The sequence below is a fragment of the Pseudarthrobacter sp. NCCP-2145 genome (genome assembly GCF_023708005.1).
Classification (GTDB): domain Bacteria; phylum Actinomycetota; class Actinomycetes; order Actinomycetales; family Micrococcaceae; genus Arthrobacter; species Arthrobacter oxydans.
The window spans coordinates 1-56118 of sequence record NZ_BRCG01000027.1 but is presented as its reverse complement, the minus strand read 5'-3'; the positions used below and the strand labels follow the sequence as shown (position 1 = coordinate 56118).

Sequence of the window (56118 nt, the reverse complement as noted above, 5' to 3'; positions counted from 1 at the left end):
ACGCGGACACTTTCGCCCCGGACAGCTTCGCCCGGTACACAGCCTGGCCGGCCATCCGCGGTGCCGCTGAATTCGCCCTGGACCTGCTGGTTAATTTCCCGGACGGCTCGCTGGGAACCAGCCCGTCCACGTCCCCGGAGAACACGTTTGCGGCGGCAGACCCGTCCACCGGCACCCGGGTGCAGGGATCCGCCGCCCAATCCGCCACCATGGACCTGACCCTCATCGGCGATGTTTTCCGGATGCTGGACACCCTGGCCCGCCGCCTTGGCCTGGAAGATGACCCCGTGGCCTCCGCCGCACGCAGTGCCCTGCCCCGGCTTCCCGCACCGGCACCGGGACGCGGCGGAAAGCTCCGGGAGTGGCTTGACGATCCGGAGGAATGGGAACCCGGGCACCGGCACGTCAGCCACCTCTACCTCGCCTATCCCGGGGACACGCCGCTCACCCCCGGGCTCGAAGCGGCGGTTCGGGCCAGCCTGGACGGCCGGGGCGACGAAGCCACCGGCTGGTCGCTGGCTTGGAAGATCCTGCTGCGCGCACGGCTCCGCCAGGCCGGAAAAGTCAGCGACCTCCTGCGGCTCTACTTCCGGGACATGCAGACGCCCCGCGGAGGCCAAAGCGGAGGCCTGTATCCCAACCTTTTCGGCGCCCACCCGCCGTTCCAGATCGACGGCAACCTCGGGTACGTGGCCGCCCTGGCCGAGTGCCTGGTCCAGAGCCACCGGACCGTGGGCGGGCTCCACGAAATAGAGCTGCTCCCCGCCCTCCCCTCCGAGCTGCCCGCCGGCCGCGCCCGGCGGCTCCGTGCCCGGCCCGGGGTGGACGTGGACCTGGACTGGCAGGACGGGCGGCTGGTGCAGGCAACCCTGGCCGCGCAGAAGCCGGTCAAGGTGCTGGTCCGGTATGGACCGGGCACCAGGGAAGCGCACCTTGAGCCAGGAATACCCGCAGTTCTCACCTACAGCGCCCCTCGCAGCGCCCCTACCGACAGGATTGGATGACCCATGCCGCTCTTCGACCTTCCCCTTGCGCAGCTCCGCGCCTACTCCTCGGACGTGACGCCCCCGGAGGACCTGGGCCACTTCTGGGACGCCACCATCAGGGAAGCCCGGGCCTTCCCGCTGGACGCCAGTTTTGAGCCGGTGGAAAACTACCTTTCCGTCATCGACACCTTCGACGTCACCTTCGCGGGCTACGGCGGCGCTCCGGTCCGGGGCTGGCTCCACCTCCCGGCGCACAGGGAACCCGGGGCGTCACTGCCGGTGGTGGTCCAGTACGTTGGCTACTCCGGCGGCCGCGGCCTGGTCAACCAGGACACCCGCTGGGCCCAGGCCGGCTACGCGCACTTCATCATGGACACCCGCGGCCAGGGCTACGGCGGCACGCTGGGCGACACGCCGGACCCGCACCCCTCCGCCGGGGACGTCGCCCACGCCGGACTCATGACCCGGGGCATCGGAAACCGCGAGGACTACTACTACCGCCGTGTGTACGTGGACGCCTTCCGGGCCGTGGAAGCCGCCCAGTCCCAGCCCGCCGTCGACCCCTCCAGGGTGGTGCTGGCCGGCGTCAGCCAGGGCGGCGGCATTGTGGTGGCCACCGCGGGCCTGGCCGCCGGAAGGCTCGACGGCGTCATCGCCGCGCTGCCCGATGTCCCGTTCCTGCAGGACTTCCCCCGGGCCATCGACATCACACCCCGCGGCCCGTACCCCGAGATCGCCCAGTTCCTGGCCCGGCACCGGGACCGGTACGACTCCGCGCTCGCCGTCCTGCGCTATTTCGACGGCGTCAACCTGGCCCGGTGGGCAACAGCCCCTGCGCTGTATTCAGCCGCCCAGATGGACGACATCTGCCCGCCGTCCACGGTCTTCGCAAGTTTCAACGCCTATGGCTCCGGAACGGCAGGCTCCTCCGGAACCGGCGCCGGGAAGGAGATTGAGGTGTACCGGTTCAACAACCACGAGGGCGGCCAGGAACACCACTGGATCCGCCAGCTGCTGTTTCTGCGCAAGATTTTGGGGTAAGTTCCATTTGCGGATGTGAGAAAACGGTTTCTCAGTCCCTTGGAACAGGAAGCAATGAAGAAACTCAGCAGGCTCAGCGTCTTTGCCTACGGCGCCGGTGACGCCGCCAACAGCATGATCATCAGCACCGGGAACATGTTCCTGCTCGTCTACTACACGGATGTTGCCGGGATCGGGGCGGCCGCCGCGGGAACCCTGCTGCTTCTCCTGCGGGTCTTCAACGCCTTCACGGACATCGCCGCGGGGCGCATCGTGGACCGCGTCCACAGCAGGCGCTGGGGGAAGTTCCGGCCCTTCCTGATGTTCGGTTTCATCCCGCTCCTGCTGAGCGTGGCGGTGTTCCATGTTCCGGACGTCGAACCGTCCCTGAAGCTGCTCTACGCCTACTGCACGTACGGCCTGGTGTGTGTCGCCTACAGCATGGTCAATGTTCCCTACGGCTGCCTGGTGGGGGCCATGACGCAGGACGCCCGGCAGCGCGCCCGGCTGGGCGGCGCCCGGACCCTCGGCGGGCTGTCCGTTGGCGCCACGCTCGGCTTCTTCATTGCCCCGCTCCTGGGGGCCGGGCAGGACATGCAGCAGGTCTTCACCTGGCTGACCATCACCTTCGCGGTTGTGGGCTCGGCCCTGTACGCCTTCACCGGTGCCGCCTGCGCCGAGCAGGTTCCCGGCAGCGTCCCCAGGATCACCCTCAGCCAGAGCATGGCGGCCCTTAAGGCAAATTCGCCGCTGGTGGTCCTCTGCGTCAGCTCGGTGCTTTTTGTCACCGGAACATCCGCCACGGGAGCATCCCAGTTCTACTACCTCCGCGATGTCCTGTCCCGGGTGGACCTGTTTCCCCTCATGGCCGCCGCGCAGGTGGCCATTACGCTCACGTTGGCGGTCCTCATTCCGCGTCCGGTGGCACGCTGGGGCAAACGTGCCGTCTACAGCGCCGGCGCCGGCCTCGGTGCCGTTGGGGGCCTGCTGGTTTTCCTGGCACCCGTGGAGGCGCCCCTGCTGGGCGTGGCTGGCCTGGTGCTGGGGCTGCTTGCCTCCGCGTCTGTCAGCATTGTCACGTGGGCGCTGATCGCGGACACCGTGGAATACGGCGAGTGGAAGACCGGAGTCCGGGTGCAGGGCATCAACTACGCGCTCCTGGCCGCCACCAGGAAGCTGGGCATGGGCTTTGGTGCCGGCGTTGTGGCCTTTTCCCTGGCCTGGGGCGGCTACGCCTCGGGCGTGGCAGAACAGCCGCAATCCGCAACACTGGCCATCCGGGCCGCGGCGGGACTGCTGCCCGGAGTCCTGGTCCTGGCGGCCGTGGGCATCATGTACTGGTACCGCCTCACGGACCGGAAGCACGCCGAGCTGGTGGCAAGCCTGTCGCGTGATGCAACGTAACCGTTTTGCCATCCGCGGAACCCGCGGTTATGGTTCATGGCATGACTAACCGTTGGTATGCGTATTTTTCGTTGGCTCTGGAGGGGCCCGCGTCTAACTGACACGCAACCAACTTTCCTTCAGAGCCAACAGGGCAGAGATGATTCTCTGCCCTTCGCCGTTTCTCCGGCGGGTTCTGATCCGGGCCCGCTTCCCATCTGGAACAGGACCCGAACATGAGCACCGCAACAGCCCCCGCAACCACAACCGCCGGCATTTCCGCAACGGAATCCGCGGCCAGGTCCACGTCGAACCTGCGCGTCAGCGAATTCACGGCGCTGCCCACCCCGCAGGAACTCATCGCGGAACTGCCGCTGGACGCCCGGGTGGCGGACGTCGTCGAACGCGGCCGCGATGAAGTCCGGGCCATCATGGACGGCGTGGACGACCGCCTGCTGGTGATCGTTGGGCCCTGCTCCATCCACGACCCCAAGGCGGGCCTTGAGTACGCACGCCGGCTGGTGAGCCAGGCCGAGAAGCACAGGGAAGACCTGCTGATCGTGATGCGCACCTACTTCGAAAAGCCCCGCACCACCGTGGGCTGGAAGGGCCTCATCAACGATCCCCGCCTGGACGGCAGCCACGACATGGTGACCGGCCTCCGCACCGCCCGGCACTTCCTGCAGCAGGTCACCGCCCTGGGCCTCCCCACGGCAACGGAGTTCCTCGAACCCATCAGCCCGCAGTACATGGCGGACCTGATCTCCTGGGGCGCCATCGGGGCGCGCACCACCGAAAGCCAGATCCACCGGCAGCTCGCGTCCGGGCTGTCCATGCCCATCGGCTTCAAGAACGGGACCGACGGCGACCTCCAGGTGGCCATCGACGCCTGCGGTGCGGCGGCCGCGGCCCAGGCGTTCCTGGGCATTGACGGTGACGGCCGGGCGGCGCTGGTGTCCACTGCCGGGAACCCGGACACCCATGTCATCCTCCGCGGCGGACGCAAGGGACCCAACTACTCCGCCGCCGACGTCGGGGCGGCGTCAGCCAAGCTGGCAGGCAAGCAGCTGAACCCGCGGCTCATTGTGGATGCCAGCCATGCCAACAGCGGCAAGAGCCACCACCGGCAGGCCGAGGTGGCGCTGGAGATCGGCGCGCAGCTCGAGGACGGCGGCACGTCGGCCCAGGCGATTGCCGGCGTCATGCTGGAAAGCTTCCTGGTGGGCGGTGCGCAGAACCTGGATGTTGCCGAGCACGCGGCCGGACGCGCTGAGCTCGTGTACGGGCAGAGCGTCACCGATGCCTGCATGGAATGGGACGTTTCGGTCTCCGTCCTGGACCAACTGGCGGCATCCGCGCGCAAGCGCCGGGAGGCGAAATAGGGGGATTTACTACTTTCACTTCTGCCACACGAACATCTAGAGTATCTAGATAGGTGGTTGGTGGATGGCTCAGCATCGGAACACCGCATTGGCACGTACCTGGGGTCACTGTTGTCCATCCGTCAGCAAAGGAAAATAGGGAAATGTCGGCAGAACAGAACTTCTCCAACGCGAAGTTCCTGACCGTGGCTGAAGTAGCCCAGGTCATGCGCGTCTCCAAAATGACCGTGTACAGGCTGGTGCACTCCGGCGAAATGCCGGCAGTGCGCTTCGGCCGCTCCTACCGGGTTCCGGAACAGGCCGTTGAGCAGTACCTCAAAGGTGCTGTGGTGGACGGCCACTCCGAGACAGCCTGAGCAGCTGTCCGTAGCCGCCTTCCGGAAGCGGTACCCTGTTAAGGAACGTTTTACGTCATTGTAAGAATCTGTCAGTTGTTCAGTTCGTAGCTCTGTCCACGAACAATTTCCATCAGACAGGTACTGCATCTAGTTTGTAAGGAACTTACGTGGGTTCAGTTATTAAGAAGCGTCGCAAGCGTATGGCCAAGAAGAAGCACCGCAAGCTGCTTCGCAAGACCCGTCACCAGCGCCGCAACAAGAAGTAGAGATACTTCGAACAGCGCAGGAAATGCCCGTCGCCTTCCGAGGCGGCGGGCATTTTCTTGTGCTGTCCCCAACCAGGTAGCAGCACATGTCGTTAACAAGGCTCATAAGGACATCTGCTGCGACCTAGATGCGCGGGCCCCGGATGCGGGCAAATCCCTTCCAGAGCCCGTAGACGGCGCCGCCGGCCGTCGCGGCTTTGAGGCCGAACGTGGCCGCGCGCCGGCCTGACCGGAAATCGTAGACCGGCCAGTTGTTGTCGCGGGCGTGCCGGCGCAGGCGGGCATCCGGGTTGATGGCCACCGGATGGCCCACAAGGGTCAGCAGCGGAATGTCGTTATAGGAGTCGCTGTACGCCCAGCAGCGCTTGAGGTCCAGCTCCTCGGCGTCCGCAATGGCCTGGACGGCCACAGCCTTGGCCGAGCCGTGCAGGATGTCACCCACCAGGCGGCCGGTGTACATGCCCTCGGAAATTTCCCCCACCGTCCCCAGCGCCCCGGTCAGTCCCAGCCGGGTAGAGATCACCGTGGCCACTTCGATGGGGGTGGCGGTCACCAGCCACACCCGGCGGCCCACGCGCAGGTGCTGCTCCGCCAGCGCTTTGGCGCCCGGCCAGATGCGGGAGGCGATCATCTCGTCGTAGACCTCTTCGCCGAGCGCCTTGATGTCATCAACCGTGATGCCGGCCGCCAGCGTCAGTGCGGAGTCGCGGACGGCGTGGACATCGTCCATGTTTTCGCCGCGGGCCACGAACTTGAACTGCTTCCACGCGAACCCGGCCGCCTGGGCCATGGTGAACGCCCCGCGCTGGTGCATCTTGCGGGCAACGTGGAAGAGGCTGGCACCGCGCATCAGGGTGTTGTCCACATCGAAGAACGCCGCCTCGCCCGGTTGCGGCGCAGCAACCGGTTTGGTGACTACGGCGACGTACTTCTCCTCGGGCATGCAGTCGAGTCTAGTCAATCCGCTGTTCAATCCCCGTTTAGCCTTGTTCCCCCTTGCCCGGCGTCGCCGGACCCGGGGGAACGGGTCTACGGTTAACGCATGGCCTCACCCCGCGTTGTCCTGATCACCAAGGCAGACTGCCACCTCTGCGAAGACGCGCGCGACGCCGTCAGCAGGGTTACAGCCTCGTTGGGACTTGGGTGGAGCGAGGAGTTGGTGGACAACCAGCCGGAACTCCGTGAGCGCTACGCGGAAGAAATCCCGGTGGTGCTGGTGGATGGCGTGCAGCGCGATTTTTGGAAAATCGACGAAGCCCGGCTGGCACGCGTGCTCCAGCGGGCCCTGGCACAGTAGGGGAGCAGTACCGTGGTGGAGAGGTCTTCAGTGTCCCCTGCATCGGCGGCACCTGCTTTGATGGCATTGCCGGTTGGGCCCTAGAGTGGAGTCACAACGCGATGCGAGGGAGGGGCTGGTGGCTTCGCTGGATTCAACCCCCCAGGCTGTCCCGGACCTGCCGGGAGCTGCGGGCACGGCAGCCAAACAGATTCCGCCCGCTGCAGTGGCCCGGCTGACCCTCTACCTGCGTGCCCTCAATACCCTCCTGGCCGAGGGCGTGGAGCGGGTCTCCTCCGAATCCCTTGCCGAGGCCTCCGGCGTCAGCTCCGCTACGCTCCGCAAGGACCTCTCCCACGTGGGCTCCTACGGCACCCGCGGTGTGGGCTACGAGGTCCAGTACCTCAGCCGGCACATCGCCGCTGCCCTGGGACTCACCCACGACTGGAAAGTTGCCATCGTCGGTGCCGGCAATCTGGGCAAGGCCCTTGCACGGTACGGCGGCTTCGAATCCCGGGGTTTCGACGTCGTGGCCATCTTTGACGCGGACCAGATGGTGGTGGGCAACGAGGTCGGCTGGCTGCGCGTCAGCGACGTGGCGGACCTGGAAACCGTGCTGCACCGCACCGGGGCCAACATGGTGGTCCTTGCGTTGCCCGCTTCCGTGGCCCAGGGCATCTGCGACCGCGTGGTGGCGGCCGGGGTCCGCAGCGTCCTGAGTTTCGCCCCCATCATGCTCCAGGTGCCGGAGGGCGTTAACCTCCGCAAGGTGGACATGGCAACCGAGCTGCAGATCCTGGCCTATCACGCACAACGGGCGCAGGCCCCGGGGCAGACCGCCTAGTCTCCGTCAGCGGTGCTTGCTGGTTCCGGGGCCCACGCCCGAAGGGTGGGTGGTGCGTGGAGTTACCGGCCGTATGGGTTCCCCATATTGCCGCCGTACGGGTTGGCGAACGGCTGCTGGCGCCGGAAATACGGAGCCGAGGCCGGCAGGTAGAGCAGCACGATGGCCGCGATCCCCAGCAGGGTGCCGAGGGTTGCGAAGCTGGGCGGGCCGAAGAGGCCGAAGATGGACAGTGCCGCGAAGACCGTGCCCAGGATCCGCGCCCAGTTCTTGCCCTTACGGACGAAGAACGCCACCAGCAGGTACAGGGCGAGGCCGATGATGGCGAACACCACCAGGGTTCCGGCGATGACGCCCTTCATATCCTCGTAGGTGACACCGGCGCCGCTGCCCTCGATCTGGGTTTCGAAGGCGTCGCGGAACATGGGATCATCCAGCGTGGTCAGGCCGGTCAGCATCGAAATCACAAAGATCGCGGCGGAGGCAATCAGCAGCCAGAAGGAGATGTTGACCATCTGGGGAACACCCGTGCTGCCGGACGGCTGGGGCTGCTCCGACGGATACTGCGCATAGGGGGACTGTCCGTACGGCTGCTGGCCGTAGCCGGGGGCTGCCGGCGGGTTCTGGCCGTACTGCGGGGCGTTCTGCCCGTACTGGGGTGCGCCCGACTGGCCGTACTGGGGCGGGTTCTGGCCGTACTGCGGGGCGTTCTGTCCATACTGCGGTGTTCCGGACTGCTGGCCGTACTGGGGCTGGTTTTGGCCATACTGGGGTGCATTCTGGCCGTAGCGCGGACCCTGGCTGCCGGACTCGGAGCCGGGCTCGGGTTCGTTCGGAACGGGAGGCGGGACGGGGGGAGTGCTCATGGGCGGTCCTTTTGCGTGTCGGGTTCCAGGTAAATCGCCGGGATCGGTCCTGTCCCCTACCCCCAGCATCACTTACGTCCACCGTACCCCCGGGCAGCCGCCTTGTGGGTCATTCGGAAGAGGTATTCCCGGAGCGGGCCGCGGCGAAGAAGGCCTGGGAATTGGGCAGCCACAGCAGCACCGTTGCCGCCAGGCTGATGAGGAACGTTGCCCAGTTGCCGCCCTGGCCCACGCCCATCATGGCGTTGGCCACGGCCAGGACCAGGGTGGCGCCGGTGAGGGCCGTGAGGCCCAGGCGGGCCCAGCGCTTTCCGTCCTTCATGGCAAGGGCCAGGACGATCTGCGCCGCACCGACCGCTGCCGCCAGCAGCATGAGCAGGAGCACCAGCGTGGCCGCCCCCGGTGCCGCGGCAAAGAGCACCAGCGATGCCAGCATGCCGAGCATTCCACCCAGCAGGCCCAGGATGCCGCCCACAAACCAGATCCAGAAGGAGACCTTGAGTTCGGTGGGCAGGCCTGTCACCAGGAACATTCGGGCAAAACCGCTCCGCGGCGCGCTGGGAGAGTTGCTCATGGCCCTCACTGTAATCCCCGCCGGGACCCGGAAGGAGCGGCGTGCTTAAAGACGGCACCCCGGCGCCGGACTGCGGGAGTCCAGGGCCGGGGTGCCGGAGCGGAAGGAATTATGCCGCGGGAGCGATGAAGGCGAGTTCGAGGTTGATGGCAACCTTGTCGCTCACCAGGACGCCGCCGGTCTCGAGGATGGCGTTCCAGGTCAGGCCGAAGTCCTTGCGGCTGATGGTGGTCCCGGCGGAAACGCCTGCACGGGTGTTGCCGAACGGGTCAACAGCCACACCGTTGAACTCGGTGTCCAGGGTGACGGGGCGGGTGACGCCCTTGATGGTCAGGTCGCCGGTCAGCTCATAGCTGTCGCCCTTGGCCACGAGGCCGTTGGAGACAAAGGAGATTTCTGGGAACTTCTCTACGTCGAAGAAATCCTCGCCCTTGACGTGGCCATCGCGGTTTACGTCGCCGGAATCGAAGCTGGCGGTGTTGATGGTGGCGTTGATCCTGGCATCGGCGATGTCCCCGGGGAGGTCAAGGGTGGCGGCGGCTTCGGTGAACTGGCCGCGGACCTTGCTGATGCCCGCGTGGCGGACCGTGAAGCCGATCTCGCTGTGTGAGTTGTCGAGGGTCCAGGTGCCGGTGGTGACGTCTGCGGGAAGTGCCATGGTGATGCTCCTTGGGTTTGCGTACTGTCGGGTTGTGCTGTTGAACCTTCATCTGTTGAAGTCTCAACTAACTGCTGCATCCAGTATAAACATGCATTTGCATGTTTTGTTCCCGTCTTCGGAACATTTCTTCAAAAACTTCAGTTCTACTCTCCGTAGAAGCTTGTCCGGGAGATTTCGGATCGCACGCCATCTTTGAGAAACTGGTAAACATGCCCCAAGCCACTGTCCATTTGCTCCGCCACGGCGAGGTCCACAATCCCGACGGCGTTCTCTACGGACGGCTGCCCGAATTCCACCTCTCCGAACTGGGCCAGGAGATGGCACGTACGCTCGCCGAGCACTTCAGCCGGCGCGCGGCCGGGGGTGCCCGGATCACCTACCTGGCAGCCTCCCCGCTGGACCGTGCGCAGGAAACTGCCCGGCCGACGTCGGACGCGCTCAACCTGCAGATCCACACGGACGAACGGATCATCGAAGCGGAGAACTACTTCGAGGGCATGAAGGTCACCAGGGCTGAGCTGCGCCGCCCCAAGCACTGGCCGCGGCTGGTCAACCCGCTGCGGCCGTCCTGGGGCGAACCGTACAAAAACCAGGCTTCCCGGGTAATGGAAGCGGTCCAGGACGCGCGGCTGCGCGCCATCGAACTGGCAGCCGGGGACTTCGGCACGGACGGGCCTGAAGCCATCATGGTCAGCCACCAGCTCCCCATCTGGGCCACCCGCCTCAGCGCCGAGGGAAAGCCGCTGTGGCATGACCCTCGGAAACGCGAATGCACCCTGACCTCCATTACGTCCCTGGTGTTCGACGACGCCGGCACGCTCCTGCGCGTGCAGTACAGCGAACCCGCCGCTTCCCTTCTTCCGGGTGCGTCCAGCACCCCTGGAGCCTAGCTGTGACCCACCGCAATCCCGTGACTTCCCGCCGTAGCCTGCTGGCTGCCGGTGGCCTGGCCCTGACCGCCGTGACCCTGGGCCTGTCAGGCTGCGCCCAGGAGGATGCCCTGGCCCAGCAGGCCAAAGCGGGCGACAACAAAAACTATGTTGCCGGCGACGGCTCCGTGACGGAGTTTGCGGCCGGGGACCGCAAGTCCGCCATCCAGGTCAACGGCACGCTCTTCAACGGCACCACCGTGGCGCCCGCCGATTTCCAGGGCCGGGTGACGGTGCTGAACTTCTGGTTCGCCGCCTGCGCCCCGTGCCGCGTGGAGGCCCCCATCCTGGAAGAGCTCCACCAGGAGTTCAAGGACCAGGGCGTGCAGTTCTACGGCGTCAACCTGCGGGACGAGAAAGCCACCGCCGAGGCCTTCGAGAAGACCTTCAACCTGACCTACCCCAGCTTCGACGACAAGGACGGCGGCGTCCTCCTGGCTGTCTCCGGACTGGTTCCGCCGGGCGCCGTCCCCACCACCCTGGTGCTGGACAAGCAGGGCCGCGTGGCCTCCCGCGTCCTGGGCGAAGTCCAAAAAGGCACCCTGAAGGCCCTCATCGCTGCCGCCGTGGCAGAGTAGCGGCGGTCCCGTGAACAGCCCCTTCGCCGAAGCCATCCTGAATGGCTCGCTCCTGCTTGCCATCCCGGTGGCGCTGCTGGCCGGACTGGTCTCCTTCCTCTCCCCGTGCGTGCTGCCCCTGGTCCCCGGATACCTGGGCTACGTCACCGGACTCAGCGGCGTGGACCTGCAGAAGCAGAAGCGCGGCCGGATGCTGGTGGGCATCGGACTGTTCGTGCTCGGTTTTTCCGTCATTTTCGTCCTCCTCGGCGGGGCTTTCGGCCAGCTCGGAACCCTGATCACCGGTGCGCAGAACGCCTGGATCACCCAACTCCTGGGCATCCTGGTGATCGTGATGGGTGTCGTCTTCATGGGCGGCTTCAGCTGGCTGCAGCGCGACGCCAAGATCTCCGCCAGGCCGCCGGCCGGGCTGTGGGGAGCGCCGCTGCTGGGCCTGACCTTCGGGCTGGGCTGGGCACCGTGCATCGGGCCCACCTACTCGGCCGTGCAGCTGCTGAGCCTCTCCGGGGGATCGTCCGCGGCCAAGGGCGCCTTCCTGGCCTTCGTCTACAGCCTGGGCCTGGGCATCCCGTTCCTGCTGATCGCACTGGCGGTCCGCCGGGGGATGGGAGTGATGGCATTCTTCCGCAGGCACCGCCTGGCCATCCAGCGCACCGGCGGGGGCATCCTGGTGGTGCTGGGCCTGCTGATGGCCAGCGGTGTCTGGGGCACCTGGGTGACCGAACTCCAGTACTGGTTCCAAACCGATGTGAAGTTGCCGATCTGATGAGCGAGCGCGTGAACCTAGAGAAGAAGTCCTCCACACCCGCGACGGGCAACGGCCTGCCAGCGGCCAAGGCTGACGCCGCGCTGCCCGCCCTGGGCCCCAAGGAGATGCTGCGCTGGGCCTGGACCCAGCTGACCAGCATGCGCACGGCGCTGTTCCTGCTGCTGCTCCTTGCCGTTGCCGCCGTTCCGGGCTCACTGTTCCCGCAGCGCCCCGCCAACCCGTCCATCGTCACCCAGTACATCAAGGACAACCCGGACTACGGGAAGCTGCTGGACACCCTGCAGCTGTACGACGTCTACTCCTCGGCCTGGTTCTCGGCCATCTACCTGCTGCTGTTCATCTCCCTGATCGGGTGCGTGGTGCCGCGCGCCATCGCCCACTACAAGGCGATGAGGTCCCAGCCGCCGCGCACCCCGAAACGGCTCTCCCGCCTCCCCGAGTACGGGACCCTGGTGATACCCGCCCGGGCCGGGATCCCGGCGTCGGACGCCATCCACGGCGCCGCCGGACTGCTGAAGAAACGCGGCTACCGCGTGGAGGTCAGGGACGACGACGGCGCGCGGCCGTCTTTGGGGGCCGAGCGCGGCTTCCTGAAGGAAGTGGGCAACCTCGTCTTCCACACGTCCCTCATCGGCGTCCTGGTGTCCGTGGCCATCGGCGGCCTCTTCGGCTACAGCGGCCAGCGGATCCTGGTGGAGGGTGACACGTTCGTGAACACCCTGGTGGGCTACGACCAGTTCACGCCCGGCACCAACTTCCAGTCCAGCCAGCTGCAGCCCTATTCCATCCAGCTGGACAAGTTCGACATCACGTTTGACCGCGAGTCGGAGGGCAAGTTCGGCCAGCCCATCGATTTCTCGGCCGCAGTGACCACCAAGGAAAACCCGGACGCGCCCGCTCGGCAGGAAACCCTGAAGGTCAACGATCCCGTCACCCTGGGCGGCACCAGCATCTACCTCACCGGCAACGGCTACGCCCCCGTGGTGACCATCCGGGACGGCGCCGGCAACGTGGCCATGCAGGGCCCCGTGGTGGCCAAGCTCCAGGGGGACAACTACTACTCCTCCGTGGTGATCAAGGTCCCCGACGCCGCGCCGGACCAGCTGGGATTCGCCGGCTTCTTCCTGCCCACCGCCTTCGTCACCGATGAGGGGGTTTCCTTCAGCGGTGACCCGGAGCTCTTCAACCCGCAGCTCACGCTCAACTCCTACTATGGCGACCTTGGCCTGGATGACGGAGCGCCGCAGAACGTCTTTGAACTGGACGTCAAGGACCTGACCCCGCTGAACGCCCGCAATCTGGACGCCGGCGGCATCACCCTCTCGCCGGGGACCAGCTACACCCTCCCCGACGGCAAAGGCACCATCAGCTTCGACGGCGTCAAGCGGTACATCGGCGTGGACATCCACCACAACCCCGGACAGCTCTACGCCCTGATCTTCGCGCTGCTGGCCGTGGCCGGCCTGATCCTGTCGCTCTACGTCAACCGCCGCCGCGTGTGGGTCCGTACGGGCACCCACGGGGACGGCCGCACCATGGTTGAGTACGGGCTCCTGGCCCGCGGCGAGGACCACCGGCTTGCCGGCGAAGCGGAAGCCCTCCGCAAGCTGCTGACCGAAGAGTGGCAGCTGGATCCGGACCAGGGCCCGCCGCGGACCTCACAGGAAACTCCCGGCAGCCCGGGGGACAATAGCACCGGAGCTGCCGCAACCACAGGCCCCGCCACCACCCCAGCCGGCCCCACCGGGCCCGAAAAGGACCAGTAATGCCGTACGGAATCAACGAAACCATGGGCCAGTACAGCGAGCTCTTTATGCTGCTGGCGGCCGGCACGTACACCGTAGCCTTCATCGCTTTCGCCTGGGACCTGGCCAAGAGCAGCAAGGCGCTGCGAGCCATCGACCTCAAGGCTGCTCAGGCCTCGCAGCCCGGCAGTGCCCAGGACTCCGCCAGGGTTCCGGTGGCAGCCGGGGTGGGCGACCACGCTGCATCCGCCGAAGCCTCCCGCTCCGATTCCGCCGGGGCGCGCCTGGGCGGGCCGGCCGGCAGAGCCGAGCGGCCGACGTCGTCCACCACCAAAGCAGCGGGCCCGGGGGCCGGGGGAGTCATCACCGCCGACGCCGACATGCGCTACGCCGCGGAACGCCGCGCACCGGCCCGGGTGGCAGTTGCCCTGACCGTCCTCGGCGTCCTGATCCATGCCGCCGGTGTGGTGACCCGTGCGCTGGGTGCCGGCCGCGTGCCGTGGGGCAACATGTACGAATTCCTCACCACCGGCGCCTTCGTGGCGGTGGCGGTGTTCCTGCTGGTGCTGGTCCGCCGCGACCTCCGCTTCCTGGGAACCTTCGTGGTGGGCCTGGCCATCATCATGCTGGTGGCCGCCTCCGTGGCCTACTGGACCCCTGTCGGGCACCTGGTTCCCGCCCTCCAGAGCTACTGGCTGATCATCCACGTGTCCATCGCCGTGCTGTCCTCAGCCCTCTTCACCCTGACCTTCGCGATGTCCGCGCTGCAGCTGGTCCAGTCCCACCGCCAGAAGACGGTGGCTGCCGGCGGGGCGGACAAACTGGGCTTCATGCGACTGGTGCCGTCCGCGCTGAGCCTGGAAAACCTGTCCTACCGGATCAACGCCATCGCCTTCATCGGCTGGACGTTCACCCTCATGTTCGGTGCCATCTGGGCTGAAAAGGCCTGGGGTCGGTTCTGGGGCTGGGACACCAAGGAAGTGTGGACCTTCGTGATCTGGGTTGTCTACGCCGGATACCTCCACGCACGGGCAACCCGGGGCTGGACCGGCACCCGTGCCGCCTGGCTCTCGATCGTTGGCTACCTCTGCGTGGTGTTCAACTTCACCATCGTGAACCAGTTCTTCAACGGGCTCCACTCGTACTCAGGCCTCTGAGCAGGACTTCTGCGGGGTTCCCAGGTGCCCGGGGACTTCTAAAATCGATGTAGCAACAGGGCTGTTCCCGGTCAGCCGGTAATGCTACGTTGGTTTCGTGCGCCCGTGATGAAGTTTGCTGGCGGAACAACAGTTTTTCCTGAGGTACCCATGAGCTATGTTCTCGCCATTGACGTGGGAACCAGCTTCACAGCTGCTGCCATCGCCCGTTTTGACCAGGGAGCTTCCTCTCCCGAGTGCCTGCCGCTGGGACTCCGTGGAACCTCGGTACCCTCTGTTCTTTTTTACCCCGACAACGGGCCCGTCCTGGTGGGGGAAGCCGCGGAGCGCCGCGGCCTGGATTCGCCCGGGCGGGTCGTGCGGGAATTCAAGAGGCGCATTGGCGACGCCGTGCCGATCTCCGCGGGCACGCTGTCCCTGGCCGCCGAGGACGTGTTCGCCACCATGGCCCGCTGGGTGGCAGACCGCGCGGAAGAACGCCAGGGGGCGCCGCCGTCGGAAATCATCCTGACGTACCCGGCTGCCTGGGGCTTCCACCGCACATCCCTCATCAAGGACGCCCTCGCCGCCAAGGGGCTCCACAACGTCACACTGCTGACGGAACCGGAAGCCGCGGCCCTCCATTACGCTTCCCAGGTGCGGGTGGAGGACGGCAGCATCATCGCCGTCTACGATCTCGGCGGCGGCACCTTCGATACCGCTGTCCTCCGCAAAGAGGCCAGCAACCGGTTTGAACTGCTCGGGAAACCGGAAGGCTTTGAACACATGGGCGGCGCCGATTTCGATGCCGCCCTTTTCCGCTTTGTGGCTGAACATACGGACGGGGGGCTGGCCCGGCTGGACCCGGCAGCCCCAGGGGTGCTCGCCGCGCTTTCCCGGCTGCGGCGGGAGTGCGTGGAGGCCAAGGAAGCGCTCTCCAGCGACAGCGAAGCCAACATCTCCGTGCTCCTGCCCGGCATCCAGCAGCAAATACGCCTGGTCCGCCCCGAATTCGAGTCACTGATCGAAGACCCCGTCCGGGACACCGTGGATGCCCTCGAACAATCGCTGGGCCAGCTGGGGCTGGAGCCGGCTGACCTCTCCGCCGTGCTGCTGATTGGCGGGTCCTCAAGGATTCCCCTTGTTGCACAGCTGATCTCGGAGCAGCTTGACCGTCCCATCGCCGTCGACGCCGATCCCAAGTCCTCCATCTGCATGGGCGCAGCCGTATCCGCGGTGCTGGGCCGGGCGGCTCTGGCTGCTGCCGCCGCAGCGGAATCGAGCCCGGCCGAAGCTCACGGTGAGGCTGTTTCCAGCCCCGCCGCGGATGGTGCAGCGCCGCTGCGGCTGGCCAGCTGGTCCCGGAACCCCACGCCCGCCCCGCAATCCCTGGCGGCAGCAGCCCTCAGCCAGGGCAATGGTGACAAGGGCGGAGCGCATGCGCCGAAGCCCCGGGTGCGGCTTACTGCCGTGGCGGCCACCGCGGTCCTGTTCACTGTCCTCACCGCCACGGCCGCCCAGAGCCCGGCAGGATTCAACAGCCTGACCTCCGTGTTCGTCCCGCCGGCCGGGGCCTCCAATGATCGCGGGGCCGTGCCCGCCACCGGTGCCGCCGGGGGCGGCAATGGTGCCGGTCCAGCGGCAGGGGCCGCGGGAGACATCCAGGTCCCGGTGGCGGGCATCGATTCCGGCATGGAGCGGGCCGCTGCCTCCCAGGCACCTGGCCCCGTGCCGGACGGGAAGCCGAACGGCCAGGTAGCGTCCATCCGGGCCATCGAGAAGGGCGCCTCCGAAGGGCCCTCCGCCAGCGCAGTCACGGCAGGTGAGGCCACCGGCACCACTGCGCCAGGGGATACGGCGACTACTGGCACAGCCACGCCGACCACTGACGGGGCGACCCCCACCGTTGATCCAACGACGACAGAAGCCCCGGAACCGGTCACGTCCAGCCCTTCGCCCACGCCATCCGGCAGCGGGTCCGGGACGCCGGCCCCTTCCACAACGGCAGCGAGCCCAGGGACCAGCACGGCGGAGCCTACCCGCTTCACAAGCACGGCGGAGCCCACATCCACGGACACGGAAGCTACGCCCACATCCGTCGGTTCGCCTTCACCAACGGTCCAGGTATCCGCGTCACCCACAGGCACGGGCGGGTTTACGCCCCTGGCACAGGAACCCACGGGCTCCGGCTCCACCGGCACAGCGACGGCCACTTCCACGGACACCGGCACCGCCACCGCCACGACGACGATCCCGGCGGCCTGACATGGTCAGCTACCAGCCGCACACGCAGAAGACGGCATTCCGCCATCCCGAGCCGGACCACCGGGGGACGTCACTGCAGAGCGCGGAACTCATGGCAAGCCAGCTCAAGGGTGAGAACGCAGCAGTCCGGGAGCTGCTGCTGGCGTTGTCCGTAGGTTTCGCCCTGCCGGGACCCCTGCCGTCAGACCTGCAGCGCAAGATCGACGGAAACGGGGTGGAGAGCCTGGACGCCCTGGTGCACAGGGCAGAGTCGTCAGGCCTGCTGACCCCGGACGGCGCGGTGGTCGGCCCGGCCCGGCACGCGCTGCTCGCCGTCGCCCCCACCACCAAGGTGCATGCGCTCCAGCGGGAGCTGGTGGGCGTCTACGCGGCCAACGGCCAGCCGCTGGGGGAACTCGCCCGGGAACTGGCACGCGCCGGACTCGCCGATCCAAGGGTGGCAGCCGAGCTGGAGCAGGCGGCGGACAAGGCGCTGGAGCGCGATCCCGGGCTGGCGTACCAGCTCTACGATGAGGCCCTGCTGGCGGGCACGGACGAGAAAGCCACAGCGGCCCGGCGTGCCCAGGCCGCCGCGGCCAACGGCGACCTGGACACGGCCACCCGCATTGTGGACACCCTGTTGGGGCAGGACGGTCCACCGGACGTCCGCCGGGCCGCGGACGTGGCAGCCGCGGTGTGGGCCCAGCGGGGCATGATCGCCCGCGGAGCCGATGTCTACAGCTGGCTGGGCCCCTCCCGCATTGGCCAATCCGCGCCCCTTGCCGCCGTCACCCTGATCGGCTGCGGCGACCTGTCCGGTGCGGAGAACATGTTCGGGGCCGATGCACCCCCCTCGTCCCCCACGCTGCTTGCCGCCACCCTCGCCCACCTCGGAAAAGGCATCCTCCAGTCACTGGAGGGAGACCCGCATCAGGGACTCCAGACCCTGATCCACGCCTCGGACATGCTGAACGCGGCGGGTGCCGCGCTTCCCCTGCCGGAGACTCCGGCGGCACTGGCGGCACTGGTGGCGCTGCACAGCGGGGAACCGAACCTGGCGGAAACAATCTGCCGGTCCGCGGCCGCCGCCGGGCAGGGAGGCGATACCGCCCAACCGCGCCTCTTCCTGCTGCAGGCGTGGTCGGCGATGATGCAGGACAGGCTTGAGGACGCACGGCTCGCCATCAATGAGGCATCCAAAGCGAACCACTGGCCGCTGGTGCCGCGCGACGAGTTCCTCTGTTCGGCCCTGGAAGTGGCCCTTGCCCGGCGCAACGGCGATTTCCCCGAGCTCATCAAGGCCTGGGAACGGGCGCGCGAAGCGACGCTCCACACTGCAGTGGACCTGTACAGCCTGCTGCCCTGGGGGGAGCTGATGATCGCAGCCGCCCGCCTTCGGGAAGGCCGCAGGGTTGCCCCGTACCTCACGGACGCATGGGGCCTCCTGGAGCGCCTGGGCAATCCGCCGCTGTGGGCTGTGCCGCTGCACTGGGCTGCAGTCCAGGCTGCCCTGCTGAACGAAAGCCCCGCTGACCTGGCCCCGCACGCAGCAGCGCTCGCCCGGGCCGCAGGGCAAAGCCACTTGGCAGCCGTCCTCGCGGCGGCCGGCAAAGCCTGGGTAACCGTTTTGGCCGAGAGGTTCCGTCCTGATGACGTCGAGGCGGCGGCACGGGGCCTGGGGCTGGTGGGCATGCCCTGGGAGGGAGCACGGCTTGCCGGCCACGCCGCCGCCCGGGCGGACGAGCGCAAGGACATGGTGCGCCTGCTCTCCTGCGCCCGGGAACTCCACCCACAGGCCAGTTCGGCGGGCCCGGGGGGTCCGGCATCATCCGAGGCCCGCAATGCTCCCCCCACCGAGGCAGGTAATGGCATGCAACCAGACGGCGCAGGGCTGAGCGAGCGGGAAAAGGAAGTGGCCCGGCTGGTGCTCGACGGCAAGACCTACCGGGAAATTGGCGAGGCCATCTACATTTCGCCGCGCACCGCCGAGCACCACATTGCCCGGATGCGGCGCAGGCTTGGTGCGGAAAACCGCTCGGACCTGATGGCCAAGCTGCGCCTTGCGCTGGGCCCGGACAGCCAGGCCCATGACCCGTCCCCCTAACACCCCTAACGGGGACGTCCGCGGTTCCCCACCAGGGGCGCCGCCGGTAAGGGGGACCGGCCCGATGCCGGTTCCCTGCAGGAACAATAGGTTTGATCCAAGGCATCAGGGCCGGCGCACCGAAATGAAAACGATCTGAGGACCAGCACATGACAGTCGCAAAGGAAGTGGTCCAGTTCCTGATGGACATCTTCGGAGACCGCCAGGCGGCCCAGGACTTCCTGGATGATCCCGAAGGCGTCCTGGAGCAGCACGGCCTGGCCGGTGTCAGCTCCGCAGATGTTGACGCCGCCATGCCGGTTGTCCTGGACTACGCGCCCCTGAGCGTCACGGCTCCCGCCGTTGACCGGCATCTAAGCGCCGGCGCCGGCACTGGCCACGCCGGGAGTGGCTGGAGCCCGTTTCCTTCCGGCGGAGGCCACGACGACGACCATGGACTTGCAGTGGAGCAGCTCACCCATGTCGTGGCCAGCTACTCCTTCCCTTCCACGCCGGATGACCGCGGCGCCGCCATGGCGGACCAATCCCCGGCCCCCAACATCTGGGCCGACGGGGACGTGGAGCAATGGTTCGACAACGACTCCGTGCCTGCCTTCGGCGACCCCGCCATAGGCGCCGGAACCGGGATGGGTTTCGCTGACATCCGGATCGACGGCCTCTTCGACCTTGACGCGGACAGCGAAACCGCGACGGCAGGTGCACACGGAACCGTCCTCCCGGCCACCTTGATCGACGAATCCTTCACCGAAGAGCAGCAGGCATTCGTCGAGGTGGATGTGGATCCCGCCGGTGCGGGGCTCGAGTTCACGGAGGACGACGCCGCAACCATTGACATCGACAATGACATCGACGACGCTGGCGCTGGGGAGGCGGCAGACTCCATGGACTTTGGTGCCTAGCAGCCGGACCCCGGTCCCGGAACGATCTTTGAGGCGTAGTACAGAGGACAGGCTGTGGCAGAAGCAGGACCGGCACACCCAGCAACTCCGGTGACGGCCGGCCAGCTGATCCAGCTTGTGGAACACGGACTCCAGCTCGTGGGCACCGGCGACCGGGAGGACCTCCGGAAACGCCTTGACCTGGCATTGGGGCGGCTGAGGGATCCGAGCATCCGGGTCATCGTGGTGGGGGAGTTCAAACAGGGCAAAAGCAAATTCATCAACGCCCTGGTGGGTGCGCCGGCCTGCCCCGTCGACGACGACGTTGCCACGTCCGTTCCCACGGTTGTCCGCTATGGGGACCCTGCCTCGGCAACGATCCTGGTCCCCACCTCTACTGCGGACGCCGGCGACGACGGTGGTGTTGACCGCCAGCCGATTCCCGTCGCCGACCTGCCGGCTTATGTTTCCGAACAGGGTAATCCCGGCAACAGCAAGAAGCTCCTGGCCGCCGAGGTATGCCTGCCCCGCAGGATCCTGGCCGGCGGGCTCATCGTCATCGATTCGCCCGGGGTGGGGGGCCTCGGGTCCGCGCACACCCTGGCCACCCTCACGGCCCTGCCCACCGCCGATGCGATGCTCCTGGTCTCGGACGCCTCCCAGGAATACACCGAACCGGAGCTGCGCTTCCTGCGGCAGGCGATGCGGATTACCCCGAACGTTGTGGGCGTGCTGACCAAGACCGACCTCTACCCGGACTGGCGGCGGGTGGAAGAGATGGACCGCTCCCACCTCGGAAACGTAGCGCCCGGGATTCCGCTGTTTCCCGTTTCCTCCGACCTCCGCCTGGAGGCAGCACGCCTGCAGGACAGTGAGCTGAATGAGGAATCCGGCTTCCCCGCACTGGTTGCCCACCTCCGCAGCGGAATCGTGGAAGGGGCACAGCGCCTCCAGGGCCGCTCCGTGAGCCAGGACCTGCTCGCCGTTACCGAGAACCTGCGCCTCTCGCTGCAATCGGAGCTTGAAGCCCTCGAAAACCCCGGCGGCACACCCCGGATGATTTTGGAGCTGGAGGCGGCCCGGGCTGAGGCTGACGACCTTCGGAAACGGTCTGCGCGCTGGCAGGTCACCCTGAGCGATGGCATCAGCGACCTCATCGCCGATATGGAGTACGACCTCCGCAACCGGCTCCGCCACATCCAGCGGGAGGCTGAAGCCGCCATCGACCAGGAGGACCCGGGACCGGCCTGGGCCGATTTTTCCAAGTGGCTGGAAGTGTCCACCGCGGCTGCCATCTCTGAGACCTTCGTCCTCACCAGTGAGCGGGCGCAGTGGCTGGCCGGGCAGGTGGCTGACCATTTCGCCGCGGACGTAGTCCCCTTGCCGGTGATGCAGGTGTCCCATTCCGCCGACGTGCTGGATCCCGTGGACGCGATGCCGGGCATGGACGCCGGGCACGTCAACCCCGTGCAGAAAGTGCTGATCGGCATGCGGGGCTCCTACGGAGGGGTGCTCATGTTCGGGCTCCTGACCGGCATTTTCGGGATGGCGCTGATCAACCCGCTCTCCCTGGGCGCCGGTCTCCTGCTGGGACGCAAGGCCTACCGGGAGGACAAGGAGGCGCGGCTCAAGCGCCGGCAGGGGGAGGCCAAGGCCCTCGTCAGGCGGCAGCTCGATGACGTGACCTTCCAGGTGGGCAAGCAACTGAAGGACCGCCTGCGGCTGGTGCAGCGCGCCATCCGCGACCACTTCAACGAGATAGCGGATGAGCACCACCGTTCCCTGGCGGACTCGGTGTCCGCTGCCCAGAAAGCTGCCAATACCTACGCCCTGGAAAGGGACGCCCGCATCAGGGAGATCAAGGCCGAGCTCAAGAAGGTGGATGCACTCCACCGGGCCGCGCAGGCCGTTGCCGCCGAGGTATCCGGAACCATGATGCCCGCGGGCGGTCCACGATGACTGCCCCAACAATTGCCGGCGCCGCTGGCCTGGTCCAGGAGGCGCTGGAAACCTACACGGATGACCCGGCTTCCGTGGCCGCCCTCGAGGGTATTGCCCGGAGGCTCGCGGAGCCGTTGCGCGTGGCCATTGCGGGCATGGTCAAGGCCGGCAAGTCCACCCTGCTGAACGCGATTCTCGGCGAGGAGATAGCGCCCACGGACACGGGGGAGTGCACCCGCATCATCACCTGGTACCGGCACGGGCACACTCCCCGCATCACCCTCCACCCCACCTCCGGCGAGCCCAGGACGCTGCCGCTCAAACGCGCGGACGGCCGCCTCGTCTTCGTGCTGGGGGATGTGGACGCGGCGGACGTGGACCGGCTGGAGGTGGAATGGCCGTCGCCGGCGCTGCTGAACATGACCCTGATCGATACCCCCGGCATCGCTTCGCTGTCCCGCGAGGTGTCTGCCCGCTCCACCGCCTTCCTGGCCCCGGCGGATACGGAGTCGGAGGCGGACGCCATCATCTACCTGATGCGCCACATGCACGCCGCGGACGTAAGGTTCCTCGAATCCTTCCGGGACACGGAAGCGGGCCGCTCGGGAACAGTCAACGCAATCGCGGTACTCTCCAGGGCGGATGAGGTTGGTGGCGGCCGCATCGATTCGCTGCTCTCCGCGGGAGAGATCGCGGACAGGTACCGCCGTGACCACAACCTGCGGAAACTCGCCTTGGGCGTGGTGCCCGTGGCTGGGCTCCTTGCCCAGAGCGCCCGGACCATGCGCCAGCAGGAATTCAGTGCCCTTCAGCTGCTGGCCGGACTGGACCGCGGTGACCGCGAAAAGGCACTGCTCTCAGCGGACCGGTTCCTCCGGTCCACCATCCCGGAGGGGCTGGCGGCGGAGGCCAGGGCGTCGCTGCTGGCAAGGTTTGGCCTGTTCGGGATCCGGCTCGCCGTGGTCCTCATTTCCAACGGCTTCAATGAACCCACCCCGCTGGCCCACGAGCTGGCCCGGCGCAGCGGACTGGATCCGCTGCTGGACCTGCTGGGCCGCCAGTTCCAGGCACGGGCTGAGGCCCTGAAGGCGCGTACGGCTTTGGTGGCGGTGGAGTCCCTGCTGCGCACCTCGCCCCGCCCGGGAACCGGGCCCCTGGCTGCGGCCCTGGAGCGGCTGCAGGCCAACGCGCATGAGTTCCGCGAACTGCGGTTGCTGGCCGTCCTGCGGACCACGGGCGTGCCGCTCAGCCCCGAACTGGCCGCGGAGGCGGAGGGCCTGATCGGCGGCCGGGGCGCTGCGGCGCATGTGAGGCTGGGGCTGGACGCGGATGCGGCGCCCAGCGACATGGCTGACGAAGCCCGCCGTTACCTGCTGCGCTGGCGCGCGGTGGCGGAGAGTCCGCTGACGGACGGGCTGGCCCTTGAGGCCTGCCGGGTTGTGGTCCGCAGCTGCGAGGGTGTGCTGGCAGAGTCGTCCGCCCGCCAGCGCCAGCGCCAACCGGCCTGAAGGACGGCAGCCGGGAGTGCCCTCCCGGCGGAGGCCTATTTCAATCCGTCGTTGTCGTGCTCGTCGGTCTCGTGCTTGTCTTTCCCGCCGTCGACGTCCTTTGCCTTGGCATCCAGCTCATCCTTGAGCTTCTTGAGGCGGGCGGCTTCCGCCTCCTGCCGGCGGCGGACCTCCAGGTTGCGGAGGAAGTCCGGGTCATCGTCCGGGGCGGTGGGATGGCGGTAGTCCTGCCGCTGCGGGGGAGTGCCGCGCGGCCGGCCGATCAGGAGCCAGAGGATCGCGCCCAGTACCGGCAGGACGATCATGACCACGATCCAGGCGGGTTTGGAAATTCCGCGGGTGAGGCGCCCGTCGGTCCGGATCACGTCGACGAGGCCATACACGAAGATGGCGAGGATTGCGACGGCCAAAGCCACACGGAGGAGCATGCATTAAGTCTATCGTCAGGACGGGCAGGGGCCGCGGGCGGGAGGCGGCTAAACTTGAATAGTGGCCTTTTTGAAATATTCCCTGATCCGCCTGGCTCTCTTCGCGCCCCTGTTCGTGCTCTTCACCTTCTTGGAGCTGGGCGCCCTCATGTCCGTCATCTGCGCGGCCCTGATCGCCTTTGCGGTGAGCTACTTGTTTTTCCAGAAGCAGCGGGACGAAGCCGCAGCGGCCCTCCAGCACCGTTTCTCCGGCAAGGCCAAGCCGCTGCGCTCCGCCGGTGAAGTCCAGGACGCGCACGCCGAGGACGCCCTCCTGGACGCCAACCCTGACGTGACCATCAACAACGACGCAAAGGGCCGCAAGCGCCCGTAGGCCCGCCGCGCCCCGCAGGCGGTGCTCCGCTAGAATCCGCTAGAAGCCGCGGCTGAGCACCAGTCCCAGGGAGAACAGCAGGCTGTAGCCGAGGTTGATCAGTCCGGTCTGCTTGAGGACCGGGATGAGGCTCTTGCGCTTGCGTCCGTTGATCATCAGCCACGCGGGCATGAGGCAGGCAGGAATCAGCAGCAGCACTATCAGCATCCACGGCCGGCCGGGAGCCAGGATCACCACCAGCAGGATGGCCACTGCCAGCATCAGGACGTAGCTTTCGCGCGCATGCTTGTCGCCCAGCCGGACCGCCAGGGTCTTCTTGCCGGCCTGCATGTCCGTGGGGATGTCCCGGACGTTGTTGGCCATGAGCAGGGCGGTGGCGATCAGCCCGGTGCCGATCGCGCCGATGATGGCGGGCAGGTTGATCTGCCCGGCCTGGGTGTACGTGGTGCCCAGGGTTGCCACCAGCCCGAAGAACACAAAGACGAACACGTCGCCCAGGCCCATGTAGCCGTACGGGTTCTTCCCCCCTGTATAGCCCCAGGCGGCCATAACGCAGCCGAGCCCCACGAGGATCAGCCACCAGCTCTGGGTGATCACCACCAGGACCAGGCCAAACACCATGGCGGCCGCAAACGCCGCGAACGCCGCCCGTTTCACGTGTTCGGGGCTTGCCGCCCCGGATCCCACCAGGCGCAGCGGGCCCACACGGTCATCGTCGGTCCCCCGGATGCCGTCCGAGTAGTCGTTGGCATAGTTCACCCCCACCTGGAGCAGGAGGGCCACCAGCGCCGCGAGGATGGCGTTGAACAGCAGGAACGAACCCATCTCGTAGGCTGCGGCGGAGCCGATCAGCACCGGCGCAATCGCTGCGGGCAGCGTCCGGAGCCGGGCGCCTTGGATCCATTGTGCGGCTGTAGCCACGTTAAGTACCTCGCGTGTGTTGGGGGCGGCGGGAGGGGGTCCTGCCGGGTGGTGCAGGTCTACTTTACTTTCCCTGGTGCCGGGCTTTGAGCTCGGCGGTCATGGCCAGGCGGTCCGGTTTGCCGTTGGGAAGCATCAGCAGCCCGGAGGCCGCCAGGACGGTTTTGGGCGCGAGGACGCCCAGCGTCCGGTGCCAGTGCTGTTCCAGGACGACGGCGGTGTCCCCGGCTTCCGCGCCCGGGGCCGCGTCCGGAGCAGGGTCCGCCAGCACAATGTAGGCCGCCACGGCCTGGCCCCACTCGGCGGAAGGAACCCCTGCCACGAAAGCCGCCGCGACGCCGTCGGACTTCTCCAGCTCTTCCTGCACGTGCGCGGCGGACACCTTTACGCCGCCGGTGATGATCACGTCGTCGGCCCTGCCCAGCACGGTCAGCCGGCCGTCGTCGTCAATGCTGCCGAGGTCGCTGGTGCGGTACCAGCGCACGCCGTCCTCCTCGAAAAACGTGTCCGTGCTTTCCGGCGACTCGAGGTAGCCCGCGGCGATGGTGTCCCCGCCCAGCAGGATGCGGCCGTCCTCCTCGACCCGGACCGAGACGCCCTCCAGCGGGAAACCGTCGTAGACGCACCCGCCGCAGGATTCGGCGGAACCGTACGTGGTGATCACCCGCACTCCGGCCTCGCGGGCGGCCGCCAGCAGGGAAGCCGGGGCGGGGGCGCCGCCCAGCAGGACGGCGTTGAAGCGGCGGAGCGCGGCCAGGGTCTCAGGCGACGGTTCGTCGAGGAGCCGCTGCAGCTGGGTGGGGACCAGCGAGGTGAACCGGATTTTGTCCGTCAGCTCCTGGGCCGCTGCGGTGAAGGCCTCGGGCGTAAAGCCCTGGGACATGTCCATGACCCAAGGGCGGGTGCCCGCGAACAGGGAGCGCACCAGGACCTGGATGCCCGCAACGTACTGCACGGGCAGCGCCAGGAGCCACTGGCCCTCGCCCTTGAGCGCCAGGGCCGTAGCCATCGAGGACGCCGCGAGGGACTCGACGGTCAGCACGGTGGCCTTGGGCGCGCCGGTGGAGCCGGATGTGCGGACCACGGCCACCGCGTCATCGCAGCCCGGGGTCTCCAGGTGTCCCACCACCAGGGCGCCGTCCCCGCCGATGGAGAGTTCGACGGCGGGTCCCTCGCCATGGAGGGCGGCCGCCAGGGCCGTCAGGGCCGGCTCGATGTTGATGGGGCCGGCGGCTTTCGCTGGAGTATTCATGTTCCGCTCCTGCCTAGAAGTAGTGCGGGAAGGTGGACCAGTCAGGGTCGCGTTTTTGCAGGAAGGCTTCCTTGCCCTCCACCGCCTCATCCGTCATGTACGCCAGTCGCGTGGCCTCCCCGGCGAACACCTGCTGCCCGGCCAGGCCGTCGTCGGCAAGGTTGAAGGCGAACTTCAGCATCCGGATGGCCTGCGGCGACTGGCGCGCGATGTCCGCGGCGTATTCCAGGGCAACCTCCTCGAGCCGTTCGTGGTCCACGGCCTCGTTGACGGCACCCATCCGAACCATGTCCTCAGCGGAATATTCGCGGGCGAGGAAGAAGATCTCGCGGGCTGCCTTCTGCCCGATCTGGCGGGCCAGCAGGGCCGAACCGTACCCGGCGTCGAAACTGCCCACCGTGGCGTCCGTCTGCTTGAACTTGCCGTGCTGGCGGGAGGCGATGGTGAGGTCCGCCACCACGTGCAGGGAGTGCCCGCCGCCGGCCGCCCAGCCGTTGACGACGGCGATGACCACCTTGGGCATGGTCCGCATGAGCCGCTGGACCTCCAGGATGTGCAGCCTGCCGGCGCGGGCGGGGTCGATGGTTTCCTGCGTCTCGCCGTCTGTTTCTTGTATTACATACCGGTAGCCGTCACGGCCCCGGATCCGCTGGTCCCCGCCGGAACAAAACGAGTGCCCGCCGTCCTTGGGGGAGGGACCGTTGCCGGTAAGCAGGACGGTGGCGACGTCCGGGGACATCCGGGCGTGGTCCATGGCCCGGTACAGCTCGTCCACGGTGCCCGGCCGGAAGGCGTTGCGCACCTCGGGCCGGTTGAACGCGATCCGGACCGTCGGCAGGTCACGCACCCAGCCGCCGTCGGAATCCCGCTCCACCTGCCGGTGGTAGGTCATGTCCTGGAAGTCCTCGAAGCCGGCCACGGTGCGCCAGCGGGAGGGGTCGAAGACGTCGGACACCGAGGCGGGAATCTGTTTGCTCACCATCCAAGTCTAGTAATCGGCCTCAGCTGATGCAGAACTCGTTGCCCTCGGGGTCCGCCATGGTGTGCCAGGAGTGCGGTCCCTGGCTGGCCGTCCACAGGAATGTGGCACCGCGCGCCTCTAGCTCCCGGCGGACCTCGTCCTTGTCCCTGCCGGCCAGGTTGATGTCCCAGTGCACGCGGTTTTTCACCGTTTTGGCCTCGGGCGCCGTCTGGAAGAGGAGGCGCCGTTCCGGGGCCTTGGCCTCCAGTTCCTCCGTCGGGCGGATCGCGCAGCCCTCGCGCCACACGAGGTTTCCCCGGTGGGTCATGGTCTGGTCCTCCGTGGCAAAGCCCTGCTCGATCATGGAGCGGATGAAAGCGGCGTCCTGGGGCTCCACGGACCACCCCAAGGTTTCAGCCCACCAGTCGGCCAGCTCGTGCGGACGGGTGCAGTCAATGACGATCTGGATGTTCAGGCCCATCCCACCAAGGTACGGTGGCACGTGCTTCTCGCCTAGGGCTGGACCTGCTGGAGCTGTTCGAAAACCTCCGGTGGGATGGCGTAGATGAACACCACGGCCAGCAGGTTCTTTGCCGCGTGCACAAAGTACGCGAACATCAGGTTCTTCCCGGTCCACACGTAGACGAACACCAGCGTGGCGCCCATGGCCAGGTAGGGAAGCAACGCAGTGAAGGTGACCGCCTCCTGGCCCACGATGTGAAGGGCCGCGAACAGCACCACGGAGAGGGCGCAGCAGATCCAGATGTTCACCCGCCGGCTCAGCTTGCCGATCAGCAGGTGGCGGAAGATGTATTCCTCCACGAACGGTCCCACCACCACCAGCAGCGGGACCATCAGCCAGGCCGGGATCTGCTGGGCCAGTTCCTGCAGTCCCGCCTGGTTCTGGGATGTCTGGGCCTCGCCGCTGAGGGCCACCGCCACGGCGGTCAGGATCATCATGGCAATCACCGCTGCCGGGACCATCAGCAGCGTGAACCAGGGCCGGGTGGCCAGCACCCTGAGGTCACGGCCCACCACCTTCCGGGCTGCCAGCACGGCAAGTATGCCCACTGAGGAATAAAAGAGCAGGTTGACAGCGTAGGAAGCTGCCGCCGGGCTGGGGGCTATCTGGCGGAGAAAGGGAGCCAGCAGGTCACCGGCCACGGCAAAGAAGCCGGCGATGGCCACGTAGGTGATGAGGGTGGCGAAATCCAGCGGCTTGAAGCGGTACAGCTCCGGCTGCGGTGCGGGTGGTATTCGGTGGGCGGTAGCCATGGCTTCAGCCTAACCTCCCAACCAGGTAGCAGCAGATGTCGGTTTCAGGGGTCAAACGGACATCTGCTGCTACCTGGATGGGCCGGGGTGCGTTGCTGGCCGAAACGTGCTTCCCGTAGAATCTTCGGTATGCCTAAATTTATGTTTCGGTGCGCCAAAGTAGCCGCCCGGACCCGCCCCGGGCGGACGGTGCGTTTCCGCGCCGCAGCCGTGGCCGCCGTCGTGCTTTCCCTCCTGCTGACCGCCTGCGGCGGGGGAGCTTCCGGTAACGGGGACGGCAAGCCCGTGGTCCTGACCACCTTCACCGTGCTGGCGGACATCGCCCGGAATGTTGCGGGCGACAAGCTGACGGTTGAGTCCATCACCAAGGCCGGCGCAGAGATCCACGGCTACGAACCCACCCCGGGGGACATCAGGAAGGCCTCCAAGGCTGACCTCATCCTGGACAACGGACTCAACCTGGAGGCCTGGTTCGGGCAGTTCGTCGAGGGGCTGGACGTGCCGCACGCTGTGGTGAGCGAGGGCGTTGAAGTGATGTCCATCAGCGAGGACTCGTACCAGGGCAAACCCAACCCGCACGCCTGGATGTCGCCGGTCAATGTGCAGACCTACGTGGACAATATGGTCCGGGCCTTCAGCGACCTGGACCCGGACAACGCGGCTGCCTTCGCGGCGAACGGTGAGGCCTACAAGGCCGAGCTCCAGGCTGTGCAGGACCAGATGGCCGCAAGCCTGGCCGGCGTCCCGGAAAACCAGCGCGCCCTGGTCACGTGCGAAGGCGCATTCTCCTACCTGGCCCGCGACGCCGGGCTGAAGGAGGTCTACATCTGGGCGGTCAACGCCGAACAGCAGGCCACCCCGCAGCAGATCACCCGGGCCATCGAATACGTCAAGGCAAACCAGGTCCCCGCGGTGTTCTGCGAATCCACGGTGTCCGATGCCCCCATGCAGCAGGTGGTGGAGGCCACGGGCGCCCGCTTTGGCGGCACCCTCTACGTGGACTCCCTCTCGGAGGCCGACGGGCCGGTCCCCACCTACCTGGACCTGATCCGGCACGACGCCGAGGTCATTACCAAGGCCCTCACCGCCGGAGCGGGATCATGAGCGCCCCGGCCATCGCCGTCGACAACGTCACGGTGCACTACGGCGAGGTCCTGGCCCTTGATGCCGCCTCGCTGACGGTGGACCCGGCACGGATCTGCGGCCTGGTGGGCATGAACGGCTCCGGGAAATCCACACTGTTCAAGGTAATCATGGGAATGATCAAGCCCGACGCCGGCACGGTGCGGATTGGCGGCCAGTCACCTTCCAAGGCACGCCGGGAAGGAGGGATCGGCTACGTTCCGCAAAGCGAGGAAGTGGACTGGCAGTTCCCGCTGTCCGTGCGCGACGTGGTGATGATGGGCCGGTACGGCCACCAGGGATTCACCCGCCGGGCGTCCAAGGCCGACAAGGCCGCCGTGGACGAGGCGCTGGACCGGGTGGAGCTCGGGGAGTACGCCGGCCGGCAGATCGGCCAGCTGTCCGGCGGCCAGAAGAAGCGTGCGTTCGTGGCCCGCGGCATCGCTCAGGGTGCCACCATCATGCTGCTGGACGAGCCCTTCGCCGGCGTGGACAAGCGGTCCGAGGCCACCATCACCCGCCTGCTGCGCGAGCTCGCCGCGGACGGCTGCACCATCCTGGTGTCCACCCACGATCTCCATGCCCTCCCGCAGCTGTGCGACGAAGCCGTGCTGCTGATGCACAAAGTCCTCATGCACGGCCCGCCGGAGCGGGTGCTGCAGCCGGAAAACCTCGCCATGGCCTTCGGCCTGGACGTGCTCAACCGGAAGGAAGCGGGCTGACGATGGAACTCCTCCTCGAACCCCTCAGCTATGACTTCATGGTGCGGGCCATCGTCACCACCGCGCTCGCCGCCGTCGTCTGCGCAGTGCTCAGCTGCTGGCTGGTCCTGATCGGCTGGTCCCTGATGGGTGACGCCGTCTCGCACGCCGTCCTCCCCGGCGTCGTGCTGGCGTACATCGTGGGTGCCCCCTTCGCGCTGGGGGCGCTGGTGTTCGCCCTGATTGCCGTGACCCTGATCGGAGTGGTCCGCAATACCAGCCGGGTGAAGGAGGACGCCGCGATCGGCATTGTGTTCTCCTCGCTCTTTGCCCTCGGCCTGGTGCTGATTTCCGTCACGCCCAGCCAGACGGACCTGAACCACATCATCTTCGGCAACCTGCTGGGCGTGAGCATTCCGGACCTCATCCAGGTCCTGGTGCTGGGCGTGGTGGCTTTCGCCATCCTGATCCTCAAGCGGCGGGACCTCACCCTCTACGCGTTCGACCCCACCCACGCGCACGCCATCGGGCTGTCGCCCCAAAGGCTGGGGGCGCTGCTGCTGGGCCTGCTTGCCCTGACCTCCGTGGTGGCGCTGCAGACCGTGGGCGTGGTGCTGGTGGTGGCCATGCTGATCATCCCCGGTGCCACGGCCTACCTGCTGACGGACCGTTTCTCGCGGATGCTGGTCATCGCGCCGGTGGTCTCGGCAGCCTGCTCCATAACCGGCATCTACCTCAGCTATTACCTGGACACAGCCTCCGGCGCCATGGTGGTGCTTACGCAGGGTGTGGTCTTCGCCGTCGTCTACCTCTTCAGCCCGCGCCAGGGGCTGATCGGAACCCGGCTGGCGAAGGCGCGGCGCAGGAAGGCCGCTGTGCTCGCCGCTGCCTGAACCGGTCAGCGCGTGACCCGGCTTCCGCTTGACTCGGCCACCCGCGGCGGGCAGGCTGGAGCGATGAAGTCCTAGCCAGCAGCCGGCCCTGCCGGGCTGCCTTCCCGAATCCAGGGCCGCCGTCGGGGACCGGAAAATCCGGTCCACCCCGCGGCCACACTGCGGAACTTTGCGAGGACTTCCCTTGACTGAACACCTGACCCTCTCCGGCGTCTCCCACGGCTATGGCGACCGCCTGTTGCTGGACGGCATCACCCTGGCCATCACCCCCGGCGAACATGTTGCCGTCGTCGGCGAAAACGGCGCCGGCAAATCCACCCTGCTGCGACTCCTCGCCGGCCTCGAAACCCCGGACGAAGGCGCGGCGGCAATCCAGGGCCGGGTGGGCTACCTCGCCCAGACCCATGGCCTGCCGGAAACCTTCACCGTGGGTGCCGCCGTCGACGCTTCCCTGGCCGCCCTGCGTGCCATCGAAGCGGAGCTTGACCGGCTGGAGGCGGGGCTGGCCGACGCCGGTGACGACGAGCTGGAAACCTACGGCAGGCTCCAGACGGAATACCAGCTGCGGGAAGGCTACGCAGCGGAGTCCCGGGTGGAAGCTGCGCTGGACCGGCTTGGCCTGGGCGGCCTTGACCGGAGCCGGGTGCTGGGATCGCTGTCCGGCGGGGAGCAGGAGCGGGTGGCCTTGGCGTGTGTCCTGGCCGATCCCGCGGACATCCTGCTCCTGGACGAACCCACCAACCACCTTGACGCCCGCGGAACGGCCTGGCTGGAGGACCGGCTGGCGGCCCACCGCGGCACCGTGGTGGTGGTGTCCCATGACAGGGTGCTCCTCCGCAAGGTGGCCAGCACCATCATCGAAGTGGATGCCGAGCGCCGCGCCGTGACCCGCTACGGCAACGGCTACGACGGCTACCTCCGGGAGAAGGCGGCCGAACGCGCGCGCTGGGTCCAGCAGTACCACACCTGGATTGATGCGATGGAGTCCGAAAAACGGCAGGCAGAGACTGTTGCCGGCACCATGGGGTACGGGCGCAAGCGCGACGGCGACAAGATGGGCTTCGACTTCAAGGCAGGCACCTGGCAGAAGGCCGCCAGCAGCCAGGTCCGGAACGCCCAGGAACGCCTGCGCCGGCTCGAAGCCAGCCCCGTGGACCGTCCGCCGGTACCCCTGCGGCTGAACGTCGATCTGGCCACGGACCCGGATGCTGCGGCGTCCGGGGCTGAGGAGTCCGGTGCTGGTCTTTCCGGGGCAGCGCAGGATGGTGCGCCGGTGCTGGCCGTGCACGGGGTGAGCGTGCCCGGCCGTCTGGGAACCACCGACTTCCAGGCGGGTGCCGGCGAGAAGATCCTGATCACCGGACCCAACGGCGCGGGCAAATCCACGCTGCTCTCCATCCTTGCCGGAACCCTGGAGCCGGCTGCCGGTTCCGTCACGCGGCCCGGACGCGTCGGCTACCTGCAGCAGGAACTGGAGCTGCCGCAACGGCCCTCCCTGCGCCTGCTGCCGGCCTTCGCCGCGGGCCTCGGCGGCAACATCGACGAGCACGCCGAGGCCCTCCTCCGCCTGGGCCTCTTCCGCACCAGCGAGTTCCACGTGCCCGTGGGCAGCCTGTCCGCCGGCCAGCAGCGAAGGCTGGCCCTGGCACGGCTGCTGCTGGGCGGCTACGGCACCCTGGTCGTGGACGAGCCCACCAACCACCTTGCGCCCGTGCTGGTGGAACAGCTGGAGGCGGCGCTCGCCGGATTCGCCGGGACCCTGGTGATGGTCAGCCACGACCGTGCCCTGCGGGAATGGTTCGCCGCGTGCGCACGGCGGAGCCGTGGTGGGGCCGCCGGCCCGGAAGGCACCCGGGCCGGGAACACCGCCGGACGCTGGACCAGGTATTCCATGGACAAGGGCGTGCTGGCGCCGGTTTAGGGGCAGGCCGAGGGTAATCCCGACCGGATGTGCGTCACTTTTGGCCGTGCAGCGGCGCAGCCGGCCCGGATTGGCGGGGTTTCCTCCCGCCTCGCAGGACAAAAGCGACGCATGTGGGGCGGCAGCCAGCCTGTGGACCGGTGAGATTTGCGTTAAGCAGTCTTTACCGGGGGACCGGCAGGCGGAAACATCGGCGGCGGAAGATAGGGCCATGCCCGTCATTCCGCCGGCCGAAAGGATCTGCCCGTGATCACCAGGAACCTTTTCATGCAGGGCATCTACCACTTCCAAGGCGTGGGGATGGAGAAACCCGTGCCCCTGCACAGCGAGCTCTCGCACTATGTCCCGGACGGCGTCGTCAACCAGGCGCTGTACTTCCGCGGCGGCAACTGCAGCGCCGAACTGATCGCCGTGGTCCTGATGCGCAATGGCGTGCCCATGCGGTATTTCCCCATTGGAGCCAAGGGCGACGTCCACGTCCCGCTGCGCGTGGTGGAGGACATCGAGGGCGGTTCGGCCATCGAGCTGTACCTGGCCGCGCCGGAGGGCGTCAACGGCACCGTGGTGATCGACCTGGGCATGGTGGAGCACTGATGACCAGCGTGGCCGAACGGGCCCAACCCCGGCCAGGCGGCCGGGCACGCAGCCGGGACAGCCGCCGCCGCCTGGTGGTCATCGGGAACGGGATGGCCGGAGCCCGCGCGGTGGAGGAGATCCTGGCCAGGGGCGGTGCGGAGCAGTTCAGCATCACCATGTTCGGAGACGAACCCTACGGCAACTACAACCGGATCATGCTCAGCCACGTCCTCTCCGGGGAGGAAAGCGATGCGGACATCTTCCTCAACCCGCTGTCCTGGTATGAGGACAACGGCATCACGCTCCACGCGGGGGTCCGGGCGGACAGGATCGACCGGTTCGCCAAGCACGTGTTTTCCAGCGACGGCCGGGTGACTCCCTACGACACCCTGATCATCGCCACGGGCAGCCGCCCGCACCTGCCCCCGATGGACGGCCTTTACACGCCCGGCGGCTCGGTCAAACCGGGCGTCTTCGGCTTCCGCACCATCGACGACACCCGCAAGATGGCCGAGCACGCCCGGCATGACCATCACCGGCATGCCGTGGTGATCGGCGGGGGCCTCCTGGGGCTGGAGGCCGCCGCCGGGCTGCGCAGCTTCGGGCTGGGGGTGGACGTGGTCCATTCGGGCGGCCACCTCATGAGCGCGCAGATGGGGCCCGACGGCGGCGCGGTGCTCCGCCGGAGCGTTGAGGCCCTGGGCATCGGGGTACTGACGGGCACCCGGACCACCGCCGTGCTCGGCAGGGACAGGGTGACCGGCGTCAGCCTCCGGGACCGGCCGGACATTGACTGCGACATGGTGGTGGTGGCGGCCGGGATCCGTCCCAACGTGGACCTGGCCGTCCTCAGCGGACTCCCGGTGGAGCGGGCCATCGTGGTGGATGACCGGCTGCGCGTGCAGGACGAGGACGACATCTACGCCGTGGGGGAGTGCGTCCAGCACCGCGGGGAGGTGTACGGGCTGGTGGCACCGCTGTGGGAGCAGGCGGTGGTGCTGGCAAACCATGTGACCGGCGCGGACACCAGCGCCGCGTACCTGGGTTCCCGGACCGCCACCAAGCTCAAGGTGGCGGGGGTGGAGGTCGCGTCCATGGGCCTGCAGGGGCCGGAGCTCGACACCGACGAGCATATTGTTTTCTCCGAACCCAGCCGCGGGGTCTTCAAGTCCATCGTGGTCCGCGACAACAAGATGGTGGGCGCCACCCTCCTGGGCGACAGCCGCAAGGTGGCGTTCCTGACCCAGGCCTACGACCGCGGCCTTCCGCTGCCCGAGGAGCGGCTCGGCCTGATGTTCGATCTGGGGACTCCCGGGGAGGACGTGGGCGTCGCAGAACTGGACGACGACGCCCAGGTCTGCAACTGCAACGGTGTCAGTAAAAAGGACCTGGCCACGGCAGTGCGGGGTGGCTGCGCCTCGGTAGCCGGGGCCATGGACGCCACCCGGGCCGGAAAGGGCTGTGGCTCGTGCAAGCTCCTGGTGAAACAGGTGGTGGAGTGGGCCGCGGACGGGGCTGTTGAAGAGGACCCAGCCGCCTCCTACTACGTGCCCGGAATCCCCCTGGACAAGGCCGCCTTGATGGCAGAGATCCGGAAACGCGGGCTCCGGTCTGTTTCGGCCGTGTTCCACGCGCTGGCCCCGGGCGGCGCCGAGGACGCGAAGTCCAAAATGGGCCTGGCATCCCTGCTCAAGATGATGCTCGCGGACCAGTACGTCGACGAACGCGATGCCCGCTTCATCAACGACAGGGTCCACGCCAACATCCAGCGGGACGGCACCTTCTCCGTGGTGCCGCAGATGAAGGGCGGCGTCACGTCCGTGCAGCAGCTGCGCCGGATCGCGGACGTGGCCGAGAAGTACAACGTGCCCCTGATCAAGCTCACCGGCGGCCAGCGGATCGACCTGCTGGGCATCCCCAAGGAGGACCTGCCACAGGTCTGGGCCGACCTGGGCATGCCCTCCGGGTACGCCTACGGCAAGAGCTTCCGCACCGTGAAGACCTGTGTTGGGAAGGATTTCTGCCGCTACGGGACGGGGGACTCCACCAGGCTGGGCATCGAGATCGAATCCCGGTTCCAGGGCATCGAGTCGCCGGCAAAGTTGAAGCTGGCAGTCTCCGGCTGCCCCCGCAACTGCGCGGAATCCCTGGTCAAGGACGTGGGCGTGGTGGCCGTGGAAGGCGGCCGCTGGGAAATCTACGTTGGGGGAGCGGCGGGAGCCCACATCCGCAAGGGTGACCTCCTGGCCACCGTTGACAGCCCCGAAGAGGTGAAGGTCCTCACCGGGCGTTTCATGCAGTACTACCGCGAACGCGCCAACTGGCTCGAGCGGACCTACGCCTTTGTGCCCCGGGTGGGCATCGAGCATCTCCGCGCGGTGATCGTCGAGGATGCGGAGGGGATCGCGGCGCTGCTGGATGCCGCGATGCAGGCGTCCGTGGACAGCTACGTGGATCCGTGGAGCGAACGCGCGGATCCGCTGACGCCCGGCCAGTTCAGGACGTCCCTGCCGCTGACGGTCCTTCCACAGGTGCCGGTCCGATGAGCGCCTCCGGCGCGGCTCCAGCCCCACACGTCCTCGGCCCCGTGGACGAGGTTCCGTTGGGCGAGGGAAGGGCATTTGCGGTGGACGGCCAACAGGTGGCCGTCTTCCGGCTGCGCGACGGAACGGTGCGGGCGCTCGCGGCAGTCTGCCCGCACCGCGGCGGCCCCATCGCGGACGGCACCATCGACCGCCAGCAGGTGATCTGCCCGTTGCACCAGCACGCGTTCGACCTCACCAGCGGCTGCTCCACCACCGGTGCCGAACCGCTGCAGGCCTACCGCGTCAGCGTGGATGGTGAGCAGAACCTTGTGCTGGAGGCCGGCGGGGTGTAGTGCGGGTCACGTAGCACCCCGGTGGGTCTTGTAGGATAGACGAGCCGCGCGAAGCTTCGGCGCCACGAGAGATTCCGCTCACATCCGGATGCCCATGAGGCAATAAACCGAATTTTGTGGGCGAAACCATGCGTGCGCCGGATGCGGCCAACCCCCCAACCCACAAGGAACAGTTGTGCCTCAAAGTACCCCCACAGATCTCCAGAACCCCACGGCACCATCCGCCGCCGTCGACCCCTCCCTCAGCGCCGAGGGTTACAGCAAGACGCTGGGCAGGCGCCACGTCACCATGATCGCCATGGGCGGCGCCATCGGCGTCGGCCTCTTCATGGGCGCCGGCGGACGCCTGGCCTCCACCGGCCCCGCCCTGATCTTCTCCTACGCCATTGCCGGCGTCATCGCCTACCTGCTCATGCGGGCACTCGGCGAGCTCATCATGTACCGCCAGACCTCGGGTTCGTTCGTGAGCTACGCCGGTGAAATGTTCGGCAAAAAGGGCGCGTTCCTGTCCGGCTGGATGTACTTCATCAACTGGGGCATGACCGGCATTGCCGAGTTGATCGCCATTGGCCTGTACTTCCAGTTCTTCTTCCCCAACGTTCCGGTGGAGGCCTCAGCGATCGCTGCGCTGGCCCTGCTGGTGGCCGTCAACCTGCTGAGCGTCAAGGCGTTCGGCGAGTTCGAGTTCTGGGCCTCCTGCCTGAAGGTGGGCGCCATCCTGATCTTCCTGGTGGTGGGCACGTTCATGGTGGTCACCAACGCCCAGGTGGGCGACGGCAACGCCTCCGTGGCCAACCTGTTCGCGGCCGAGGGCGGCATGTTCCCCAAGGGCGCCCTGGTGATGGTGCTGGTACTCAACGCCGTGATCTTCGCCTACAACGGCATCGAACTGGTGGGCATCACCGCCGGCGAGATGCAGAACCCGCAGCGCGAAGTCCCCAAGGCGATCCGCGCCGTCGTCCTCCGCATCGTGGTGTTCTACGTCGGTTCCGTGACCCTGCTCGCCATGCTGCTGCCGTCCGACCAGTACGTGGCCGGCACCTCCCCGTTCGTCACCGTGTTCGGCCAGATGGGCCTCGCCTGGGTGGGCGACGTGATGAACATGATCGTGATCACCGCGGCGCTGTCCTCCTGCAACTCAGGCCTGTACTCGATCGGCCGCGTCTTCCGCACCATGGCCAACAACGGCCACGCCCCGCAGTGGCTCACCCGGATGTCCCGCCGCCACGTTCCGTACGCGGCCATCCTGGCCATCGCGGCGTTCTACCTGGTGGGCATCCTGCTGAACATCTGGCTGGGCGGCTCGCACGCCTTCGACCTCGCCCTGAACACGGCGTCCATCGGCGTGATCTTCACCTGGGGTGCCATTTTTGCCAGCCAGATCGCGCTGCGCCACAAGAAGGGCGTCACCTCCAGCCTGCCGATGCCCGGCTCCCCGTGGACCAGCTGGGCCGGCCTGGTCTCGCTGCTGGTCATCACGGTGCTGATCGGCTTCGACACCATGACCAGCAAGTCCGGCGAGGTGTTCTACCTGGGCCTGTGGACCCTGGCCGCCATCCCGTTCTTCGCACTGCTCCTGTGGCTCGGCTGGCAGAAGGTCAAGGCCAACGAACCGAAGCACGTGCTCTACAACTAGCGCCCACAGCAGGACGCACGACGGCGGGACGCCCCTTGGGAGGGGAGTCCCGCCGTCGGCGTTTCCCGGCATCGATTGCTCCGCAACTGCCGTTTTGGGGCCGCAAAAGGACCGCTACGAAGCAATCGCTGGTGCCGGGGCGGTGGTGCGGAGCGGCCGGCGGGGGCAGACTTGGGCGTGTGGACGAACCGTGGGTGCTGCATGTGGACCTTGACCAGTTCATCGCAGCCGTCGAAGTGCTCCGCCGGCCCGAGCTCGCGGGGAAGGCGGTGATTGTTGGCGGCCGCGGTGATCCCGCCGAGCGGGCAGTGGTGTCCACGGCGTCCTACGAAGCCAGGGCCTACGGCGTGGGCTCGGGAATGCCGCTGCGCATCGCAGCACGGAAAGTTCCCGACGCCGTGATCCTGCCCGTGGATCACGAGGCCTACCTTGAGGCGTCCGAGAAGGTCATGGCGGTGCTGCGCTCACAGCCCGGCGCCACGGTCCAGGTGCTTGGCTGGGATGAGGCCTTTGTTGGCGTCCGGACGGAAGATCCGGAGGCCTATGCCCGCCGCCTGCAGCACGCCGTCCTGGAGGCGACCCTGCTGCACTGCAGCGTAGGCATCGGCGACACCCTGGTCCGCGCCAAGGTGGCAACGACGTTCGGCAAGCCGGCCGGGGTCTTCCGGCTCACGGAAGGCAACTGGCTGGAGGTCATGGGGAGCAGGCCGACGATCGAGCTGTGGGGCGTGGGGACGAAGGTGTCTGCCCGCCTGGCCAAGCTCGGCATCGGGACGGTTGCCGAGCTGGCCGCGGCCAATCCCGAGGACCTGGTCCCCGAGTTCGGCCCGAAAATGGGGCCCTGGTACGCGCAGTTGGGGCGGGGCGACGGCTCGCGGACAGTCGACGACACGCCTTGGGTGGCACGGGGGCACAGCCGCGAAACCACTTTTCAGCAGGATCTGACCGGGCCCGCCCAGATTGATGGTGCCGTGAGGGAACTGGCAACCCACGTCCTGGAGGATGTCGCCGCCGAGGGCCGGCCGGTGGTCGGGCTGACGCTCAAGGTCCGCTACGCGCCGTTCCTGACCAAGACGTACGCCCGGAAGATTCCGGAAACATCGGACCCCGCGGACGTGCTGGCACGCGCCCTCGACCTTGCGGCGAAAATCGAGCCGGGCCGGCCCATCCGGCTCCTCGGGCTGCGCGCCGAAATGACGATGCCCGCGGATTCCCGGCAGGGGCACACCCCGACCCGCAGCGGATGGTGACGGGCTTCATCGATTGCTGCGTACCTGCCCTTATGGCGCCCCAAAACGGCAGTATCGGAGCAATCGATGAAAAAAGCTAGTCGCGCTTGAACTCGTCCTTGACGCTCTCGCCGACTTTCTTGGCGTCGGCCTTGACCTGGTCTGCCTGGCCATCGGCCTTCAGACGGTCATTCTTCGTGGCGTTGCCGGCCGCTTCCTTGGCCTTGCCGCCCATGTCTTCCGCTGCGTTGCTGATCTTGTCTCCGAGGCCCATGATGGGGCTCCTTTCGTTTCCGGTGACCGAACATTTTCACACTAACACGAAGCATGCTTACTAATTCAAGTCCCCGGTGGCGCCGTGGTTCTGTCGCTTGCACGGCTCCACGGCTAGGCTCAAAGCCATGGAGCACAGCATCAGCCTCAGCCAGCACATCAACGCGTCACCGGAAAAAGTATGGTCCGTCATTACGGACATTCCCGGCTCCGCCTCCACGCTGACCGGCGTGGAGTCCGTCCAGCTGCTGACGGACGGCCCGTACGGCGAGGGAACGCGCTGGAAGGAAACCCGGAAGATGATGGGCAAATCAGAGACGGTGGAGATGTGGGTGGCGCAGGCTGAGCCGCCGCGCAGCACCACCGTGAAAGCTGTCCAGGGCGGCGCCGACTACAGCACGCTGTTCACCCTTGCCCCTCGCGACGGCGGAACGGACCTCAGCGTGACGTTCGGGGGAGAGATGCACAAGCCGACCGCAGCAACGCGCATCATGATGGCGATCTTCGGCAAGATGGCAATGGCGGCCACCCGGAAGGCCCTCCGCAAGGACCTGGCAGAAATAGCAGCCAAGGCGGAATCCATCTAATGGCCGCGCGCACCCCGCGGGCAGCACCCCCCGGCGTTGCGGCACCGCGCCTGACCCCTGTCCGGCTCGAAAACCTGACCGACGTCGCCGAGCCGGACTTCCAGCGTGGAGGGCGGTACGACGGCGCGCGGTACAGCCGTGTGGCTGCCGAGGGGATGGACCTGGGCGGCGCGGATTTCATCGATTGTGAGTTCCGGGGCGCGGCCTTCAACGAAGCGCAGTTGCGCGGCTCCAGCTTCCGCGACTGCATCCTGGAGGAGCTATACGCGCCGGTCCTCCTGGCGGCCCGGTCCACGTGGCGGGAAGTTGAGATCCGGAATGCCCGCCTCGGTTCTGCAGAACTGTACGAGAGCGGCTGGCAGTCGGTCCGCATTGACGGCGGAAAACTCGATTTCCTCAACCTGCGGGGCGCCAAGCTCACCGACGTCGTGATCAGCGGCTGCATCATCAACGAACTGGACCTCGGCTCGGCCACTGGAACGCGCGTAGCCCTGAAGGACTGCACCATCGGCTCCCTGGACTTCAGTGGGGCCACGCTCAAGGACTTTGACCTGCGCGGCTCCGAGCTCAGGGGGATCAGCGGACTCGGCAGCCTTGGCGGCGTGGTCATTGACGACTCCCAGCTTGGACTCCTGGCACCCCTGCTGGCAGCGCATCTGGGGCTCACTGTCCTCTGACGCGCGCACAGGACGCCGGCGCGCTGAGGGGTTCCCGTATCCACGGCACACCCTCCCGTGTACTATTTACAGAACGAACGGTCGGTAAGTGGGGATTTACCGGCTGCTGATGACAGTGCTGTTTATCGCGTGAAGGGTGTTTCCATGGCTGCAACCGCAGGTCCGCAGGCTTTCCTTGTTGGCGGGGTACGGACCCCGGTGGGCAGATACGGCGGAAGCCTCTCCTCCGTCCGTCCCGATGACCTGGCCGCCCTGGTGCTCCGGGAAGCGGTCAGCCGGGTCGGCCTGGACCCGGACAGCATCGACGAGGTCATCCTGGGCAACGCCAACGGGGCCGGCGAGGAAAACCGCAACGTGGCCCGGATGGCCACCCTCCTGGCCGGGCTGCCCCTCCACATCCCCGGAATCACCGTCAACCGGCTTTGCTCGTCCGGGCTGAGCGCCATCATCATGGCCAGCCAGATGATCAAGTCGGGTGCGGCGGACATCGTGATAGCCGGCGGCGTGGAATCCATGAGCCGGGCGCCCTGGGTGCAGGAAAAGCCCGCCACGGCCTTCGCCAAGCCCGGCGCCATCTTTGACACGTCCATCGGCTGGCGGTTCGCCAACCCGCTGTTCCAGAAGGGCGAGCTGTCCCGCGACGGCAAAATGACCTATTCCATGCCTGAGACCGCAGAGGAAGTGGCCCGCGTGGATAACATCTCCCGCGAGGATGCCGACGCCTTTGCCGTCCGGTCCCACCAGCGCTCCCTCGACGCCATAGCTGCCGGGCGGTTCAAGGACGAGATCGTCCCTGTGACCGTCAGGACCCGCAAATCCGAGACCGTGGTGGACACGGATGAAGGCCCCCGCGAAGGCACCACCATGGAGGTCCTCGCCAAACTGAAGCCCGTGACGCACGGAGGTTCAGTGGTCACCGCAGGCAACTCCTCCACCCTGAACGACGGCGCCTCCGCCATCATCGTGGCCTCCGAAGCCGCCATCGAACGGCTCGGGTTGACGCCCCGGGCACGCATCATAGACGGCGCCTCGGCCGGCTGCGAGCCGGAAATCATGGGCATCGGCCCGGTCCCCGCCACCCAGAAGGTGCTCAAGCGGAGCGGCCTCAGCGCAGGCGACCTGGACGCCGTCGAACTTAACGAAGCCTTTGCCACGCAATCGCTCGCCTGCATCCGGCGCCTCGGCCTGGATCCGGACATTGTCAACAACGACGGCGGTGCGATCTCCCTGGGGCACCCGCTGGGTTCCAGCGGGGCGCGGATTGCGATCACCCTGTTGGGCCGGATGGAGCGCGAGGACGCCAGGAGGGGCCTCGCCACCATGTGCATCGGCGTGGGCCAGGGTACGGCCATGCTGCTGGAGAAAGTCTGATGGCGGGCCCCGTGGACCTGGCAGCGGAGAAGTTCCAGACGCTCCTGGTGGAGGAACGCACCGACCGGGTGGTGGTGCTGCTGAACCGGCCCGAGGTGCGCAACGCGATCGACCAGCAGATGGTGGACGAGCTGCACGTGGTGTGCGCCGCGCTGGAGCAGGACCCCAGGGTGCTGATCATCGCCGGCGTGGATGGCGTGTTCGCCTCCGGCGCGGATATTGCCCAGCTGCGCGAACGCCGCCGGGGCGATGCCCTGCAGGGCATCAATTCCACCATCTTTGTCCGCATCGCCAAGCTGCCCATGCCGGTCATTGCCGCGCTCGACGGGTACTGCCTGGGCGGGGGCGCGGAGCTCGCCTACGCGGCGGATTTCCGGATCGGGACATCCAGCGTCCGCATTGGCAACCCCGAAACCGGGCTGGGAATCCTCGCTGCCGCCGGCGCCAGCTGGCGGCTGAAGGAACTGGTGGGGGAGCCCATGGCCAAGCAGGTCCTCCTGGCGGGAAAGATCCTCACCGCCGAAGAAGCACTGGCCGTCAACCTCATCACCGAAATCCACGACGCACCGGAACTCATGGACGCGGCACACAGCCTGGCGGACAGGATCGCCCGGCAGGATCCGCTGGCAGTGCGGATCACCAAGTCCGTGTTCCATGCCCCTGCGGAAGCGCATCCCGTCATCGACCAGCTGGCACAAGGGATCCTGTTTGAATCCGAGGCCAAATTCGACCGGATGCAGCAGTTCCTGGACAGGAAGAACGACAAGAAAACCGGCACGAAGGACGGCGGCAGTGCAGCCACCGCCGCCACCACCGGAACCCCGGAAGGCACAGAGAGCGGAGAGCAGAACCGATGAGCACACCCGAACTTTCCCCCGGCCTGCCCACTGATCTTCCCCACTTCGTAGGCGTCCTGGGCGGCGGCCGCATGGGTGCCGGAATCGCCCATGCCTTTCTGGTCAAGGGCGCGGACGTGCTGGTGGTGGAGCGCGACGACCAGTCAGCGGAAGCTGCCCGTGAGCGCGTGGAATCGGCCGCGGCCAAGAGTATTGAGCGCGGCATGACGGACGCCAACCTGGATGAAATGGTGTCCAGGCTGTCCGTCACGGTGGACTACGACGACTTTGCGGACCGCCAGCTGGTGGTGGAAGCAGTGCCGGAGGACTGGGACCTGAAAGTCACGTCACTGCGGGGCATCGAGGAACGGCTGGGCGAGAGTGCCTTCCTGGCCTCGAACACGTCATCGCTGTCCGTGAACGGCCTCGCCGGTGAACTGAAGCGGCCCGAAAACTTCCTCGGCCTGCACTTCTTCAACCCTGTTCCGGCGTCCACGCTCATCGAGGTGGTGCTGGGGAAGCGCACGTCTCCCCAGCTCGCTGCCGCGGCGAAGGGGTGGGTGGAGGCACTCGGCAAGACCGCCGTCGTGGTTAATGACGCCCCGGGGTTCGCGTCCTCCCGGCTGGGTGTGGCCATCGCCCTGGAGGCGATGCGCATGGTTGAGGAAGGGGTTGCGTCCGCCGAGGACATCGACGCCGCCATGGTCCTGGGGTACAAGCACCCCACCGGGCCGCTGCGGACCACGGACATCGTGGGACTGGACGTACGGCTCGGCATTGCCGAGTACCTGCACTCCACCCTGGGCGAGCGGTTCGCCCCGCCCCAGATCCTCAAGGACAAGGTGGCCCGGGGCGAACTGGGACGGAAAACCGGCAAGGGCTTTTTTGGCTGGCCCGGATAGGGGCGCGGGTCAGTCGAAGAAACCGACGATGTAGCCGATGAAGTAGAGCAGGAACAGCAGGACGCCGGCCCCGATGGCGCCCATCCAGAAGATCTGCTGGCCCTTCCCCGAGCCCTTCTGCCGGGGCTCCTGGGTGCCTGCCACCGACCCTTCACCGGGAGGCGTTTCGCCGGGCGGCACCCCGCCGCCGGGCTCCAGGCCTGTGATCTTGTCATCCTCCGGGTCCGGATTGGTTCCTGACACGTAAACTCCCTCGCTCGCCGTCCTGATGCTGTCCCCAGCGTAACCGGCCCCGGTGGTTGCACCTAGGCTGGTGCCGTGACTTTCCTAGAACCCCTTACCCTCACGGGCAGGTATGTAACCCTGGAACCGTTGTCCAGGGAGCACCACGACGGACTGGTGGACGCGGCACGGGACGGCGAGCTGTGGCGGCTCTGGTACACCTCGGTGCCGGCCCCCGAGGAGATGGCCGCTGAGATCGGGCGCCGCCTCGACCTGCAGGAGCAGGGATCCATGCTGCCGTTCACCACCCGGCTGATCGACCCCGGCACCGGCGCGCCCAGCCGGATCATCGGCATGACCACCTACATGAACATCGACGCCGGCACGCCCCGGGTGGAGATCGGCTCCACCTGGAACGCCGCCTCCGTCCAGGGAACCGGGACCAACCCCGATTCCAAGCTCCTGCTGCTGCGGCACGCGTTCGAGACGCTGGGCTGCCCGGCCGTGGAGTTCCGGACGCATTGGCTGAACCACCAGTCGCGCGAGGCCATCGCCCGGCTGGGCGCCAAGCAGGACGGCGTGCTGCGCAACCACTCCAGGACCCGCGACGGGCTCCTCAGGGACACTGTGGTGTTCTCCATCCTGGAGCACGAGTGGCCCATGGTCCGGGCGGGCCTGGAGCACCGGCTGGCCAGGCGCGGCTAGCTGTTCCCGGCTAGCCGGCGGAGTAGGCTCCGGCGGCGTCCAGGGTGGCGTAATACGCCTCGTAGCCCTCGGCGTTCGGGTGGAAGCTGTCCGGGCTGCCCGCGCCGCCAAGGTTGATCCACGGGTCCGGCGACAAAGCGCCATGGCCGAGGAAAGCGGACCGTACGTCGACGTAGGTGGCGCCGGTGTCGCCCGCGGCCTCGGCGATTGCACCGTTCAGGTCATCAGCCAACTCGGTGGCCTGGTAGATGAACAGCGCCGCGGCACCAGTCTGCCCGGCCGGGATGGGGTCCAGGAGGTAGGGGTAACCGGTGACCACGATCCTGGCGTTGGGCGCGGCGGCCTGCACGCCCTCGATCATCGAGACCACGTCGCGGTACAGCTGCCCGCTCTCGAGCTGGGCGGTTGCATTCGCGGTGGCAGCAGCACACTCCTGGCCCGGGGTTGCACCCGCCAGCGATACTCCACAGTAGGTAATGATGGCGCCGAAGCCGAGGTTGTTGCCGCCGGCGGTGATGGTCACCAGTTCGGTGCTCTTGTTCAGCCGCCCAAGCTGGGAGTCCACCACATCCTGGGTTGTCTTCCCGCTGCAGGCCTCGTTGGCAACCAGTTTGATCGCCTTGGTCTCGTCGGCGAGCTCAGAGTAGGTGTTGCCGCTGCGGTAGCAGTCATCCAGGTACGGCCTGGCCCCCTGCCCGGCAGCGAAGGAGTCTCCCAGGGCAATGTACTTGGTCTTGTCCGCAGCCTGCGCCGGCACGGTAGCCAGCCCTGCCGCCATGGCAAGGGTGGCGAGGCCTGCTGCAAAAGCCGAGCGACGGCGTCGTACGGTGATGTTCCCCAAGTGGCTCTCCTTGAACGGTGGAAGAAGGCAAGTACGAGCCACCGTACTACCTGGCTGTGACGTGCGCCTCCTGTGGCCGGTGTGATTAGCTGTGCGGATGAAGAAACCGGGCAGGTCCATGGACTGGGATGGTGCCGTTAACGCCTGGCATGTGGCCGGCGGTGTCTACCGCATGGGCAGGCGCGAGTGGCTCACCGAGGCAGGCTGGCGGCAGGCGTACGACGACGGCATCCGCACGGTGATTGACCTCCGCAACGAGGCGGAGGCGCAGCGCCGGGACACCGATCCCGTGGTGGGCAGGGCCGCCTGGTCCGGGATGGTGGTGGTTTCCGCGCCGACGGAGGAGCCGGGCGATCCGCGCTTTACCGCCGTGACCGGCCCCTACCTCAACGATCCGGCCAACTATCCCGAGAACGCGCGGCTGTTCCCGGACAAGCTGGTGGGCGTCTTCCGCGAGCTTGCGGCAGCTTCGGCCCGCGGCGCCGTGGTGCTGCACTGCGCGGCCGGCCGTGACCGCAGCGGCATGGTGGCGGCCATGGTCCAGGACCTCGCCGGGGACTCCGGGCAGGACATCGCCGAGGGCTACCGGCGCGCGGCCCGCGGCATCAACGAGCGCTACCGCACCCACGGCCCGCCCCATGCACGGGAACGGTACCTCGGCGAAGCGGAACTGGTCCCGCTGCTCCAAGAGCGCGGAGAGGCCGTGGCGCAATTCGTGCGCAGCCTCGATACCCGCGCGTTCCTGCTGGACAACGGACTCAGCGCCGCGGAGCTGGACGCCGTCCGTGCCTTGTGCGGAGCGGGGGTGTCCCGATGAGCGTCCGCCGGGTCCTCTTCCTCGGCGCGGCGGCGGGCGTCCTCGCATCCTCCGCTGTTGTGGCTGCGCCGGGTTGGGCTGTGGTTGCTCCGGGCCCGGATGCCGGCGCCGTCCCGGGCTCGGGCAGTTCGTTCCTCTCGGACGCCGCCCTGGCCGTTGCCGTGCAGCGGGACCTCGGCCTCACCCCGGAACAGTTCGCCGCCGCCGGGGAACTCGGCGTCCGGGCCGCAGCCGCGGCCGGGCAGCTCAGGGCCGTTCCCGGTTATGCGGGCACCCGGCTCCAGGACGGGCAGATCGTGGTGTCCGGAACAGGTGCCGAACTCCAGGACGCGGTGGCGGCGCTCGGCGCCGGCATCCCGGGCCTTGTTCTGGAGGCGGCTCCGGCCGGCGCTGCGATGCCTGCCGTGCCAAAGCCTGCCGTGCCAAACCCTGGTTCCGAGCTCGCGCTGAGCACGGAGCAGCTGTTCCACGCGTACGTGGCCGAGGTGGGGCTGCAGGGACTGCAGGCGGTGGTCACCTCCGGCGGGAAGTTCGTCATCCGCACCGGCGGCGTCAACGCGCCGGAAGCGGCCCCGGACGGTACCGGTGCCCCGGCTGCCGGGCCCGGAAGCTCCAAAGCGGCGGACGCCGGCAGGAAATCGCCGGCGGAGTTTGTTGCCCGGTTCGCCAACGTTGAGCTCGACGACGGCACGCCGCTTGCGCCGGAGGCCGAGGTTCCCGGGGGACTCGGCTACATCGCCGACACCGGCTGGATCTGCTCCACGGGCTTTTCGGCGTTTGACCCGGCAGGCCTGCCGGCCGTCCTCACGGCCGGCCACTGTGCCTCGGACGGGGCAGCTGAGACGGCGGAGCTGGAATTCCAGTTCAACCGGACAGGGCTGCTCGGAAAGTTTGGTTTCAGCCAGTTCGGCGGCCCCGGCAACAGCCCGGTCCTCCGGCCAGGGAGCGTGGACGACCCGCTCCAGCCGGACGACCCGGGCAACGTGGGAACAGATATCGCGGTGGTGGAATCCCTCCGTGCGGACCTGGACCCCCTGCCGGCAGCGAGCACCTGGGGTGACGCGTCCCAGCCGGAACCCGACGTCAAGATCATCGGCACGGCCGATCCCGTGGCGGGCATGCCGGTGTGCCGTTCCGGCCGGACCTCGGCCTGGTCCTGCGGCACGGTGGATGCGGTGGGGATCTTTGTGGTTCCCGGGCCCGGCTACGCGGCGGACCCCAACGACCTGCGGGCGTTCAACGGTTTCCTGTCCTACGGCGTCCAGTCCAGCGGCGGAGATTCCGGCGGCCCGTACGTCAGCGGCAACTACGCCGTGGGCACTCATGCCGCCGGAGACACGCCTGACGAGCAGGGCAACGTGGTGGAGAATTTCGCGGTCGGGGCCACCCTGGCGGACAGCCTGGCCGTGCTGCCCGGTTACCAGCTGGAACTCTTCCTCAACACGCCTTCGGTGTCCTCTCCCGAGCCCGGCACCACCTATGAACCGGGGCAGGTCATCAGCGGCACCGTCCCTGCGGCCCCTGCCTCTGCCGTGGCTGCCGCCTCAAAAGTCCGGATCACCATCCAGGAGCAGGACACCGTCGAGGTCCCCGTCAACGCCGACGGGACCTGGAGCTTCCCGGCGCCGGAGGGCAAGGGAACACTTCGCTTTACCGCGCAGACCGTCAACGGGTTCAGTGCCTCCGGTGCTGCGGACTTCGAGTTCGCCGCCGCTGCCCCGGAACCGGCCCCGGAAGAACCGGCCCCGCCGGTGCAGCCGGAGCCGGAAGAGCCCCCCGCCAGCCCGTTGCCCGCGCCGGCACCTGTGCCGGCAGACCCGGCGCCCGCACCTGTGCCGGCAGCCCCGGCCCCGGCGCCGGCGGATTCCTCTGCGGCTGGCCAGGACGCCGTCGTCGTACCTTCGCCTGCCGCCGCCCCTCCCGCGGACCCGTCAGGCTACGCGCGCCACCGCGACGGCGGCGGCCTGGCGTACACGGGTGCCAGCGCACTCCCGGCAGCGGGTGCTGCCGCGGGGGCGATCGCCGTCGGAACCCTGTTGACGGCGCTCGTCCGCCGCCGGAGGCAGCGCACTCCCGAATAGCGACGCGATCAGGCGCGGCCGGCAGGCTCCTTGTGGCGACGCATCAGCAGGTTGGTGATGCGGAGGGTGCAGAGCCGCTGCCCCGCCTCGTTGGTGATCAGCACCTCGTGGGTGGTGAGCGTGCCGCCCAGGTGGATGGGCGTGGCCGTAATGGTGATCTGCCCTTCCCGCGCGGAGCGGTGGTGGGTTGCCGAAACATCCACGCCCACCGCCGTCTTGCCCAGGGTGCTCGCATGGATCACGGCAGCCCAGGAACCCACCGCTTCGCCCACGGCCAGTGACGCCCCGCCGTGGAGCAGCCCGAATGACTGCCGGTTCCCCTCCACCGGCATGGTGGCCACCACGCGCTGGACGGATTCCTCAATGATCCTGACGCCCATCTTCTCGTCCAGTTCGCCGAGGGTGATCTTCCACAGCTCGTGCGCCGAAGGCGTGCTCTCGGCAGCATCCATGGGTGATGGGGCGCTCATAAGTTCTCCTTTTGGTGGCCGAATACCGTCCTGGCCTTCTAGTGTGCAGCACGGCACTTCATGTATGGTGAATATATTACCGAACGGACGGTCAGTAATGACTCGTCCTGTTTGTCTGCCCCTTTGTTGGAAGGACCCGTCAACGATGACCACCACAGCCACAGCTCCCCAGGCCACGGTCGACACCGTGGAGACAGTGCCCAGCTTCATCATGGATGCGTGGTGGACGCCCGACGCCGGAGCGGCAGCTTCCGCAAGGCCGGTCCGGGATGCGAGCACGGGGGAGGTCCTGGCCAAGGTAAGCACCGAGGGGCTGGACCTGGCCGCCGTCGTTGACTATGGCCGCACCACCGGCCAGGAGGAACTCGGCCAGTTCACCTTCCACCAGCGCGCCCTGAAGCTCAAGGAGCTGGCGCAGTACCTCAACGCCCGGCGCGAGCACTTCTACGCCTTCTCCGCCCAGACCGGCGCCACCAAGGTGGACTCGATGATCGACATCGACGGCGGCATCGGCGTCCTGTTCACGTTCGGGTCCAAGGGCCGCCGCGAGCTGCCCAACTCCCAGGTGGTGGTGGACGGGCCCATGGAGGTGCTGTCCAAGGACGGTTCCTTCGCCGGTGAACATATCTATACCCGCATCCCCGGCGTGGCCGTGCAGATCAACGCCTTCAACTTCCCCGTCTGGGGCATGCTGGAGAAGTTCGCCCCGGCCTTCCTCGCAGGCGTCCCCACCATCGTCAAGCCCGCCACCCCCACCGGGTACGTTGCCGCCGCCGTGGTCAAGGCCATCGTCGAGTCGAACATCCTGCCCAAGGGCTCGCTGCAGCTGATCTCCGGCTCCGTCCGAGGGCTGCTGGACGTCCTGGATTACCGGGACCTGGTGGCCTTCACCGGCTCCGCATCCACCGCGCTTTCCCTGAAGTCGCACCCCAACGTGGTGCAGGGCGGGGTCCGATTCACGTCCGAGACCGACTCCCTCAACGCCGCCATCCTCGGGCCGGATGCCGTGGAGGGAACCCCGGAATTCGACGCGTTCGTGAAGTCCGTGGTCACGGAGATGACGGCGAAGGCGGGCCAGAAATGCACCGCCATCCGCCGCGCCATCGTGCCGCAGGAGATGGTTCCGGCCGTGTCTGCCGCCATCGGCAAGCGCATCCAGGAGCGTGTGGTCCTCGGCGACCCGCGCGCGGACGGCGTCACCATGGGCGCGCTCGCCTCGGTGGAGCAGCTCAAGGATGTCCGGGCGGCCGTCCAGACGATGCTGGACAACGGCGGTGAGCTGGCCTACGGGACGCTCGATTCGCCGTCGGTCACCTCCGCCGACGGATCCACGGGCGTGGTGGACGGCGGCGCGTTCATGGCTCCTGTCCTGCTGAACTGGCAGGACCCCGAGGCGGAGGAAGTCCATTCCCTGGAGGCGTTCGGTCCCGTGTCCTCGGTGATCGGGTACAAGGACCTTCCCGACGCCGTCCGCCTCGCCGCCCGCGGCGGCGGCTCCCTGGTGGCCTCGGTCTGCACCAACGATCCCGCGGTGGCCCGGGAATTGGTCACCGGCATCGCCGCGCACCACGGCCGTGTACTGATGCTCAACCGCGAGGACGCCCGTTCGTCAACGGGCCACGGTTCGCCCGTGCCGCACCTGGTCCACGGCGGGCCCGGACGTGCCGGCGGCGGTGAGGAACTGGGCGGCATCCGGTCGGTCATGCACCACATGCAGCGCACCGCCATCCAGGGCTCGCCGAACATGCTCACCGCCGTCACGGGTGTGTGGCACGCGGGCGCGGACCGCAACTTCACCGTCGAGACGGAGGGTACCCACCCGTTCCGGAAGTCGCTGGAGACCCTGAGGATTGGCGACTCCGTCCGCTCCGACCTGCGCCAGGTCACCCTGGAGGACATCACCGCGTTCGCCAACTCCACCGGCGACACGTTCTACGCCCACACCAACCACGAGGCCGCGGAAGCCAACCCGTTCTTCCCGGGCATCGTGGCGCACGGCTACCTCCTGCTGGCGTGGGGTGCCGGCCTGTTCGTGGAGCCGGCTCCGGGTCCCGTGCTGGCCAACTACGGGCTGGAGAACCTGCGGTTCATCACCCCCGTGGCGGCGGGCGACTCCATCCGGGTGACGCTCACCGCCAAGAAGATCACCCCGCGCGAAACCGACGAGTACGGCGAAGTGGCCTGGGACGCGGTGCTCACCAACCAGAACGACGAGATCGTGGCCACCTACGACGTCCTTACCCTCGTCGCCAAGTAGCCCCGCAGCCAAGTCACCCGCCTGGCACGCTCTCTCACTTGACGCCGGTTTCATCGTGACGCTCTCTCACCTAATGCCGGTTTTTCGCCAACGCTCTATCACTCGCCCCTAGTAGGTGATAGAGCGTTGGCGATTTATCAGCATCAAGTGAGAGACGGTTTGGGGATTTCCTGTATCAAGTGAGAGAGGGTTTGAGGCTGGACCGGGCAAGGAGGCGGCCGGTTCTTTTTGGCGGGCGGAGGCGTAAAATTCTGCCCGTAGGAGGTGGCCACATGAACCTAAGAATGAACACAGCCACAACCGTCCTGCCAGTCGATGATGCAGCGCGCGCCCGAAGGTTCTACACCGAAAAGCTCGGACTCCCGCACCGCGGCATGACAGACGACGGAAGCGAATTGCTCGGCAGCGACGGCGGCCCCATGCTGCAGCTGATGCCGGTCTCGGACGGCAAGCACTCCGAGCACACAGCCCTGAGCTTCGAGGTCACGGATATCGAAAAAACGGTCCGCGACATGGAAGCCAGGGGTGTCGCGTTCCAGGACTACGACCTGCCCAACCTGAAGACAGAGAACCACATCTGCACCACCGACTCGGAGAAATGCGCGTGGTTCATGGACACCGAACACAACATCCTGTGTGTCCACGAGAAGCTCGGGGTCCAGGCAGAATACGAACTCTAGCCACACCGATGAAACACATGAAGGGGCGCCCCGGAATTCCGGGACGCCCCTTTCGCCGTGCTGGCCGCCTGCTGTGTTAGCAGCCTGCCTGCCCGCCGGCCGTGAAATCAGGACTCGGCGCCGCCGTGCAGGCTGTCGTCGCTGCTGTCATCCTCACGGCCGGTGCCGTGCCCGCTTTCGCTCTGGTCCGAGAGGTCCATGTTGCCCCGGGCCTCAGCCATGGTAGGGCCGCCGGAGGGGACGCTGTAGGTGTCCGGGCGGATGCCGTGGGACTGTTCCTCGATCAGTGCCTGCTCTTCGCTGAAGCGGATCACGTTGGCCTCATCGCCGGCGTCGCCGGGAACGTCCTCACGGACCTTCGAGGGGTCCGGAATGATGTATCCGGCGTCTGCTTCGTCTTTGGGGTGGCTCATTTTCTTACCTTCCTATCGGGTGTTACTTGTGGGCCGCGCGATGAGGTCCGCCTTGAGGTCAAGGCTCTGGTCCTGCCGCTTGACCTTGAAGCCTACGGTATCGCCGGGGTTGCGGTTCCGGAGTTCCGCCAGGAGCTTCTCCGGAGCGGTGAGGTCCACGCCCTCCAGGGACTCGAGGACGTCACCCGGGCGGATGCCCGCGCGTGCCGCCGGGCCGTCGTCGTCCACTGCCAGGACCACGACGCCGGTGCGTGCGTCGATGCCCAATTGGCCGGCGATCTGCGGGGTCAGTTCCCCCGGGGTGAGGCCCAGGTAGGCGTGCTCGGCAGTGCCGTCCGCCAGCAGTTCCTCGGCGACCTCCACGGCCGTGGCGGCCGGGATCGCGAACCCGAGGGCCACGGCCCCGGCTGACGGGGGAATGTAGGCCTCGCTGATGCCGATGATTTCACCGCGCATATTGATGACCGCTCCGCCGGAGTTGCCCGGGCTGATGGGGGCGTCTGTCTGGATCAGGTCCACCAGGGAGAGGCTGTTGGAGGCGGAACCGGGAATGGACCGGTGCAGCCCGGAGATGATCCCGGCGGTGGCGGTGTTCTCGAAGCCGAGCGGGGAGCCGAGCACCACGGCGCCCTCGCCGACGCGCGGGAGGTTGGTCTGGTAGACGGGTTTGGGCAGGCCGGTTCGGTTGGCCTGGACCAGTGCGAGGTCCGTGACGGGGTCGGTTGCCCTGACGGTTCCCTCCACCCGCTGGCCGTCCGCAAAGGCCACCTCAACGCGGGTGTTGCCCCGGACCACATGCTCGTTCGTAAGGATCAGGCCGTCCTCGGAGTAGACCACGCCGCTGCCCAGGCCGCCGTCCGTGAAGATGGTGACCACGGACGGTGCGAGGTTTTCCACCAGCTGGGGGATATCGCCCTCCGCAGCCGGCGCGGGGGCCGGCGCCGCTGTGCCGTCAGGCGTGGCCGTGGACGTCGGCCCGGGGCTGGAGGAGCCGCTGGGGGCCGGGGGAGGCGTGGAGCCGGTGCAGCCGGTGAGGGCCAGGGATGCCGTGAGCAGTGCTGCCCCCGCGGCGGTCCGGAAGCGGTCCGGACGTGGCAGCGCCCGGCGGGTGACGGTATTCATGGACGGCCTCCTCCGGGTCCTGGCTGGTTTCTACAACCGTAGCCGGGGATCGGAGAAAATACCAAGCACCCTTAGTATCTATCTCAGTGCTGGGTGGAGTGCAGCCCGTCGAACGCCATGGTGATCACGTCGTCGGCGAGCCGTTCGGGGGAGAGGGAGCCGCCCGGCTTGTACCATTCCACGATCGAGTTGATCATGCCGAACAGCAGCCTGGTGACGGTCCGCGGATCGATGTCCTGGCGCAGCGAGCCTTCGTCGCGGGCTGCGGAGATCAGTGCGGCCACCTTGTGGTCGAAGGTGCGCCGGCGCTCCAGGGCGTCCCGCTCGATCTCCGTGTTCCCGCGCAGCCGCAGGAGCAGCGTGACGAACGGCAGCCGGTCCACCAGGACGGCCACGGTCTGCCGGAGCACGAACTCCAGGCGGGCATCGGCCGCGCCGGACGTGGCGGCAGGCTCTTCCAGGATGGCCTCAAGCCCGCCGAGGGCGTGCTCCAGGGCGAGCTTCAGGAGGTCGCCCTTGGACGGCACGTGGTGGTAGATGGCGGACTTGGAGATGCCCAGGTTGTCCGCAAGGATACCCATGGACGTTGCGTCGTAGCCATGCCGGTTGAAGACGTCGACGGCGATGCGCAGCACCGACTGCTGGTCGTATCCGGGGCGGCCGCGCTTGGCTGTGCTGGCTGTATCAGTGCTGCTGGGCATAGTGGCTAGTTTCTCACGAACGGTCGGTCGGGTGGCGCAGCCCGGAGCCTGCGCCACCGCTGGATGACTACGCCTTGGGGCGCAGGTCGTAGATGCGCCGCAGCTTGCCGTTGGAACGCTCCAGCGAGCCCGGCTCCACCACGTCGACTGCGCACGAAGAACCCACGTGGATCTTGATCTGCTCCTTCAAGGCGCGCGCCGCCGTCGTGCACTGCTCAACGGTGACGCTTTCCCGGCGCTCGATCTTCACCGTCATCTGGTCCATCCGCTGGCCCTCGGGCCGGGTGAGCTCCAGCTGGAAGTGCGGGCTGAGCTCGGGGATGCGGAGCGCAATCTCCTCGATCTGGGACGGGAACACATTCACGCCCCGGAGGATGATCATGTCGTCGCTGCGGCCGGTGATGCGTCCCATCCGGCGGTGCGCGGGGCGGGCCGTGCCGGGGAGCAGGCGGGTGAGGTCCTTGGTGCGGTACCGGATGATGGGCAGCGCTTCCTTGGTGAGGGACGTGAAAACCAGTTCGCCGTGCTCGCCGTCGCGCAGGACGTTTTCCTTGCCCACCTCCGGGTTGAAGGCGTCGATGATTTCGGGGCGGAAGTGGTCCTCCCAGATGTGGCTGCCGTCCTGGGTCTCCACGGCCTCGCCGGCCACGCCGGGTCCCATGACCTCGGAGAGCCCGTAGATGTCGCAGGCCTTGATGTTCATGGTGACCTCAAGTTCGTGCCGCATTTCCTCGGTCCACGGCTCGGCGCCCAGCACCGCGTACTTCAGCGAGGTGGAGGCGGGGTCGATGCCCATGTGCGCCATGGCGTCCGCGATGGTGAGCAGGTACGTGGGGGTGGCCAGGATGGCGTCCGGCTTGAAGTCCTGGATCAGCTGGATCTGGCGTTCGGTCTGCCCGCCGGAGATGGGGATGACGGTGCAGCCGAGGGCTTCGGCGCCGGCGTGCGCGCCCAGGCCGCCGGTGAACAGGCCATACCCGTAGGCGTTGTGGACCTTCATGCCCGGGCGGATGCCGGAGGCGCGGAAGCTGCGGGCCACCAGCTTTGCCCAGTCCGCCAGGTCCTTCTTGGTGTACCCGACCACCGTGGGCCGGCCCGTGGTGCCCGAGCTGGCATGCACGCGGGCAACCTGGTTTTGCGGGACGGCGAACATGCCGAACGGGTATTCCTCGCGCAGGTCATCCTTGGTGGTGAAGGGGAAGTTGCCCAGGTCGCTGAGTTCCCGGAGGTCGTTCGGGTGGATGCCGGCGTCGTCGAACTTGCGCTTGTACAGGGGCACGCGCTCGTAGGCGTAGGCAACGGTGTGCTGCAGGCGGCTGAGCTGCAGGGCCTCGAGCTCGTCGCGGGACATGGTCTCCTCGCGGTCCAGGATGACGTTAGTGCCTGCGGCCGTTGCTGCGGCAGCGGCGGGGGTTTCGGGAGCATGCAGGGTCATGGTTTCCTACTTCTTGGGGATGGTGCGGCTGCGTCCGCGGAACTCGGCAATGAGCTCGCCGGGCTGGGCTGAACGGGGCGGTATTGAACTGGGCTGGGCTGAACTGGGCTGGGCTGAACTGGGCTGGGCCGGGG

56 protein-coding genes (1 of these 56 only partly in view) are annotated in these 56118 nt (G+C 67.5%); 38 read left to right on the top strand and 18 right to left on the bottom strand.

The features are described 5' to 3' along the window. The 6 genes from NFU08_RS18890 to NFU08_RS18865 all read left to right on the top strand — a co-directional run. A protein-coding gene (locus NFU08_RS18890) for a glycosyl hydrolase family 95 catalytic domain-containing protein (protein ID WP_251425379.1) crosses the window boundary here: on the top strand, positions 1–1004 show its 3' portion. Its footprint begins 1570 nt before the window's first position; only the last 1004 of its 2574 coding nucleotides appear in the window; its start codon lies beyond the left edge, outside the window; it ends in the stop codon at positions 1002–1004. Between the two features lie 3 nt (positions 1005–1007). Continuing rightward, positions 1008–2027, top strand: coding sequence for an acetylxylan esterase (locus NFU08_RS18885; RefSeq protein WP_251425376.1), 1020 nt, complete (start codon positions 1008–1010; stop codon positions 2025–2027). Positions 2028–2081: 54 nt separating this feature from the next. Next, positions 2082–3410, top strand: coding sequence for a glycoside-pentoside-hexuronide (GPH):cation symporter (locus NFU08_RS18880; RefSeq protein ID WP_174177865.1), 1329 nt, complete (start codon positions 2082–2084; stop codon positions 3408–3410). Positions 3411–3625: 215 nt separating this feature from the next. Continuing rightward, on the top strand, positions 3626–4771 hold the full coding sequence (locus NFU08_RS18875; protein ID WP_251425373.1) for a 3-deoxy-7-phosphoheptulonate synthase: 1146 nt from the start codon (positions 3626–3628) through the stop codon (positions 4769–4771). 143 nt (positions 4772–4914) lie between these two features. Then, positions 4915–5127: a helix-turn-helix domain-containing protein gene (locus tag NFU08_RS18870; protein ID WP_174177867.1), complete on the top strand. Its 213-nt coding sequence runs from the start codon at positions 4915–4917 to the stop codon at positions 5125–5127. A 149-nt stretch (positions 5128–5276) separates the two neighbouring features. Continuing rightward, the gene (locus NFU08_RS18865) at positions 5277–5375 is read left to right on the top strand and encodes a 30S ribosomal protein bS22 (RefSeq protein WP_003792170.1); all 99 of its coding nucleotides are present in this window, start codon (positions 5277–5279) and stop codon (positions 5373–5375) included. A 124-nt stretch (positions 5376–5499) separates the two neighbouring features. Here the strand turns inward: NFU08_RS18865 and NFU08_RS18860 are convergent, their stop codons facing one another. Next, on the bottom strand, positions 5500–6318 hold the full coding sequence (locus NFU08_RS18860) for an HAD family phosphatase (protein WP_066278758.1): 819 nt from the start codon (positions 6316–6318) through the stop codon (positions 5500–5502). Between the two features lie 99 nt (positions 6319–6417). Here NFU08_RS18860 and NFU08_RS18855 point away from each other — a divergent pair, with 99 nt between their 5' ends. Together NFU08_RS18855 and NFU08_RS18850 are read left to right on the top strand one after the other, a co-directional pair. Continuing rightward, positions 6418–6672, top strand: a complete 255-nt coding sequence (locus NFU08_RS18855; protein WP_174177869.1) for a glutaredoxin family protein — start codon at positions 6418–6420, stop codon at positions 6670–6672. A gap of 118 nt (positions 6673–6790) precedes the next feature. Beyond that, a complete protein-coding gene (locus NFU08_RS18850) occupies positions 6791–7495 on the top strand; it encodes a redox-sensing transcriptional repressor Rex (RefSeq protein ID WP_174177871.1) in 705 nt (234 codons plus the stop codon). A 62-nt stretch (positions 7496–7557) separates the two neighbouring features. Here the strand turns inward: NFU08_RS18850 and NFU08_RS18845 are convergent, their stop codons facing one another. From NFU08_RS18845 to NFU08_RS18835, 3 genes are all read right to left on the bottom strand, one after another. After that, positions 7558–8361, bottom strand: a complete 804-nt coding sequence (locus NFU08_RS18845; RefSeq protein WP_174177873.1) for a hypothetical protein — start codon at positions 8359–8361, stop codon at positions 7558–7560. Between the two features lie 109 nt (positions 8362–8470). Next, the gene (locus NFU08_RS18840) at positions 8471–8935 is read right to left on the bottom strand and encodes a hypothetical protein (protein ID WP_251425370.1); all 465 of its coding nucleotides are present in this window, start codon (positions 8933–8935) and stop codon (positions 8471–8473) included. A 109-nt stretch (positions 8936–9044) separates the two neighbouring features. Further along, positions 9045–9593, bottom strand: coding sequence for a YceI family protein (locus NFU08_RS18835; RefSeq protein WP_251425367.1), 549 nt, complete (start codon positions 9591–9593; stop codon positions 9045–9047). Between the two features lie 212 nt (positions 9594–9805). Here NFU08_RS18835 and NFU08_RS18830 point away from each other — a divergent pair, with 212 nt between their 5' ends. From NFU08_RS18830 to NFU08_RS18785, 10 genes are all read left to right on the top strand, one after another. Next, entirely contained in the window at positions 9806–10486 is a 681-nt protein-coding gene (locus tag NFU08_RS18830) for a histidine phosphatase family protein (RefSeq protein WP_174177879.1), read from the top strand. A 38-nt stretch (positions 10487–10524) separates the two neighbouring features. Further along, positions 10525–11103 (top strand): TlpA disulfide reductase family protein, encoded by a 579-nt coding sequence (locus NFU08_RS18825; protein ID WP_174178051.1) that lies wholly within the window; start codon positions 10525–10527, stop codon positions 11101–11103. 10 nt (positions 11104–11113) lie between these two features. Beyond that, a complete protein-coding gene (locus NFU08_RS18820; protein ID WP_174177881.1) occupies positions 11114–11869 on the top strand; it encodes a cytochrome c biogenesis CcdA family protein in 756 nt (251 codons plus the stop codon). Next, on the top strand, positions 11869–13638 hold the full coding sequence (locus tag NFU08_RS18815; protein ID WP_251425364.1) for a cytochrome c biogenesis protein ResB: 1770 nt from the start codon (positions 11869–11871) through the stop codon (positions 13636–13638). Before NFU08_RS18820 ends, NFU08_RS18815 begins: the two co-directional genes overlap by 1 nt. Further along, the gene (gene ccsB, locus NFU08_RS18810; RefSeq protein WP_251425362.1) at positions 13638–14774 is read left to right on the top strand and encodes a c-type cytochrome biogenesis protein CcsB; all 1137 of its coding nucleotides are present in this window, start codon (positions 13638–13640) and stop codon (positions 14772–14774) included. Before NFU08_RS18815 ends, ccsB begins: the two co-directional genes overlap by 1 nt. A gap of 150 nt (positions 14775–14924) precedes the next feature. Next, positions 14925–17018 (top strand): Hsp70 family protein, encoded by a 2094-nt coding sequence (locus NFU08_RS18805; RefSeq protein WP_251425359.1) that lies wholly within the window; start codon positions 14925–14927, stop codon positions 17016–17018. 1 nt (position 17019) lies between these two features. Then, positions 17020–19101 (top strand): LuxR C-terminal-related transcriptional regulator, encoded by a 2082-nt coding sequence (locus tag NFU08_RS18800; protein WP_251425356.1) that lies wholly within the window; start codon positions 17020–17022, stop codon positions 19099–19101. A gap of 149 nt (positions 19102–19250) precedes the next feature. After that, positions 19251–20000, top strand: a complete 750-nt coding sequence (locus NFU08_RS18795; RefSeq protein WP_251425353.1) for an IniB N-terminal domain-containing protein — start codon at positions 19251–19253, stop codon at positions 19998–20000. 54 nt (positions 20001–20054) lie between these two features. Then, a complete protein-coding gene (locus NFU08_RS18790; protein WP_251425351.1) occupies positions 20055–21938 on the top strand; it encodes a dynamin family protein in 1884 nt (627 codons plus the stop codon). Beyond that, positions 21935–23428 carry a dynamin family protein gene (locus NFU08_RS18785; RefSeq protein WP_251425348.1) on the top strand — a complete coding sequence of 498 codons (1494 nt, stop codon included), beginning with the start codon at positions 21935–21937 and terminating at the stop codon, positions 23426–23428. The genes NFU08_RS18790 and NFU08_RS18785 overlap by 4 nt, the downstream gene beginning before the upstream one ends. 35 nt (positions 23429–23463) lie before the next feature. On the opposite strand, the gene NFU08_RS18780 is transcribed toward NFU08_RS18785, so the two are convergent. Beyond that, positions 23464–23856 (bottom strand): PLD nuclease N-terminal domain-containing protein, encoded by a 393-nt coding sequence (locus NFU08_RS18780; RefSeq protein WP_066278707.1) that lies wholly within the window; start codon positions 23854–23856, stop codon positions 23464–23466. A 61-nt stretch (positions 23857–23917) separates the two neighbouring features. On the opposite strand from NFU08_RS18780, the gene NFU08_RS18775 reads away from it, so the two are divergent. Next, a complete protein-coding gene (locus NFU08_RS18775) occupies positions 23918–24229 on the top strand; it encodes a DUF4229 domain-containing protein (RefSeq protein ID WP_174177895.1) in 312 nt (103 codons plus the stop codon). A gap of 39 nt (positions 24230–24268) precedes the next feature. Here the strand turns inward: NFU08_RS18775 and NFU08_RS18770 are convergent, their stop codons facing one another. The 5 genes from NFU08_RS18770 to NFU08_RS18750 form a co-directional block, all read right to left on the bottom strand. After that, positions 24269–25150 (bottom strand): 1,4-dihydroxy-2-naphthoate polyprenyltransferase, encoded by an 882-nt coding sequence (locus tag NFU08_RS18770; RefSeq protein ID WP_174177897.1) that lies wholly within the window; start codon positions 25148–25150, stop codon positions 24269–24271. Positions 25151–25214: 64 nt separating this feature from the next. Continuing rightward, the gene (locus tag NFU08_RS18765; RefSeq protein WP_251425345.1) at positions 25215–26402 is read right to left on the bottom strand and encodes an AMP-binding protein; all 1188 of its coding nucleotides are present in this window, start codon (positions 26400–26402) and stop codon (positions 25215–25217) included. 13 nt (positions 26403–26415) lie between these two features. Then, positions 26416–27381 (bottom strand): 1,4-dihydroxy-2-naphthoyl-CoA synthase, encoded by a 966-nt coding sequence (locus tag NFU08_RS18760; protein WP_251425342.1) that lies wholly within the window; start codon positions 27379–27381, stop codon positions 26416–26418. Between the two features lie 22 nt (positions 27382–27403). Then, entirely contained in the window at positions 27404–27844 is a 441-nt protein-coding gene (locus NFU08_RS18755) for a VOC family protein (protein ID WP_174177903.1), read from the bottom strand. Positions 27845–27876: 32 nt separating this feature from the next. Further along, complete coding sequence (locus tag NFU08_RS18750) at positions 27877–28638, bottom strand: CPBP family intramembrane glutamic endopeptidase (protein WP_251425339.1); 762 nt, start codon at positions 28636–28638, stop codon at positions 27877–27879. Between the two features lie 129 nt (positions 28639–28767). On the opposite strand from NFU08_RS18750, the gene NFU08_RS18745 reads away from it, so the two are divergent. The 9 genes from NFU08_RS18745 to NFU08_RS18705 all read left to right on the top strand — a co-directional run bounded on the left by NFU08_RS18745 (position 28768) and on the right by NFU08_RS18705 (position 39615). After that, entirely contained in the window at positions 28768–29742 is a 975-nt protein-coding gene (locus NFU08_RS18745) for a metal ABC transporter substrate-binding protein (protein ID WP_246256152.1), read from the top strand. Continuing rightward, on the top strand, positions 29739–30482 hold the full coding sequence (locus tag NFU08_RS18740; RefSeq protein WP_251425337.1) for a metal ABC transporter ATP-binding protein: 744 nt from the start codon (positions 29739–29741) through the stop codon (positions 30480–30482). The genes NFU08_RS18745 and NFU08_RS18740 overlap by 4 nt, the downstream gene beginning before the upstream one ends. Before the next feature lie 2 nt (positions 30483–30484). Next, entirely contained in the window at positions 30485–31354 is an 870-nt protein-coding gene (locus tag NFU08_RS18735; protein WP_174177909.1) for a metal ABC transporter permease, read from the top strand. A gap of 184 nt (positions 31355–31538) precedes the next feature. Then, a complete protein-coding gene (locus tag NFU08_RS18730; RefSeq protein ID WP_251425334.1) occupies positions 31539–33275 on the top strand; it encodes an ABC-F family ATP-binding cassette domain-containing protein in 1737 nt (578 codons plus the stop codon). Positions 33276–33521: 246 nt separating this feature from the next. Continuing rightward, the gene (locus NFU08_RS18725) at positions 33522–33869 is read left to right on the top strand and encodes a molybdopterin oxidoreductase (protein WP_174177913.1); all 348 of its coding nucleotides are present in this window, start codon (positions 33522–33524) and stop codon (positions 33867–33869) included. Then, positions 33869–36397, top strand: coding sequence for a nitrite reductase large subunit NirB (nirB, locus tag NFU08_RS18720; RefSeq protein ID WP_251425331.1), 2529 nt, complete (start codon positions 33869–33871; stop codon positions 36395–36397). The genes NFU08_RS18725 and nirB overlap by 1 nt, the downstream gene beginning before the upstream one ends. After that, a complete protein-coding gene (locus NFU08_RS18715; protein WP_251425328.1) occupies positions 36394–36729 on the top strand; it encodes a Rieske (2Fe-2S) protein in 336 nt (111 codons plus the stop codon). Before nirB ends, NFU08_RS18715 begins: the two co-directional genes overlap by 4 nt. A 175-nt stretch (positions 36730–36904) precedes the next feature. Continuing rightward, positions 36905–38365 (top strand): amino acid permease, encoded by a 1461-nt coding sequence (locus NFU08_RS18710; RefSeq protein ID WP_174177918.1) that lies wholly within the window; start codon positions 36905–36907, stop codon positions 38363–38365. 194 nt (positions 38366–38559) lie between these two features. After that, complete coding sequence (locus NFU08_RS18705; protein WP_251425404.1) at positions 38560–39615, top strand: DNA polymerase IV; 1056 nt, start codon at positions 38560–38562, stop codon at positions 39613–39615. Positions 39616–39691: 76 nt separating this feature from the next. Here NFU08_RS18705 and NFU08_RS18700 read toward each other — a convergent pair whose 3' ends face one another. After that, complete coding sequence (locus NFU08_RS18700) at positions 39692–39868, bottom strand: CsbD family protein (RefSeq protein WP_251425325.1); 177 nt, start codon at positions 39866–39868, stop codon at positions 39692–39694. Between the two features lie 127 nt (positions 39869–39995). On the opposite strand from NFU08_RS18700, the gene NFU08_RS18695 reads away from it, so the two are divergent. The 5 genes from NFU08_RS18695 to NFU08_RS18675 all read left to right on the top strand — a co-directional run bounded on the left by NFU08_RS18695 (position 39996) and on the right by NFU08_RS18675 (position 44240). Then, entirely contained in the window at positions 39996–40454 is a 459-nt protein-coding gene (locus NFU08_RS18695) for an SRPBCC family protein (RefSeq protein ID WP_251425322.1), read from the top strand. Next, complete coding sequence (locus NFU08_RS18690; protein ID WP_174177922.1) at positions 40454–41131, top strand: pentapeptide repeat-containing protein; 678 nt, start codon at positions 40454–40456, stop codon at positions 41129–41131. The genes NFU08_RS18695 and NFU08_RS18690 overlap by 1 nt, the downstream gene beginning before the upstream one ends. Before the next feature lie 144 nt (positions 41132–41275). Next, positions 41276–42502, top strand: a complete 1227-nt coding sequence (locus NFU08_RS18685) for a thiolase family protein (protein ID WP_251425319.1) — start codon at positions 41276–41278, stop codon at positions 42500–42502. Further along, on the top strand, positions 42502–43359 hold the full coding sequence (locus NFU08_RS18680) for an enoyl-CoA hydratase/isomerase family protein (RefSeq protein ID WP_251425316.1): 858 nt from the start codon (positions 42502–42504) through the stop codon (positions 43357–43359). The genes NFU08_RS18685 and NFU08_RS18680 overlap by 1 nt, the downstream gene beginning before the upstream one ends. Next, the gene (locus tag NFU08_RS18675; protein ID WP_251425313.1) at positions 43356–44240 is read left to right on the top strand and encodes a 3-hydroxyacyl-CoA dehydrogenase family protein; all 885 of its coding nucleotides are present in this window, start codon (positions 43356–43358) and stop codon (positions 44238–44240) included. Before NFU08_RS18680 ends, NFU08_RS18675 begins: the two co-directional genes overlap by 4 nt. 9 nt (positions 44241–44249) lie before the next feature. Here NFU08_RS18675 and NFU08_RS18670 read toward each other — a convergent pair whose 3' ends face one another. Then, positions 44250–44483 carry a DUF6480 family protein gene (locus NFU08_RS18670; RefSeq protein ID WP_174177928.1) on the bottom strand — a complete coding sequence of 78 codons (234 nt, stop codon included), beginning with the start codon at positions 44481–44483 and terminating at the stop codon, positions 44250–44252. 75 nt (positions 44484–44558) lie between these two features. On the opposite strand from NFU08_RS18670, the gene NFU08_RS18665 reads away from it, so the two are divergent. Next, positions 44559–45167, top strand: a complete 609-nt coding sequence (locus NFU08_RS18665) for a GNAT family N-acetyltransferase (protein ID WP_251425310.1) — start codon at positions 44559–44561, stop codon at positions 45165–45167. A gap of 10 nt (positions 45168–45177) precedes the next feature. Here the strand turns inward: NFU08_RS18665 and NFU08_RS18660 are convergent, their stop codons facing one another. Then, the gene (locus tag NFU08_RS18660) at positions 45178–46008 is read right to left on the bottom strand and encodes an SGNH/GDSL hydrolase family protein (RefSeq protein WP_251425307.1); all 831 of its coding nucleotides are present in this window, start codon (positions 46006–46008) and stop codon (positions 45178–45180) included. A gap of 97 nt (positions 46009–46105) precedes the next feature. Here NFU08_RS18660 and NFU08_RS18655 point away from each other — a divergent pair, with 97 nt between their 5' ends. Both NFU08_RS18655 and NFU08_RS18650 read left to right on the top strand, forming a co-directional pair. After that, on the top strand, positions 46106–46825 hold the full coding sequence (locus NFU08_RS18655) for a tyrosine-protein phosphatase (RefSeq protein ID WP_246256156.1): 720 nt from the start codon (positions 46106–46108) through the stop codon (positions 46823–46825). Continuing rightward, the gene (locus NFU08_RS18650) at positions 46822–48906 is read left to right on the top strand and encodes a S1 family peptidase (protein WP_251425304.1); all 2085 of its coding nucleotides are present in this window, start codon (positions 46822–46824) and stop codon (positions 48904–48906) included. The genes NFU08_RS18655 and NFU08_RS18650 overlap by 4 nt, the downstream gene beginning before the upstream one ends. A gap of 8 nt (positions 48907–48914) precedes the next feature. Here NFU08_RS18650 and NFU08_RS18645 read toward each other — a convergent pair whose 3' ends face one another. Then, entirely contained in the window at positions 48915–49376 is a 462-nt protein-coding gene (locus tag NFU08_RS18645) for a PaaI family thioesterase (RefSeq protein ID WP_251425301.1), read from the bottom strand. Between the two features lie 145 nt (positions 49377–49521). Here NFU08_RS18645 and paaZ point away from each other — a divergent pair, with 145 nt between their 5' ends. Together paaZ and NFU08_RS18635 are read left to right on the top strand one after the other, a co-directional pair. Further along, positions 49522–51633 (top strand): phenylacetic acid degradation bifunctional protein PaaZ, encoded by a 2112-nt coding sequence (gene paaZ / locus NFU08_RS18640; protein WP_251425298.1) that lies wholly within the window; start codon positions 49522–49524, stop codon positions 51631–51633. A gap of 284 nt (positions 51634–51917) precedes the next feature. Further along, positions 51918–52313, top strand: coding sequence for a VOC family protein (locus NFU08_RS18635; RefSeq protein WP_251425295.1), 396 nt, complete (start codon positions 51918–51920; stop codon positions 52311–52313). Positions 52314–52420: 107 nt separating this feature from the next. Here the strand turns inward: NFU08_RS18635 and NFU08_RS18630 are convergent, their stop codons facing one another. The 4 genes from NFU08_RS18630 to paaK form a co-directional block, all read right to left on the bottom strand. Continuing rightward, positions 52421–52726, bottom strand: coding sequence for a hypothetical protein (locus NFU08_RS18630; RefSeq protein WP_174177942.1), 306 nt, complete (start codon positions 52724–52726; stop codon positions 52421–52423). A 12-nt stretch (positions 52727–52738) separates the two neighbouring features. Then, entirely contained in the window at positions 52739–53848 is a 1110-nt protein-coding gene (locus tag NFU08_RS18625) for a S1C family serine protease (protein ID WP_251425292.1), read from the bottom strand. A gap of 83 nt (positions 53849–53931) precedes the next feature. Next, positions 53932–54549, bottom strand: coding sequence for a TetR/AcrR family transcriptional regulator (locus tag NFU08_RS18620; RefSeq protein ID WP_174177945.1), 618 nt, complete (start codon positions 54547–54549; stop codon positions 53932–53934). 67 nt (positions 54550–54616) lie between these two features. Continuing rightward, entirely contained in the window at positions 54617–55984 is a 1368-nt protein-coding gene (gene paaK / locus NFU08_RS18615) for a phenylacetate--CoA ligase PaaK (RefSeq protein ID WP_174177947.1), read from the bottom strand. Positions 55985–56118 lie beyond the last annotated feature (134 nt).

Excerpts from the sequence above, each read along its gene's own strand:
- NFU08_RS18680 (WP_251425316.1), top strand. The coding sequence starts at position 42,502 with ATGGCGGGCCCCGTGGACCTGGCAGCGGAGAAGTTCCAGACGCTCCTG.
- NFU08_RS18740 (WP_251425337.1), top strand. The coding sequence starts at position 29,739 with ATGAGCGCCCCGGCCATCGCCGTCGACAACGTCACGGTGCACTACGGC.
- NFU08_RS18635 (WP_251425295.1), top strand. The coding sequence starts at position 51,918 with ATGAACACAGCCACAACCGTCCTGCCAGTCGATGATGCAGCGCGCGCC.
- ccsB (WP_251425362.1), top strand. The coding sequence starts at position 13,638 with ATGCCGTACGGAATCAACGAAACCATGGGCCAGTACAGCGAGCTCTTT.
- NFU08_RS18795 (WP_251425353.1), top strand. The coding sequence starts at position 19,251 with ATGACAGTCGCAAAGGAAGTGGTCCAGTTCCTGATGGACATCTTCGGA.
- NFU08_RS18690 (WP_174177922.1), top strand. The coding sequence starts at position 40,454 with ATGGCCGCGCGCACCCCGCGGGCAGCACCCCCCGGCGTTGCGGCACCG.
- paaK (WP_174177947.1), bottom strand. The coding sequence starts at position 55,984 with ATGACCCTGCATGCTCCCGAAACCCCCGCCGCTGCCGCAGCAACGGCC.
- NFU08_RS18620 (WP_174177945.1), bottom strand. The coding sequence starts at position 54,549 with ATGCCCAGCAGCACTGATACAGCCAGCACAGCCAAGCGCGGCCGCCCC.
- NFU08_RS18885 (WP_251425376.1), top strand. The coding sequence starts at position 1,008 with ATGCCGCTCTTCGACCTTCCCCTTGCGCAGCTCCGCGCCTACTCCTCG.
- NFU08_RS18625 (WP_251425292.1), bottom strand. The coding sequence starts at position 53,848 with ATGAATACCGTCACCCGCCGGGCGCTGCCACGTCCGGACCGCTTCCGG.
- NFU08_RS18685 (WP_251425319.1), top strand. The coding sequence starts at position 41,276 with ATGGCTGCAACCGCAGGTCCGCAGGCTTTCCTTGTTGGCGGGGTACGG.
- NFU08_RS18700 (WP_251425325.1), bottom strand. The coding sequence starts at position 39,868 with ATGGGCCTCGGAGACAAGATCAGCAACGCAGCGGAAGACATGGGCGGC.
- NFU08_RS18645 (WP_251425301.1), bottom strand. The coding sequence starts at position 49,376 with ATGAGCGCCCCATCACCCATGGATGCTGCCGAGAGCACGCCTTCGGCG.
- NFU08_RS18780 (WP_066278707.1), bottom strand. The coding sequence starts at position 23,856 with ATGCTCCTCCGTGTGGCTTTGGCCGTCGCAATCCTCGCCATCTTCGTG.
- NFU08_RS18830 (WP_174177879.1), top strand. The coding sequence starts at position 9,806 with ATGCCCCAAGCCACTGTCCATTTGCTCCGCCACGGCGAGGTCCACAAT.
- NFU08_RS18870 (WP_174177867.1), top strand. The coding sequence starts at position 4,915 with ATGTCGGCAGAACAGAACTTCTCCAACGCGAAGTTCCTGACCGTGGCT.
- NFU08_RS18800 (WP_251425356.1), top strand. The coding sequence starts at position 17,020 with ATGGTCAGCTACCAGCCGCACACGCAGAAGACGGCATTCCGCCATCCC.
- NFU08_RS18835 (WP_251425367.1), bottom strand. The coding sequence starts at position 9,593 with ATGGCACTTCCCGCAGACGTCACCACCGGCACCTGGACCCTCGACAAC.
- NFU08_RS18650 (WP_251425304.1), top strand. The coding sequence starts at position 46,822 with ATGAGCGTCCGCCGGGTCCTCTTCCTCGGCGCGGCGGCGGGCGTCCTC.
- NFU08_RS18845 (WP_174177873.1), bottom strand. The coding sequence starts at position 8,361 with ATGAGCACTCCCCCCGTCCCGCCTCCCGTTCCGAACGAACCCGAGCCC.
- NFU08_RS18805 (WP_251425359.1), top strand. The coding sequence starts at position 14,925 with ATGAGCTATGTTCTCGCCATTGACGTGGGAACCAGCTTCACAGCTGCT.
- NFU08_RS18855 (WP_174177869.1), top strand. The coding sequence starts at position 6,418 with ATGGCCTCACCCCGCGTTGTCCTGATCACCAAGGCAGACTGCCACCTC.
- NFU08_RS18875 (WP_251425373.1), top strand. The coding sequence starts at position 3,626 with ATGAGCACCGCAACAGCCCCCGCAACCACAACCGCCGGCATTTCCGCA.
- NFU08_RS18840 (WP_251425370.1), bottom strand. The coding sequence starts at position 8,935 with ATGAGCAACTCTCCCAGCGCGCCGCGGAGCGGTTTTGCCCGAATGTTC.
- NFU08_RS18755 (WP_174177903.1), bottom strand. The coding sequence starts at position 27,844 with ATGGGCCTGAACATCCAGATCGTCATTGACTGCACCCGTCCGCACGAG.
- NFU08_RS18695 (WP_251425322.1), top strand. The coding sequence starts at position 39,996 with ATGGAGCACAGCATCAGCCTCAGCCAGCACATCAACGCGTCACCGGAA.
- NFU08_RS18630 (WP_174177942.1), bottom strand. The coding sequence starts at position 52,726 with ATGAGCCACCCCAAAGACGAAGCAGACGCCGGATACATCATTCCGGAC.
- NFU08_RS18880 (WP_174177865.1), top strand. The coding sequence starts at position 2,082 with ATGAAGAAACTCAGCAGGCTCAGCGTCTTTGCCTACGGCGCCGGTGAC.
- NFU08_RS18860 (WP_066278758.1), bottom strand. The coding sequence starts at position 6,318 with ATGCCCGAGGAGAAGTACGTCGCCGTAGTCACCAAACCGGTTGCTGCG.
- nirB (WP_251425331.1), top strand. The coding sequence starts at position 33,869 with ATGACCAGCGTGGCCGAACGGGCCCAACCCCGGCCAGGCGGCCGGGCA.
- NFU08_RS18765 (WP_251425345.1), bottom strand. The coding sequence starts at position 26,402 with ATGAATACTCCAGCGAAAGCCGCCGGCCCCATCAACATCGAGCCGGCC.
- NFU08_RS18675 (WP_251425313.1), top strand. The coding sequence starts at position 43,356 with ATGAGCACACCCGAACTTTCCCCCGGCCTGCCCACTGATCTTCCCCAC.
- paaZ (WP_251425298.1), top strand. The coding sequence starts at position 49,522 with ATGACCACCACAGCCACAGCTCCCCAGGCCACGGTCGACACCGTGGAG.
- NFU08_RS18715 (WP_251425328.1), top strand. The coding sequence starts at position 36,394 with ATGAGCGCCTCCGGCGCGGCTCCAGCCCCACACGTCCTCGGCCCCGTG.
- NFU08_RS18815 (WP_251425364.1), top strand. The coding sequence starts at position 11,869 with ATGAGCGAGCGCGTGAACCTAGAGAAGAAGTCCTCCACACCCGCGACG.
- NFU08_RS18750 (WP_251425339.1), bottom strand. The coding sequence starts at position 28,638 with ATGGCTACCGCCCACCGAATACCACCCGCACCGCAGCCGGAGCTGTAC.
- NFU08_RS18655 (WP_246256156.1), top strand. The coding sequence starts at position 46,106 with ATGAAGAAACCGGGCAGGTCCATGGACTGGGATGGTGCCGTTAACGCC.
- NFU08_RS18745 (WP_246256152.1), top strand. The coding sequence starts at position 28,768 with ATGCCTAAATTTATGTTTCGGTGCGCCAAAGTAGCCGCCCGGACCCGC.
- NFU08_RS18735 (WP_174177909.1), top strand. The coding sequence starts at position 30,485 with ATGGAACTCCTCCTCGAACCCCTCAGCTATGACTTCATGGTGCGGGCC.
- NFU08_RS18785 (WP_251425348.1), top strand. The coding sequence starts at position 21,935 with ATGACTGCCCCAACAATTGCCGGCGCCGCTGGCCTGGTCCAGGAGGCG.